The following is a 57,671-nucleotide window of genomic DNA, read 5'->3' as shown; positions in this document are numbered from 1 at the left end:
GATACGCTTGCCCAAGGTCCCACGGGTGTGACTGTGGAGAGCAGCAATCGAGCAGGTTTCTGCAACATCGCTGCTGCGGCCAACGGCTTTGCGTTCCCTGCTTTTCACCAAGCGCTCTTGAGCACTCCCCATGCTGCGGCAAGCATTGACTTCATCGCGCGCGCTGGAGCTTATACCGCTTTCGAGGTTCCGTTCGGCGGGCACGAACCGGCCATCATCTGGCCGCACATTGATATGGATCGCCATGGACGGATCCACATGGTGGCAACTGAAAGCGGAGGCGCGGCTGAAGAGTATTATGTGCGCGGACAACCCAGCTATGACTCGGGTTTCGGAATCGATATCAACTGGGGCGCGGGCTTCGTCACGCCATGGGATCCTGCGACGTTCATAACTATTGATGTGGCGTGCTCACGCCAAAGTGATCGCGTGGCGGTCGCCTGGATTGCCGATCCGGCGGGGGACATCGATCAAGAGAATATCCAAATGCGAGTATCCGAAGACGGAGGCAACAATTGGAGCGACATTGTTGAAGTCACGGGCATTCCACCGATTGACCCGAATTGCATGGCTAACGGCGGGGACTACATCACCTGCAACGCCGACACATTCCGTCCGTGGATTGACTTGTCCCTGATTCTCGACGACGACGACAATGTTCACATTGCCTACACGGCGCACGCCTGGTACTACTTTGATGAAGATGGCACGGTAGGGCCGTTCGGATTGGTCTACTCTACAATCTGGCACTGGGGTGAAGATCGCGAAGAGTTCAATTTGATCAATCACGCGTTCTTTGCCAATGACTCCGTTGCCCTCGGCGTGAACAACCTGATGTGCCACCGCCCGAGTCTGGCGATTGACACGACGAACGGCTATCTCTATTGCTCATTTCAACAGTTTGACCAGCATGCCTTCAGCGATGCAGGTTATCCAATGGGGGAATTCTACATTTCCGTTTCGACGGATAACGGACAGACGTGGGCCATACCGACGAACGTGAGCAATACGCCGGGCCAGCCAAATCAGCCGACGGGCAACGATCCGAGCGAACGCGACATTACAATTGCAAAGTATGTGACGGACGGGGTCATTCATGCTCTTTACCAGCATGACTACGCGGCGGGCAGCGCAGTTGCAGGCAGCGGAGCGGAAGGCCCGGCCACGCTGAATGACATGGTCTACATGCGCGTTCCGGTGAGTGACATTCCGACGCATCCATTGCAGGAGATTTGGGCGTTTCGTGCTGACTCGACCGGATTTCCGCGGGAGTTAAGTTCGCGCGGTGAGCACGTCGTTTTGCCCGCGGAGATGCTGCTGCATCAGAACTATCCTAATCCGTTCAACCCGATGACGAATATTCAGTTTGATTTGGCGAAGGCCGGAAGTGTCAAGCTTGCAGTGTACGACGTGACGGGCCGTCAGGTTGCAACACTCTTGGATGAAGCGATGAGTGCCGGCGCGCACGTGGTCACGTTCGACGGAAGCAGTTTTGCGACGGGAGTGTATTTTGCGCGGTTGGAGTCGGGCGGGGAGAGTATGACAAAGAAAATGATCCTCCTCAAATAGTAGAAGAAAACCATTGAGTTATTTATGACTTTAGTTCCACCTTACATTGAATCCCTAATACCCTACAAACCCGGGAAGTCGGCGGAGCAGATTCGCGAGCAATACGGTATCGAAAAGATCATCAAGCTCGCGTCGAACGAAAATCCGATCGGATCGTCGCCCAAGGGAATCGAGGCGGCGAAGAGTTCATATCACGACATTCAGCTTTATCCTGATGGCGGACTGATGCTGCGCAAAAAGCTTGCTAAGCTCTATGAAGTCAAGCTGGATAATGTGGTCGTCGGGAACGGTTCCGAGTCGATTCTGGCAAATATCGTACGCACGTTCATGCTCGATGACGAAGAAATCCTGACGGTGGCCGGAACGTTCATAGGAATCTATGTCGCGGCCTGGTCGCGCGGCGTGAAGTTGGTGACCCTGCCCCTTAAGAATTTCGCTTATGATCTCGAAGCATTGGCCGATGCGATTACGCCCAAGACGAAGATTATCTATCTGGCCAATCCGAACAATCCGACCGGTACCTATTTCACCAAGACAGAGTTTGAGATATTCATGAAACGCGTGCCGTCGCGCGTGCTGGTGATACTGGATGAAGCTTACTGCGAGTATGCGGAAGATTTCGATGACTATCCCGATTCGATGACCTACCGCCTCGATAATGTCATGACGCTCAGAACCTTTTCAAAAGCATACGGTCTGGCGGCGGTGCGCATCGGGTATGGATTCGGTCACGAAGACTTGTGCCGGAACGTCTTAAAGGTCAAACTCCCGTTTGAACCATCCAGTGTCGCTCAGGCGGCCGGTGCGGGTGCGCTCGATGATGAGGACTTTCTGAAGCTCACGCAGGAGACCAACCGCATAGGACGTGTGGAAATGCCGAAACTCTACGACGAGCTCGGACTTCGGTATGTTCCTTCCGCTGCGAACTTCTTCATGCTGCCTTTTGAGACTGAGGCGCAGGCCTTGAAACTGTCAGAGGAGCTTGAGAAACGCGGTGTGATTGTGCGTCCGCTCAGAGGATTCATGCTTCCGCATTGCGTCCGGATAACGATTGGAACGCCGGAGCAGAATGAGTTTCTGGCGGAAGCCCTGCGCGATATTTGTATGGCACAGGCATAGATTTGCCGGCTTGAAGGACAAAGCCCCGAAGGAAATTCGGGGCTTTGCTGTTTTGCGGACGGAGTCAAACTTCGGCGTAAGGCACTCAGAAGCCGGTTACTTCCGTCACATAAACCTCGCCGTCGTGGACAAAAGCACAGCGCGATCCGTCTGGGTTGAGGGCGGGTTCATCCGGCCAAAACTGTGTGATGCCCTGCACAGAGCGGCGCTGACCGCTGGGGATATCATAGACGACCAGCTCGGCAAACTTCAGTTCAGACTTGTCCACGATGAATATCAGGCGGTTCGAGTCACCCGACCAAGAAGGCCAGCGGCCGCGGCCAAGCTCCACAGCCTTCCCTGCAGCGACCTCCACAATCTTGACCTCTGTTGATTCGGCTGTTTTGCCAACGACTGCGACCCATGCGCCGTCCGGGGAAAGCTCGAACCCCTCGACTGCGTAGGTTGCTGGTGACTGCCAGACGGCATCTCCTGCCGGATTGCGGACGGTCAGTGTGCTTCCTTTCAGGAAAGGTCCATCCAGCCTCTTGCTCCCTTCGAGGTCGGTCAATGGTTCATCGAGAGCACTACGATAGTAGATCTTATCATCAATCCTATAAGGGCCTAAAATTGACTCCTTGTTGGACGTTATCATTCTGTTTTCTAATGTGCTTAAAGGGGTCACTACCAGTCGCTCCGGCTTGCTTGGCAGCGCTTCTGCGATGCGTCTGTAGACCAACGCTTCGCCATCCGGATCGAACACAAATCTCCTCCCAACCCCCTTAGCATTCGCGACCCGGTAGAATTTTTGCAACCGGATACTGGTGGCCAACTCGGTGGCATGCAGTTCGTCCAAGTCAAGGGTCGTGTAGGCCAGCAACTTTCCATTGCTGTCCCATAGTGGGGCGGAGCAGCCTCGGCCAGCACGTTCTGCTACCTTTTTGGGGGCAGATTCTACAATTCCATAAAAAACAAATATAAATGTGAGAATGAAGAGACTTCTGAGCCGCGGTGAAATCAGCACGTTGAGCATAGGTTGTGGATAAGTTTCGACAGGGGGCGGGAAGTCGCCAAGATTTGAATTTCGTAGCACTTGCGGGGTCCAAACTGTTGACTGCTTCACGAGAAATGGTTATCTTTCTAAGCCCTGCATGGATTCGCTCTGAAGCCATGCGTCTTTACATTTTGCTAAATCAATCAAAGATAATTACCTGAACGAGGATTCGCAAGTCATGACTCGGGACATTGTTTACTCCTTCTCGGGAAGAGCGCTTCCGCTCCTCCCGCGGGCTGCTGGTTCACCGCCAGATTCTTCAGCAGTGAATGCTGCTCTCTTTACCTTGCGGACACCCGCCGGGTTCCAGTCGACGGCTTCGTTCGAAATGATTTCGTTTGTGGAGGTGTGTTGATGAAGTTACGTGCTCTACTATTCTGCGGATGCGTTCTGCTTTTGACCGGTGCGGCGAACGCACAGTTTAACTGCTTCCTGCTGTACGATTGCACAACAGATCCCGGTTTGACGTACCAATGCGGCTTTACGGGTGCTCCGCTGCCGGACGGAACGACGATCGCCCAGATTTTCTGGGATGCGAACGATAACGGTCCGGACGCAGCCGACCAGCTTGCCCGTATCGACGGACCCGTCTTTGGCCGCGCAAACTTCAACAGCATGCCCTTCAATTCGGTGGATGATCTGGGTTGTGAAGGCGGATTCTATTCCTATGACCTATTTACGATTTCCACGAATACGCCGCAGCCGTCGCGCTACTGGGTGCGGGTCTGTGTGCCCGGGCAGAATCGCTATTGGCGAACGAACTCCTTCACGATTACGGACGGTTACAGTGAAGTGACGTTTCGTCAGGCGGATTGGACATGTGTGGAAGAGGCCTGCGGCGGCTGCATCACGCCGGATGCGGTGACCAATTTTCAGGCTTCTGACAACTCGTGTTCGCAGGTGACGATGACGTGGAGTCCTTATCCTGCTGACCAGAGTGTGGACTCGCTGTTCATCTACCGCAGCAACACGGATACGCTGGTGGCGCGTGTCGCCAGAGCGGCTACGCAGTATGTCTATTCGAATGCTCCGCAGGGCTCCTATGGCTATATCATCATCGCCCGCTCGGTACAGGGCAATGACACCTGTTTTTCGACCAGCAGGTCAGATAACGGAACGCGTCTGCCCTCGGCCTTGGGTCCGGCGACCTGCACAGCTTCAGACAACCGCTGCGGAAGCGTGATTGTTTCGTGGACGGTGCCGAATAACATTGCGACGATTGACTCGTTTGCCATTTTCCGAGACGGTATTGAAGTAGGTAGACAGATTCGCGGGCAGGCCGGACAGCCGAACAGCGACACCATTTTCATCGCCGGAACTGCCAATTATACCGTGGCCGGGTGGAACGCGGGGTGTGGCGCAGGAACGCAGTCGGCTCCCGACCAAGGAACGGCGTTTGCCGCTCCTGCCGTGCCGGCGAACGTCACGGCATCTGTCGGTCAGTGTCTCGTGACGGTCAACTGGACACCTTCGGCCGGCGCGACGGGCTATATCGTGTATCGCGACGGCAATCAGATCGGCACACCGGCTGCTCCGCCATTTACACATGAACCTCCTACTCCGAACCAGAATAACAATTACACGGTAGCTGCGCGCAATACGAACAATCCGGCGGATTGTCAGACGAGTGCGCAGTCGGCTCCAGCCGTCGGCTCGGACATCGATGAACCGCTGGCGCCGTCCAACGTGCAGGCGACCGACTCGACGCTCTGCTTTGTGCAGGTGACGTGGACGGACAATTCGAACAACGAACTCGGATTCATCATTCGCCGCGGCGGTGTCAATATCGACACGGTAGCGGCGGGATTGCAGACGTATAACGATACGACGGCGGCGCAGGGCACGGTCTACAGCTACACGGTGCTGGCCTACAATGCCTGCGGCAACAGCACGATTCCGACGGCGAACTCCGGTTCGCGCAAGCAGGTGCCGCCGCAGGTGACGGGCGTCAATGCGACGGATAACCTGCCGGACCGCGTGACGGTGACGTGGACCAACATCATCCGTGAAACGAATTACCGGATTTTGCGGGACGCTGTGCAGCTTGCGATAGTTAATGCGGATATTACGACGTATGACGACATGACGGCCGTGCCCAACGTCGTTTACATGTACACGGTACAAGCCTATAACGAATGCGGCGACGGTGCGGTTTCCGTAGGCAATACGGGACAGGTGCTTGCCTCACTAAGTCCGCCGACGAACGTGCAGGCGACGGATGATCTGTGTAACCGCGTGGATGTGACGTGGACGGATACCCAGAATGAGACGGGTTACAACATCTTGCGCGATGGGAACCAGATTGGCTCGGTTGCGGCCAACGCGACGAACTTCAGCGACAACACTGCCGTGCCGGGAGTTGTATATGCCTATATCGTTCAGGCCACCGGCCCGGGCGGTCCCGCAAACAGCACGCCTGACAACGGCGGTCGCGCTCCGTTGCCGCAAGCGCCAGCTTTGGTCTGGGTGTCTTCAACCTGTACTGGAGTGAATTTCTCTTATGAGCGGGGAGACTTTGCGGACACTACGGTCTTTTTCCTTGATGGAGTGCAGATTAATACGAGCGTAGGTGCTGCGGGTAACTTCAATGTGACGTTGCCGGATGACGCAGAGCATGTCGTTTACGCGATTGGCGCCAATGAGTGCGGTCGCGGAGACACGAGTGAACAGTATATCGTGAGCAGATTGCAGGCCCCCGGAGTCGTGACCGACTTGACGGGAACGAGCGAGAATTGTGCGGACGTCCTGCTCGAATGGACAGATCCGGCAGGAGCCGATGAGATTCATATCTATCGCAACTTGGTGCTGATTGCAACGGTTCCTTTTGGTGTAGGCGAGTATCTGGACAATGTCGGCAACGGCCCCGCAACGTATGAATACTTTGTCAGAGCCGAGAACGAGTGCGACGTAGGCGCTACGAGTGAAGAGATTGAAGTTAGTGTGGCTCAAGCTCCGACGGTGCCCACGAACGTCATAGCCAGCGATACCTCGTGTTTCTTCGTGTGGGTGACCTGGGACGCGTCGCTGGGTGACGTGGACTACTACAATATCTATCGCGACGGCCAACTTGTCGGCAACAGCAATCCGGGTGTTAGAATCTTCTCTGATAGTCCTCCTGATGCCTTGCCGCACGACTATGCTGTTTCGGCGGGCAGTGCAGAATGTATCGACTCCGAGGCCAGCGATCCTGTCCCGGGCCGTAAGCTCGAATCCGTCGGGATTCCTACCGGCTTGGTTGCAGCCGAAGCGCGCTGCGATACGTTGTCTTTCTGCTGGACTGCGGCCTCAGGTGACGTTGACGGTTACATTATTTATGCGAACGGTGTTCCGATTGATACGGTGGTTGCGACGTGCTTCGGATATCTGCCGGCTACTCCGGGACAGAGAACATACCGAGTGAGTGCCTATTCCGCACTTTGCGGTGAAGGCGGCCTCAGCGCTCCGATAGACATTCAACTGTTGGCTTCTCCAATTGCTCCGCCAAGCTTTGCGGGTTCAAGTAATAGTTGCTCTGGTGTCACGCTGACGTGGGGAGCGCAGCCGGCCAACACCGCGCTTGCGGGCTATCGCATCTATCGCGGTGCCACGCTGATTTTCGAAGGCGCTGCGCACAACGATGACCGCACGTTTGTCGACGCGGGTGCGAGCGAAGGCGTGAATAACTATACTATCGTGGCCTACAGCTTAACAACTGGCTGCGATGATTCCGACCCTGCGGCAACAAGCGGCACCGTGCTTCCTTTCCCGACGACTCCGACCAACGTGCAGGCGTCTGATACGTCGTGCTCGGATGTGTACGTGACGTGGACCGCTTCCACCGGCACTTTCGACGGATACAACGTCTATCGTAACGGTGCCTTCGTGGCATTCGTCGCGGCTCCCACGACGAACTACACGGATACCGGTATTGCGGGCGGGACAACAGCCTCGTATACGGTGGCTGCAACGGACGATGTGTGCGGAACGACGGCGCAATCTGCTGCTGACAATGGAACTCGACTTGAAGGACCGGATGCGCCAACTAACGTGACGGCGTCCAATAACGATTGTGACGAAATCCTTGTGAGTTGGAGTGCCGCGCCCGGAGATGTGACGGAATATCGTGTGTTCCGGAATGGCGCTCTGGCAGGAACCGTCCTGCCGCCGACGACACAATTTGCTGACACGCCGCCAGCAGGTGTCTATGAATACACCGTGCGGGCCTATAGTGTTTTCTGCGGTGAAACGAATCCGTCCGCTCCTGCGACGGGTGAGCGTCTGCCGCAGATGGGACAGGTCACGGGTGTTACGGCGTCCGTTGACAGTTGTGACGGTATTCTGATTACGTGGAGTGCGTATCCCGGCGCAACCGAATACCGCGTGTATCGCAGCGACGATCCCAACAATTGGTGGTCAAGTCTTGCGCCGCACTTGACATCTGTCTTTGACAACTCCGTGCCAGAAGGTGTACCATACAGTTACCGTGTGACGGCGGTGAATCCTTGCAACGAAGGACCGCAGTCTGCGCCGGCAACGGGACAGCGCGCCGAGACTCCGAGCCAAGTTACCGGTCTCACGGCCACGCAAAACTTGGTCAGTGAGGTCTGCTTGAGTTGGAATGATGTCAACGGAGAGTTGAACTACAATATCTATCGCAACGGAACACTCATCGCCAGCAACAGTGCCGATGACGTCACCTACTGCGACGGAACAGCTTCGCCCGGCGTGACTTATACCTACACCGTCGCCGCGACAAACGTCTGCGGTGAAGGTGATCTGTCTGCCGGAGCGCAGGGTGTTGCCGTGTTCAGTTTAAGTCAGGTTACCGGTGTTACGGCTTCTACAACAGATTGTAATCAGATTTGCCTGTCGTGGTCCGATATCGAAAATGAAACCGGCTATGAGATCCTGCGTGATGGAGCCTTGCTCGCCTCGGTCGGTGCGAACGTCACGACTTACTGTGATTTGACCTCCGTGCCCGGCGTGTGCTACAACTACACGGTGCGCGGGTTTAACATCGGTGGTGCAGGTCCCGAGTCGGTGATTGTGCAGGGTTGCCGTCGTAATATTCCTGCGCAAGTGCAAGGCCTGACAGCTACGACGACGAACTGCTCCATGGTCATCCTGAATTGGACCGACACGGCAGACGAAGACCGCTATGATGTGTATCGCAACGGAGTACTGCTCGTGCAGAACGTTCCTGCGAACACGACTACCTACAACGACAATACCGCGACACCGGGTGTCGCGTACATGTATACGATTCTGGCCGTCAACGCCTGCGGCAACGCGCCACAGAGCGCTCCCGCGCAAGGTGCCGTTGCAACGGTTCCGCCGCTGGTGGCCGGATTGACCGCGTCGAACAACATCTGCTCGCAGATTGCTTTGACGTGGCAGGATCAGCTTTCGGAGACAGGTTATCTCGTCTATCGCGATGGCAATCTGACTACTCCGATTGCGACGGTTCCGGCGAATCAGACGAACTACACCGACACAGGAGTGACCGGCGTTCACACATACAATGTGCGCGCAATCAACAACTGTGGAAACGGTGAAGCGGGATCGGCCGTGGCAGGCGAAGGATTGACGGTTCCCGGTGTCGCAACCGGTGTGGCTGCTGCTGAGAATTGCGGCAACGTGACGGTCACGTGGAACGCGCCGGCGACTCAGCCGATTCAAGAGTACCGCGTGCTGCGCAACGGCTCTCAAATTGCCACGGTGCCCGTCGGTACTACCATGTATATGGACGCGAATGTCGCGGCCGGAACGTATTCCTACAGAATCGTCACGGCCAATCAGTGCGGTGCCGGAGCGCAATCCGCATTGAGCAACAGTGTGACCGTGATTCCCAATCTGGTTCAAGTAACGGGCTTCACGGCCGTTCCGAGCAACTGCTTCTGCATCAATCTGAACTGGAGTAACGTTGCGAACGAGAGCGGCTATTACATCTATTGTAATGGCGTAATCGTGGATACGGTCGGCGCGAATGTAACGACGTTGACCTACTGTCCGGCGGACACGCAAACCTGTTCGGTTCAGGTGGCGGCGTTTAACAGCTGCCAAATCGGCCCGCTGTCTAGTGCGATTGTGGTTACTCCGAATACCTATCCTCCGGCGATTTCGGGCTTCACCGCGTCAGAAAATCTCTGCGATCGTGTCCTGCTCCAATGGACTGCTTATAGCCACAGCGGAGTATCATTGCTCAAGATTCGTCGGAACGGTGCAAACGTCGCAAACGTTCCTGCCGGCACGACGTCTTACAATCAACTTGGCGTGTGGCCGCAAAGCACCTACAGCATCTCTGCACTGCGCGTGTGCGCCCCCGGAGACACGATTGAATCACCGCTTGCGACAGATGGCGGACGTACAGCACCGACACCGATCGGACCCTCTCAAATGGCCGCTTCGGACGATGGATGCGGAATTGTCACCGTCACTTTCACCTTCACGGATGTCGATGGACAGGATTCCGTGCACGTAAAGCGTAACGGCAACGTCATTGCTCGCTTGGCGGGAGGATTGCCGAATGTTCAACGAAGCTATGTGGACGCAAGTCCGCTGCCGGCTGTAGCGGTTTATGAAGTCTGCGCCTTGTCCAATATCTGCGGACAGGGAGGATGTGCGAATGACGTCGGTCAGGCCGCACCGGTCGCTGGTGCGGTTACGAATCTCGCTGCGACGAATGATCGTTGTAACACAATTATCCTGACGTGGACCGGTACGCAGTATGCAACGCAGTACGTCGTGAGACGTAACGGCGCAGTGCTGGCGAATGTTCCGCAAGGGACCTTCGTCTATTCCGACAACGTTCCGACTGGGACAACCAATAGCTATACGGTTGCTGCGACGAACGATTGCGGTTCCGGTCCGCAGACTCCGCCGGTAACGGGGTCGACGATCCCGCTGCCCGCAGTTCCGACCGGCGTGGCCGCTTCGGACGGCCTGTGTAATCAGGTTATCGTGAGCTGGAATCTGGTGGCCACCGCTACGAGCTATCAGGTCTGGCGCAATAACACACTACTGGCTGACAACATCCCGGGCGCATTTAACTCTTACACGGACAACAACGTGCAGCCCGGCGTGACGTACAACTATCAAGTGCGCGGTGTCAACCAGTGCGGATTGGGCGTCTTGTCGGCTCCGACTACGGGTTTCTCCGCTCAGCAGGTAGCGACTGTGACGAATATCACTGCAACAGTTAACCTCAACGATCGCGTTCGTTTGACGTGGAACAACGTAGCGCAGGAAACAGGCTACGAAATTCTGCGTGGGTTCCCGCCGCAATCAATAGCGACGGTTAGCGCGGATGTCACGAGTTACAACGACTTCTCGGCAGCTCCGGGTGTCGAATATGAATATCGTGTGCGCGCGTTCAACAATTGCGGCCTCGGTGAAATGTCCACCGTGGTGTACGGATATCGTGTGCCCGTTGATCCGATCATCTTCGGAGTCGTAACCGTCACGACGGAACTCTACGGCTGTATGTCTGCGGTTCCAGCTGATATGGATGGCGACGGCGATATGGATGTCGTTGCCGCAGGAATGTTCGCTGACAAGGTGATGTGGTACGAGAACAACGGCACGTGGGACTACACTCCGCATGTTGTGATAGCAGATTGGGACGGTGCACGTTCTGTGGCCGTCGGTGACTTGGACGGCGACGGTGACTTGGACATCGCCGCGGTGGCGCAGTTCGCCAACGAGTTGATGTGGTTCCGCAAGAATGCAAACGGCACTTTCACTCCCAACATCATTCTCACGAATTACCGTGGTGCCCGCGATGTGATTATCGTCGACATGGACGGAGACGGTGATCGAGACCTGGTGACGGCCGCTTGCGACGACAATGATGTAAGCTGGTGGCGCAACAACGGAAGTGGCGTGTTCACGCGCTTTGTTGTGGACAACAACTTCGTGGGTGCTCGCTCAATCGAGGTCGCGGATATCGGGAATGACGGTGATAAGGACATTCTCGGTGCGGCGTATGAAGGCGGCATGCTCGCGTGGTGGTCGAATAACGGAACTCAGTCGTTTACCCGCCACGTTCTGGCAACCGGCTGGTTCGGAGCGTCCTATATCAATGCGGCGCATCTGAACAATGACAACGTGCTTGATATCTACTTCTGTGTGGCGCAACAGCCGATGATTGCGTGGTGGGATGGTGCGACGATGGAACAGAACTATATTACGTCATTGCTCCCGTTCCCGCGCGAATTGGATGCCGTGGATATGGATGATGACGGACGAGCGGATCTGCTAGTGGCTGCCAACGAGCCGAATGAAATCTCGTGGTGGAGGAATACTGACAACCGCTTCTATCGGAATGTCATGTCGAGCTCCTTCACTCAGGCTTCGGTCGTAAAGGGCGCCGACTTTGACGGCGATCAGGATACCGACGTGCTGGGTGCCGGTGAAGGCACAATCAAGATCTGGCTCTCTTCGCTGCTCGATGTTGTGGAAGGTGCCTCCATCATCAGGCCGCAGGACGACGATAACGAAGGCGGCGACAGGCCGGCGTTCGGGCACGTGGCCATCCCACTGGTGCATGAGCTGTCCGCGAACTATCCTAATCCGTTCAACCCGACGACGCAGATTCGGTTCGGATTGCCGGAAGCGGATTATGTTAAGCTGACTGTCTATGATATCACGGGCCGTGAAGTCGCACGTCTGGCCGAAGGCAGCTTCGGTGCCGGTTACCATACCGTTACGTTTGATGCCTCGCAGTTTGCAAGCGGTGTCTATCTGTATCGGATGGAAGCCGGCAGCTTCGTGCAAAGCCGCAAGATGGTGTTAATGAAGTAGACTGATCGGCTGTTTGGCTGATTGGTGTCGGGTTGGCGAAGCGACGGATACACTCCGTCGCTTTGTCCATACGTACTATTGGACAATCGGAGACAATAATGTCGGAAGTCTTGGATCGACTGAGTGTGAACACGATTCGTGGATTGGCAATTGACGCTGTGCAAGCGGCCAACTCTGGCCATCCTGGATTGCCGTTGGGAGCCGCGGTCATGGGGTATGCGATCTATCAGAAACACCTGAGACACAATCCCCTTGATCCCGCGTGGCCCAATCGCGACAGGTTCGTGTTGTCAGCAGGGCATGGATGTGCCTTGCTCTATTCGTTGCTGCACTTGACAGGCTATGACTTGTCAATGGAGCAGCTGAAAAACTTCCGGCAATGGAACAGCATTACGCCCGGGCATCCTGAGTTGGGATTGACTCCGGGAGTCGAAGCCACAACCGGACCTCTCGGGCAGGGTGTAGGTAACATCGTCGGAATCGCGATTGCCCGCGAGATCTTGGCAGCGATGTTCAATCGGGAAGGACACGAGATCATAAACTTCCGTGTCTTTGGAATATGTTCCGATGGCGATTTGATGGAAGGCGTGGCTGCCGAGGCGGCATCCTTGGCCGGGCACCTCGGGCTGGGTTCGATTGTCCTGCTCTACGATGACAACCGCATCACGATAGACGGCTCCACCGATATTGCGTTCACTGAAGATGTCGGTGCTCGTTTTGAGAGCATGGGCTGGCACGTGCTCGCCTGCGACGGCATGGATTTGAACGAAGTAGACGGTGCAATCCGCGAAGGGATCGCCGAAAACACTCGGCCCACTTTGATTCGCTGCCGCACGCAGATCGGATTTGGTTCGCCGAACAGAGCGGGAACCTCAAAAGTGCACGGCTCCCCGCTCGGTGACGAAGAGCTAAAGTTGACGAAGCGAGCATTAGGTTTGCCGGAAAATGAGCCATTCTTTGTTCCCTCCGAAGTGTTCAAGCACATGGGTGCGGCACGTACAAGAGGAGTGGAACTGCAAGCAACTTGGCAGAGTTTACTTGAGGACGCGCACAAAGCTCACCCGGGGCTTCAATCGGAATGGCAACAGTTCTGGTCGCGTCGCCTGCCGGAAAAGTGGGCGGATACGCTGCCAAGTTGGAAGACAGGCGACAAGCAAATTGCGACCCGCAAAGCGTCGGAGATGTGTCTACATGCGTTGAAAGACTCGCCGTGGATTGTCGGTGGCAGTGCGGACCTTGTCGAGTCGAACTTGACCTACCTTGAAGGCCGCGGCGACTTTCAGAAGAGCACGCGAGGCGGAAGGAATATCCGTTTTGGCATCCGCGAGCATGCGATGGGCGCGATTCTGAATGGTATCGCCAGTTCCGCCCCGTTCATCCCTTTCGGAGCAACGTTCTTGAATTTTCTGGATTATATGAAGCCGTCCGTACGGCTCGCTGCCCTCTCGCATTTGCCCGTGCTGTATGTCTTTACTCATGACAGCATCGGCTTGGGTGAAGATGGCCCGACGCATCAGCCAATAGAGCACTTATCACACCTTCGTGCTACTCCTAACTTGTGGACGATGCGGCCCGCCGACGCAAATGAAACGGCACAATGTTACCGCGCTGCGCTGGAGCGGGCTGATGGGCCAGTTGCACTCTGCTTGACACGGCAGGCGTTGCCGATTCTGCCTTATGAGGGTGAACAGAATCCTGTGGAGTTAGGCGCGTACATAATCGCCGACGCAGCCGATGGTTCCCCGGATGTGATTCTGTTAGCCAGCGGAAGCGAAGTGGAAATCGCGATGGCAGCGAAAACGCTGATTGAACGGGAAGGAGTTCACGCTCGAATCGTTTCCGTTCCGTGCATGGAACTTTTTGACATGCAGCCAAAAGCGTATCGGGATCACGTTCTGCCGCGGGATGTCCGAGCACGCGTTGCGATAGAAGCGGCTGCGACTCTCAGCTGGTGGAAGTATGTCGGGCTGGACGGAGAGGTAATTGGTCTGGATCGATTTGGTGCGTCCGCGCCTGCTAAAACCATTTATGAGAAGCTCGGGTTAACGGCGGAAAATGTCGCGCTCAAGGCGATGGCCGTTTACCAAACGCTAAACAGAGGCGATGCGAAATGAAGCTTGCCATTGGATCCGATCATGCAGGGTTTGAGCTGAAGAGAGATCTGCTTCCGTGGCTGTCCGAACTTGGGCATGAGGTAATCGACGTCGGCACTCACTCAACACAAGCTGTGGACTATCCCGATTTTGCACGAGCCGTCGGACTTGAGCTCGTGTCTCATCGCGTTTCCCGCGGAATCATCATTTGCGGCAGCGGTGTTGGTGCCTGTGTCGCAGCAAACAAGATGAAGGGGATTCGCGCTGGAATGTGCCACGACTCGTATTCCGCGCGACAAGGCGTTGAGCACGATGACATGAACGTCCTCTGTCTTGGATCGCGTATCATAGGAATCGAGCTTGCAAGGGAAGTAATCAAAGCGTTCTTGAACGCGAGTTATTCGGGACTCGATCGACATCAACGCCGGCTCGAGAAAGTGTTGGCTATCGAGGCAGCAGGCAAGTAAAGATTGACAACAGAATTGAGGAAATAGATATGAGTCACCCTATCATGAAAGCGACGCTCGACCTCGGTCAGTCCTTATGGTTGGATTACATCAGCCGTGATCTGATGAATTCCGGCGGACTGGAGCGGCACGTCGCGGAAGGATTGCGCGGCATGACGTCCAATCCGACAATCTTTGAGAAAGCGATTGCGAGTAGTACCGACTATGACGATGACGTCCGCAAGGGGATTGCGAGTGATTTGTCTCCACAGGCTGTCTTCGAGAATCTTGCCGTCAGCGATGTCTCCCGCGCTTGTGATATGCTGATGAGCGTTTACAATGAGTCCGAGGGAGTGGACGGATACGTGAGTCTTGAGGTTTCGCCGAAGCTTGCGCATGACACGCAGGGAACAATTCAGGAAGCACAGCGTCTGTGGGAGCGCGTAAGTCGTCCCAATCTGATGATCAAGGTTCCCGGAACCGAGGCGGGGCTGCCTGCTGTGCACGAGCTGTTGACTCGCGGAGTCAATGTGAACATCACTTTGCTGTTCACACTCGCTCAATACAAGCAAGTGCTCGAAACCTATCTGCAGGCACTCGAACTGCGGCTGAAGAGGCGAGAGGACCTAAGGCGTGTAGCCTCTGTCGCAAGTTTCTTCGTCAGCAGAATTGACTCTGTGGCAGATACACAGGCCGAGAAGGCCGGTCGTCACGACCTTGCAGCCAAAGCCGCGATTGCCAATGCGTGTTTGGCCTACGAGCACTTCTTGACGGTGACATCAAGTTCACGTTGGGCGACGCTCGCTGCTGCGGGTGCGCGCGTCCAGCGGCCCCTCTGGGCTTCGACGTCCACCAAAAACCCTGAGTATTCTGATGTGCTCTATGTTGACGAGCTTATCGCGCCGGATACCGTGAATACGGTTCCCCCGCAGACGTTAACTGCATTTAAGGATCACGGCAAGCCCTCGCACAAGCTGCTCAAGAATATGGAGTCCGCGCATGCCACGATTGCCGAGTTTTTGAGGGTTGGAATAGACATCAATCAAATTGCGTTTGACCTGATCGAGGACGGGGTGGTTAAGTTTGCGCAATCTTACGACGCCATGCTGGATGCTATCGCGGCGAAGATGAAGGCGGGCGTGTCGGCCTGACAGTTGAAGTTGGCGAATATGAAGCGGCAGGCCCAGAAGCCTGCCGCTTTTAGCTTATGTCACACAGATTTAATGTCGTGACTTGGAAGAAGCTATGGGTGTGCGCCTGGTCTCTTGAATGACTGGTTCCGGTGCCGGTTCAGACGGCTTGCCGTTTTTGTTCATTAGTTGCTCTGCTTGCACAGCCTCTTGGGTCGGGGCGGCAACCTGCGATTGCCAGTGCACGACGCCGGAGGTAATGTCATAGACGGCAGAGAGCACAATGCACCTGCCGCAAGTAACGGCTTCTTCTATCGCGCGCGAGCCGGACAGAAGACTCATCGCGCCGACCCGTGCGTTCTCTCGAATGACTCCGTCATATAGCGACGAACCGTCGTAGCCTTTTGCTTCGCATGCCGAAACGCTTGGGCGAATGTGTTCGATCAAGGAGTTGACGGGTTCGGGATATGCCGTTTCGGCGAGTGCCGCACCGACTGCTCCACAGTTCGAATGACCCATGACAACAATCACAGGACAACTCAAGTGGTCGACTGCATAGTCTGCGGAAGCCACGATTTCGCGTGATGTGACGTTGCCGGCAACGCGAATAACGAATAGATCTCCAAGTCCGGCATCAAAGATCTGTTCTGGCGGCACGCGCGAGTCGGAACATGTGATGATGCATGCATAAGGCGTCTGCCCGCCCGAGACTTCGCGTCGGCGATGCTCGCCGCTGTCCCGACGGCTTGGTTTCCCATTGACAAAGCGGTCGTTGCCATCGCGCAACCTCGCAAGGGACTGGTCCACCGTCCAAGTCTGGTTCCGCTCCGCGGAAAGACCGACTGCACCCCAAATCAGGCACAACGTCAGAGTGATTATCTTCATAGGGATCCTACATTAACTATTTGCGGATCGCGCAAATGTCATTCCATCCGCAAAAGTTTCGTCGCGATTTTTGTTCGGCGCATTCTTTGCGATGAAATTGTATGATTCTCAATGTCACAGTATAGATTTCAGCCTCTATGAGCAATGCTATGTCAACCATAAGTCCTCATGTGTCGCGCAGCCGACTGGACGAAATCGGCATGGGCGATCCATCGTTCACTGCGGAACTCATCGATATCATGCTTGAAGACGGGAATTCGCGCGTGCATATGTTGCGTCAGGCGTATGAAGCTCAGGAAATGGAGAGTGTTGGCAAGCTTGCGCACTCGCTGAAAGGCGCCGCGTTAAATGTCGGCGCAAATGCCTTAGCCGATCTCTGCGCCTCGATTGACGACACGGCGCGCAAATTGCGCATCTTAGTTGAGGCGAGCAGAATTGAAGCACTGGAGCAGGAGTTTGCTCACGTCTCGCACGAACTACTGACCATCAAATCCGAGCTCACTCGATGAAGGTCCTCGCCGTTGATGACGACCGCGTTACCTTGATGACGTTGGAGCGACTACTGTCCAAGTTCGGCTATGAAACGTTGACGGCCATGAATGGAACGGAGGCGTTGCGCTGCTTCCTCGAGCACAAGCCCAGAATTCTGATCACGGATTGGATGATGCCGGAAATGGACGGCCCCACTATCGTCAAGACAATTCGTGCTTTTGGAGAAACGGATTACACCTACATCATCATGCTGACATCTCTGCAGGACAAAGACGACATGCTTGCTGGGATGCTTGCCGGTGTGGACGAGTTCCTGACAAAACCGATAGACCCGGAGCAACTGCGAGCGAGGATGCGGGTCGGCAAGCGGATCATGACGCTGCAGGAGACGCTTGCTGCACGGGTCCGCGATCTTGAGGCGGAGCGGCAGCACGTCCGAATGCTGCAAGGTTTTCTGCCGATTTGCGCATATTGCAAGAAGATCCGCGATGACGAAAACCTCTGGTCGCAGATTGAAGAGTATATCTCTGAGCATCAGGAAAACGTGCAGTTTTCCCACTCAATATGTCCCGATTGCTTTGAGTCAAAGGTCAAGCCCATGCAAGAGGCATTCTTCGCGAAGAAAGCCTCCGAGCAGATTGCCGAAGTTAGCTGATCTCATGCTTACCGCCTCAGCAACGGCCACTGTAAGGTGGCCGTTCTTTGTTGCATGCCCTTGCATGAGACGGAGACGTGATGTATATTCGGAAAAGGAGGAACTCCATGACTCGTGATCAAGCCGCAGCTTTCATAGACCACACCCTTCTCAAGGCGGAAGCGACCTCAGCGCAGATTGAGAAATTGTGCGATGAGGCGGTACATTACAAATTTAAGACAGTCTGTGTCAATTCCCGATTTGTCAAGTCATGCACCAAACGCCTGCAGGGCAGTGGAGTAACTGTGTGCACTGTCGTGGGATTTCCGCTCGGCGCGATGAGCACCGAGGCGAAGCTTGCGGAGGCGACACTTGCAATCGCCGACGGCGCATTAGAAGTAGACATGGTATTGTGGATTGGTGGTCTTCTGAGCGGAGAGGACGACTTGGTTGCAAATGACATAGGCCAACTCGCGTATGCCTGCCGTGAACGCGGTGCGGTCCTCAAAGTCATTTTTGAAACTGCGGTACTCTCCGAACCACAGATCGTTCGTGCTTGCCGGCTTTGTATTGTAGCCGGCGCTCATTGGGTGAAAACGTCAACTGGATTTGGTGCAGGCGGAGCGACTGTCGAAGCAGTCAAATTGATGCATCGTGAGGTTGCGCCTAATGGACTGAAGGTAAAGGCTTCAGGAGGGATTCGCACACTTGCCGATTTTAAGCGGATGATTGAAGCGGGAGCCGAGCGCATTGGAACCTCCAGTGGCGTGGCGATTCTGGATGAAATTCCATGACCGCCGCTTTTGCAAGAAACGCGCGGGCGGCCAACTGACCGCCCGTTCGTTTTGAAGTCTGTTGGCAGATCAATTTGGCAAACCGTCGACCGTCGCTCTTAGTTCGGCCTCTTGCGTTGCGTCGGGTGACTCCTGCAGGAACACCTTCCATCCAACTGAGATCGGAACGCAAAGCCCCATGTTTTTGTCCGTACAGTAAGCGAGCGACAGCATCACAGAAAGTTCCGCTTTGTCTGAAAGTGTGGATGCAGGAAGCATTACACGCACTGGAAGTTCGGCGCTTGCGGCCAGTCCTTCAAGGGCTGAATCGCCACCCGCGACCGCGTAACCCACAGGTGCGTCCCGATTCAGATGCACTCCGGAGGGAAGTGAGACATTTAGCAGCAGTGTCAAGTCACTACCCCGTTGAAAGTTCACGGTCGCTTCGGCTTCGAAATCATGCTTGAGCATCAAACTTTCCATCGATCGCAGTCCCATGAGATGGAATTCCGACCAACGCCGGTCGCTAAGTGACATACGAATTATCCGGTCATGATTTGTGTCGGCAATGTAGAGCCAGTTTCCGCTAACTGAGAGGCCGCCGGGTTCGTAGAGAGAAAGTTCGCCGGAATCTTCCGTTTGACGATTCGGCTTGCCGGATCCGATGACATCGCTTGACTGTTTGCTCTCAAGATCGAGCCGCTTGATCTTGTGATTGTACGTATCGGCAACAATCACGTCGCCGTTGTGTATGGCCACGCCGAGCGGATGCTGAAGAAGTGTCCGGTTGAAAGAACCGGTACGATCGCCAAAGTCAAACAAACCTGTTCCCACCAGAGTCTCCACAGCGGTCGTCTTGACATCAGCACGGCGGACCGCACTCACCTCGCTATCTGCGAAGTAGAGCCACTCACCATGCAGGGCGAGTCCCGATGGCTGAGCAAGCGCGGCTGTTCGCGTGCCAATGCCATCTGTGATGTCTTCACGTCCCGAGCCAACCCAGGCGCGTGCAACTCCCGTCGGCAGATCAAGCGTCCACAATTGGTGGGGTCCTGCCATGGCAATGTACAGTGTGTTGCCGTCAAGTACCACGTCCCACGGACTGTTCAAGCCTTGCGCTGTGCCTATGCCCCCGCCTAGCCGATCGTACACCTGTTCACCTGTGCCGCTGATTGTTGTGACGGCTCTCGACTTCAAATCAAGTCTTCGGATGAGATGATTGTCTGTGTCGGCGACGTAGAGAAGATCACGCTGCTCATCCCAATCCATTCCCTGCGGATTGTTGAATTCCGCATCCGCAAAACCGCCGTCGCTTCTCCCTTTCAATCCAGACCCCGCTATCGAGATCACTTTGCCGCTGCTATCCGCGACGATGATGCGATCGTGGTTGGAGTCCGCGATGAACACCCTGTCTTTTCGTGCGAGAACTTTTCCGGGGAATGACAGTCCCGATCGGGCAGGGACACGCGAGTTCCGCTTGAAGTCCGGTGGTCCTGCAGCAAGCACGCCCTTGTCGCGGCCTTCATCGAGCAGTGCCGCAATGATTCCGTCCAGTATCTCACGGTTTCCTTCGCCTGAAAGCTGCCCGACAACTCGGCCTTCTGCGTCAATTATCCCCAGCGTCGGCCAGGCACGCACGCCATACTCTGTCCAGATCCGATGGTGCTCGTCCACAATCACAGGATGGTTGATATTGTAGCGCTGGCAGGCGGTGAGGATGTTCTGTTGATCTCCCTCATTATCAAATTTGGCTGAATGCACTCCGATTACAACTACAGGCTCCGAGGCGTATTTCTTCTCGATATAGTCAAGGTCCGGTAAAATATGCATGCAGTTGATGCAGCAGTAAGTCCAGAAGTCGAGGACGACAATGCGCCCTCTTAAATCCTCTTGCACGTACAGAGGTCGGTCGGTATTAACCCATGCGAAATTCCGCGGAAATTCCGGTGCAAGGACACGATTCAAGGGCAGTTGCGGACGAGGCATTTTAGTTTTCTCCGCGTGAGGGGCATCAGTGACTACCTGTGCCGGGGACTTAAAAGGAAACGGCAACGGCGCCGAACTCGGAACTCCCGAATAAGTCGCCAGAATTAGCAGAGCTGCAAGCAACAAGAGTGTTCCCAGCCGTATCCAGTGAGAATTGCTCATGAAAAGGGAGATTGCGAGGCGAAACGAGGGCTAAGGCTTTACCACATGACGGCTCATTGTCAAAAAAGTTCCCTTGTTAGAATTGCCCGAAAGTTAAGTTCATTGCTTATAACTCCTTAAAATTCGAGTGTTGGGAAACTTCCCAAGGTCTGGCGAGTTCCTTCCTTGACTGAGGCAACGATTTTCCGTATTTTGTAAGACTTGAACTTTCACGAGTTGGATATGCCCCGCGATTCAAAATCCCGTACTTCTGACCCCAAGAATATCAGCTTGACCAACGAGCCCTCCTCGTCTGAGCGCCCCTCACACTTTGTCGAAAATGCGCTCTGGGATCAGCCGAGCTACTACCGAGTGCTGCGGCGCTCCCACCCTGCAAATACTATTGTAGGTGTGCGCGGCGTGGCGGTCGGCGGAACCGAACTGACCGTCATGGCCGGACCGTGCGCAGTCGAGTCGCCGCAACAGCTGATTGCTGCCGCGGAGCATGCTGCTGCAGGGGGAGCACACCTGTTACGTGGAGGAGCTTTTAAGCTGCGCACGTCACCCTATTCGTTTTCAGGTTTGGGCGAAGCCGCGTTAAAACTGCTGTCGGAAGCGCGCCGTGTTTCCGGTCTGCCGATCGTTACTGAAGTTGTGGATGAAGAGAGTGTGCTGCTTGCCGCCGCGCACGCAGACATGCTGCAAATCGGGACCCGCAATATGCACAACTACGTGCTCTTGAAGCAAGCCGCGGCAACGGGCAAACCGATTCTTCTGAAACGGGGGATGGCCGCAACTCTGGAAGAATTCCTGAATGCTGCCGAGTACATCATGGCCGCAGGAAATGACCAAGTCGTGCTTTGTGAACGCGGAATTCGCACGTTTTCGGACTTCACGCGAAACACTCTTGACTTGAACATCGTTCCAGCCCTGAAACAGCTCTCGCATTTACCGGTCATAACCGATCCCTCGCACGGCACCGGCCGCCGCGACTTGGTGGCTCCAATGGCCCGTGCGTCGATCGCTGCCGGCGCGGACGGCGTGCTCTTGGAAATGCACCCCGATCCCGAGAAGGCTCTGTCGGACGGTTATCAATCGCTCGACCCCGATGAATTTACCGAACTTGTTTCGGATCTCGCACGTCTTGCCCCGATTGTTGGGCGCACCTTGAGTGTTCGTGGAAAATAAGTTCGCAACCGCGCGAGTTACGGCTGCCGAACAGCCGCTACGCGCGCGAATTACTCTTTCGGGTGACAAATCTGTCTCGATTCGTCGGGCACTCTTCTCGCTGCTTGAGTCACGACCCGTTTTGCTGGAGAACTTCGGAACCGGCGCCGACTGCCAGACTGCTCTAACTTGCATCGAAACGCTTGGCAAGCAGGTCAAGCGCGAAGGCAATCAGCTTGTCATCAGCGGTGAGGCCACTCGCTCCGGTATGACGCTTGATTGTCGGAACTCAGGAACGACCGCAAGAATGCTGATGGGCATGCTGGCAGGACGTGAAGGAGAGTGGAGGATCATCGGCGACGAATCGCTGAGCCGTAGACCGATGGGACGGGTCGCTGAGCCGTTGCAACTGATGGGTGCCAAGATTGACTTGCAGAAAGGCGGGACTCTTCCCGCCCGCATTCTCGGAACTGATTTGCAGGGCAGAGAACACGACTTGCCTTTCGCAAGTGCACAAGTCAAGAGTGCGCTGTTGCTCGCCGGTCTCTTTGCACGCGGCATGACAAGAGTGCGTGAGCCTTTCGCTTCAAGGGATCACACAGAAAGATTACTGGGGCTGCGGCAGAGTGAGGATGGTTTCTGGAGCGTCATGCGCGAAATGACTGCGGATCATACACCTGAACTTAGTGGCCTGATTCCAGGAGATCTTTCAAGCGCTGCCTTCTGGGCGGTAGCAGCTCTGCTTGTTCCCGACTCTGAAATTTCGATTGAAAATGTACTCCTGAATCCCCTCCGTGCGGGATGGTTCGAGATTCTTCGGCGTGCCGGAGCCAATGTCTCCGCATCGGTAAGCGAAATGGTTTGTGCCGAACCGATGGGGACGATTGCAGTTCGTGCCGGTAAACTTTCACCGATGCACGTAAAAGCCGCCGAAGTGCCCACAGTTATTGACGAAATTCCCGTCCTCGCCGTGCTGGCCGCCTCCATTGATGGTGAATCCGTTTTTGAGCAGGTCGGAGAGCTGCGCCTCAAGGAAAGCGATCGCCTGACGGTGATAGCCGAGAATGTCAATGCGTTGGGTGCGAAGGCAAGCGTGCGCGGAGATAACCTGCATATCCGTGGTGTCGCGAAGTTGCATGGCGCAGCGATTGATACGCAGCGCGACCATCGCATTGCAATGGCCTTTGCGCTTGCAGGGTTGGTCGCCAAAGGAGAGTTGACCATTCAGCAGGCGGACTGCGCCGCAATTTCCTACCCTGAGTTTTTCAGGGAACTTTCACAATACTTCCCGAATTCAGTATCACTCACTTGATAGATGGCCTATCGTCTTGGACTAATTGGCGAGCATATCGCCTCGAGCTTGTCTCCCGTGCTCTTCTCATGGGCATTTCAGCAAACGGGTTCGTCGGGAAGTTATACGCTCTTTGACTTTCCACGCAGGTTGGCGCGCTCTTTCTTGTTGCGGGCTCGTGTGGACTGGGACGGACTGAATGTCACGGCGCCGCACAAAGATTTGGCGTACTCCCTTTGCGATGAGCTTTCGGAGACGGCATCTTCCGCGCGGGCTGTGAATACGTTGTTGCGCAGACAAAGCAAGCTAATCGGCTATAACACCGATGTGGCCGGTTTCCGCTATGCCCTCGAGCAAAAACTTGAATCCGTTTCGCGCACGGACCGCGTTTTGATCATTGGAACGGGCGGGGCCGCCCGCGCCTGCATGGTCGCGGTTGCACAGATCGCTTCTCCTGTCGAAATTGCAGTGGCTTCGCGGAGGCCGGCCGATGCACTGGAGCGCGTTTCCACAGTTCTGCCAAGTCCCTTTGCGCCGACTTTGTTGACACACACAAAGGCTCGCAAACGTCTCCCAGACTTCGACCTGATAGTGCAGGCAACACCGGTCGGAAGCGTTGCACACCCGGGATTTCCCCTCGACCCCCCGTTTGCATTTAAGGCGGGCGCATTGGTCTTTGACTTGGTTTATGCGCCGCGTAAGACGCTCTTTCTGGAAGCCGCAAAGTCCTTTAACACAGTCACGGAAAACGGGTTGCTGATGCTGCTGGCGCAGGCCGCTGAAAGTTTTCAAATCTGGACCGGCAAGCCGTTCCCGCTTGAGATTGCTGTGCGTGAATTGCTGCCCGAACTGCGCAACTCATGATTCGTTTGCTGACGGCAGGAGAGAGTCACGGGCCGAGTCTGACTGGTATCCTCGAAGGTCTGCCATCAGGACTTGCAGTTTCTGAATCTGAAATCGCGCTTGATCTGTCCCGCAGGCAGCGAGGTTATGGCCGAGGCGACAGAATGAAAATCGAGAAGGATCAAGCCAGAATCGTTGCGGGTGTTCGGTACGGAATGACACTGGGATCTCCACTCGCACTGATTATTGACAACCTCGATTGGGAAAATTGGCAGGGCAAGATGGCGGTGGGAGATCCGGGTACACAGAATCAAACTGAGAGACTCTCGAGTCCACGGCCCGGCCATGCGGACTTCGCTGGCGCGATGAAATATCATCATGATGATATTCGCAATGTTATTGAACGATCTTCGGCGCGCGAAACGGCAATGCGTGTTGCGCTCGCGGCTGTCTGTCGAAAGTTCTTTGCCGAGTTTGGTATTCGCGTCTACAGCCATGTTGTGAAGATCGCAGGAGTGTCCGCCTCATCGCCGCAAAAGAACGAGCCGTTAAGCGAGTTCTTTGCCCGAGTAGAGGAAAGCCCTGTCCGGTGCGGCGATCGGGTTGCAGAGCACCAGATGATCGAGGCCATCGACCGAGCGGTTGACGCCAAAGATACGGTCGGCGGAGTTTTTGAAGTGATTGTTGATGGACTGCCCGTCGGAGTAGGAAGCCACGTGCATTACGACCGTCGGCTCGATGGCATTCTTGCTCAGGCCATGCTCTCGATTCACGCTGCCAAAGGAGTTGAGTTCGGAATGGGATTTGGCGTATCTGATGTTTTCGGCAGTCAGGTGCATGACAGGATGTATCCTGCCCCTCATGGTGTCGTGCGCACGAGCAATTCGGCTGGCGGAATCGAAGGCGGAATGTCGAACGGTGAGCGACTGGTCATGCGCGTGGCGATGAAGCCGCTTTCCACTCTCATGCAGCCGCTCGACTCTGTGAATCTGGCAACCGGTGAAGCAGTACAAGCGCTGCGAGAGCGAAGTGACGTCTGTGTTGTTCCCGCTGCCGGAATCGTCGGCGAAGCAATGACTCTAATCGCTTTGATGAACCCCTTTATGGAAAAGTTCGGCGGTGACTCGATGACTGAGATTCGCGCGCACGTTCAATCAACCCCGCCGTCACCGTGGCAATAGTCTACTTGTGTGGACTGCCCGGTTCGGGCAAGAGTACGATCGGGCCGATGCTTGCCGAGTTGCGCGGTCAACCCTTTATCGACTTGGATCAATTGATAGAAGAACGCGCCGGAATGAAGATTCCGGCGATTTTTCTTAAACTTGGAGAGCAAAGATTCCGTGATTTTGAGAACATCTCCCTCGTGCAAGCCGCATCGCGTGGCGACAGTGTGATCGCTTTGGGCGGCGGCGCGTTGGAACGCGAAGAGAACCGCGATGTGATCGGTGCAAGCGGCTTGCTGGTCTATTTACATGCACCGATAGAACTCATCGCTGCGCGGACGCTGCATCAGACCGGGCGTCCGTTGCTGCCGGACGGGCAATCGCTTGCCGAGCGAATCGCAACGCTGGCGGACCTGCTCGGGCGCCGCAAGGCCCTGTTTGACGAAGCGCCCTTAACTTTCCCGGTCAATGACCCGGATCCCCGACAAACTGCTCTGATGATCTTTGAGACCATTGATGGACTCGTTTGAACTGAAGACTTCCTCGGGAACCGTGCCCATTCGATTCTCAGCTTCCGGCTTTGCCTGGGTTGCGAACGAGATTGATTCGTTTTACCACGCGAGACGTCCGCGAATCCTAATCGTAACCGATGAACATGTCGCTCTGCACTACCTTGCCGAATTGACTTCCGCGTTGACCCGCAGGAGCTTTGAGTGTTCGCAGCATGTGTTGCCACCCGGTGAAGAGCAGAAGAACTCCATGCGGTTGAACGAGATTCTGGACGCTCTTGCGATCAATCGATTTGCCCGGGATGACCTTATCATCGCGCTCGGCGGTGGAGTCGTGACTGATATCGCAGGGTTTGCAGCGAGTGTCTATCAACGCGGAATCGCGTGGGTTGCCGTTCCGACATCGCTGCTGGGAATGGTGGACGCTGCGATAGGCGGCAAGACGGGAATCAACCATCCGCTGGGCAAGAACCTGATTGGGGCGTTCCACCAGCCGTCGCTCGTGCTGGCGCCTCTCGCTGCTTTAGACACTCTGCCGCAACGTGATTTGCTGGCGGGAGCCGCAGAGATCGTGAAAAGCGCGCTGATCGCCGGCGGAGAATTTTGGCAGCAAATCGAACTTGCCGGACCGAACGCACTCTTGTGGACACCTGAGCAAGTTCGGGACTTCGCGACGAGAGCGGCATCTGTTAAGACTGGCATCGTCGAGCGCGATGAACGCGAAAGCGGCCAGCGAATGCTGCTCAATCTCGGACACACCTTCGGCCACGCGCTGGAACATGCGTCTGGCTATGGAAATCTGCGGCACGGAGAAGCGGTGTTTTATGGTTTGAGAGCAACGGTCTGGATGTCGCTCTACACGGAAACCCTTCATCCTAAGCGCGCAGATGAACTTCTTGGATGGCTGTCGAAACTGCCTTTGCCTGCTGCAGAATGCGACTCCACTGCTCTTTTGGGTGCGCTGCAGGCGGACAAGAAGGCGGCGGAGCGGAACCTGCGTTGGATCTTATTGCAAGACGCGGGGCGGGCGATTGTCTCTTCCGATGTCAGTTCAGCAGTCGTTGCCGAATGCGCAAATTGGCTCTGCAAGGTTGTCAAGCAGGGAACACCTGCAAATCCCAAGTCGCCACGAAAACTGCGTGTGCTCGTTATTAACGGCCCGAATCTGAATTTGCTCGGTCTACGGGAGCCTGCAGTTTATGGCACCGCCACGTATGATGAGTTGCTGATTCTGTGCGGCGATACCGCTCGGGAATTGGGCTTGGAAGTCATGGTGCGTCAGAGTAATCACGAAGGCGAATTCGTCGACCTTCTGCAGTGGGGACGCCGTTGGGCAGACGCCTTTGTGCTGAATCCGGGTGGCTATACTCACACTTCTGTGGCAATTCGAGACGCTCTCGCTGCGGCCAATGTCCCGGCTGTTGAAGTGCACATCTCGGATCCTGAGGCAAGGGAACCCTTCCGTCATGATTCGTTGATTCGCGACTTATGCCGCGCGACCGTCAAAGGAGAAGGCATTCACGGGTATCGCTGGGCGCTCGATCGGGTGGCTCAACTTGTGCCGGAAACCTCCCGTCTCCACAACCGTTAAAGGGTTACGTCCGACGACGCAACCGACCACTTGAGTTTCGCCAAAAAGTTCAGTAAGTTGAGTATTCACCGTAATCTAAGCTCGAAGTTTGTGCCTTGCGTCACAAGGCCCTTTTCTGATCGGCTCGATCATTTAAGATATTAATATACAGGAATTTAGTTAGCTATGAGCCGCGTTGTTCACAATGTTATCATTATTGGCTCCGGTCCTGCCGGACTTACGGCAGCTATCTATGCCGGGCGCGCCAATCTGAACCCCGTCGTCATCGATGGCATCCAGCCCGGTGGCCAACTCATGATTACCAGCGATGTCGAGAATTATCCCGGGTTTCCCGAAGGCATTCTGGGACCGGAGTTGATGGATCGCTTCCGCGCGCAGGCCGCACGCTTCAACACGACGTTCGTGGAAGATGAAGCTACCTCAATTGAAGTGTCCTCGCGTCCGTTCAAAGTGAATCTCGGTTCAAGCGAGCCGCTGTATGGACACGCTGTTATACTCGCGTCAGGCGCCTCCGCCAAGTGGCTCGGTCTCGAAAACGAGAAGAAGTTGCAAGGACGCGGAGTTTCAGCTTGCGCCACGTGTGACGGTTTCTTCTTTCGCGAGAAAGTGGTCGCGGTGGTCGGTGGCGGAGACACCGCGCTTGAAGAGGCGTCTTATCTGACCCGCCACGCCTCGAAAGTCTATCTCATTCACCGGCGCGATGCGTTTCGCGGCTCCAAAATCATGCAGGATCGCGTCCTGACCAATCCGAAAGTCGAAGTGATTTGGAATACGGTCATCGAAGATGTCCTGTCCGATCCCGCGCAGACGCATGTCAACGGTCTGCGCATTCGCAATGTTGTGACGAATGAATTGCGTGACTTGCCCATCGACGGCTTCTTTGTCGCGATTGGTCATGAACCGAATACGAAGATCATTCGTGATATCTTGAAAACAGACGACAACGGATACGTTCTGCACGTGCCGGATTCATCCGAGACCGACATCGAAGGCTTGTTCGTAGCAGGTGACGTGCATGACCATCACTATCGGCAGGCGATCACCGCGGCCGGTTCAGGCTGCATGGCGGCCATTGACGCCGAGAAGTGGCTGGAAGCTGAAGCCCACGCCGGCAACTTGAAACTTGCTGAAGAGGCAGTAGCCTGAATTTAGTCATGAACTTCGCGTCAATTACTTGACCGAAATTTCGAGAGAGTTTATCGTGAACGCAACTGAATTTGATATTGTTGTGCTGGGTGGCGGGCCGGGTGGCTACGTTGCGGCGTTGCGCGCCGCGCAATTGGGTTTGAAAACCTGTGTGGTCGATGAGCAACCGCTCGGCGGAGTGTGCGTCAACTGGGGATGTATCCCATCAAAGGCACTCCTCAAGACTGCGGAACTCTATGAGAACATCCTGCATGTCGCTCCCCAAATGGGAATCGACGCAAAGGTGAATGGGCTTGACTGGACCCGAGTGATCAAACGGTCACGGGAGGTTTCCGAAAAGAATTCGTCCGGCGTGGAGTTCCTTACGAAACGCAGCAAGATTCACCGTCCGGTTGGGCGATTCCGCATTTCGGGCGATCACGAAATCGAAGTCTTCGAGCGCAAAGAGCCAACTAAGGTCTTTGAGAAGATTCGCGGCAAACACATGATCATCGCCACGGGCAGCGTGAACCGCAAGATGCCGGGCGTCACTGTGGACTACAAGCGGATCATCACCTACATGGAAGCGATGTCGCTCGATCAACAGCCGAAGTCGCTGATCATCGTAGGCGCGGGGGCCATCGGGTGTGAGTTTGCGTATTTTTATCGCGCACTGGGGACGGAAGTGACGCTCATTGAGCTGCAGCCGCGTATCCTGCCTCTTGAGGACGGTGAATCGAGTAAAATTGTCGAAGGCTCCTTCAAGAAGATGGGCATGAATCTCATGACCTCCACGAAGGTCAAGAGCATCGAAGCGACTAACGGCGGTGTGAATGTCTCGATCGAAGGTCAAAGCAAGATATTGACCGCTGATCACTGTTTGGTCGCGATTGGGTTCGCGGCGAACGTAGATGGTTGGGGATTCGAAAAAACCGGTGTCGCACTCGAACGCGGATTCATCAAAGTCGATCCGTTCTTTCGCACAAATCAGCCCGGTTATTACGCGATCGGTGACGTCATCGGAGCTCCGCAGCTTGCTCATACCGCTTCGCATGAAGGCATCTGTTGCGTCGACGCCATCGCCGGTAAGCATCCCCAGCCCATTGATTACTCGAACAACCCAAGCTGCACTTACTGCCAGCCCCAAGTTGCAAGCGTAGGATTTACCGAGGAAAAGTGCAAAGAGCTGAATCTCGATTACAAAGTCGGCAGGTTTCCCTTCAGTGCGTCCGGCAAGGCTCGTGCGATTGGACACACAGAAGGTCAGGTAAAACTAATTTTCGAACGCAACTACGGTCAATTGTTGGGAGCGCATATCGTGGGTTCTGAAGCAACGGAGATGATTGCCGAACTCGCGCTCGCGCGTGCGCTCGAATGCACGCCGGAGGCGTTGTACGAAGTCGTGCATGCACATCCGACATTGACCGAAGCCGTGATGGAAGCGGCTCTCGCGGCCGACGGCCGCGCAATTCACATGTAGAGGTGTCTGCGATGAGATTTCTTTTCACACTTTTGATGCTCAGTGTCGCTTCGCTTGCCGTGGCCGGCGAGTTCGGCACAGGCGTCGCTCTTGACCAGATCGGCCAAATAGACATGCAGAATGCTCCTCAGCGGGTGATGCCGCTCTATGAGCAGGGTTGGAACGAAGGTGCCAAAGTCGGCGATCAGAAGGCTGGCAAACTTGGGTGGTTCGGTCTCGGCGTCATTGGAAACGTGCCGTTCATGTGGTTGCCGTGGGTGGTTAATCCGCGCCGTCCCGCTAAACCGCCGATTCAAGCCGAGGAAGAGTTCAACAGCGGGTTCAAGAACGGCTACCGCGCCGGCTGGAAGAATGCGCATAAAGGCTTCTACATCGCCGGAGCGATTGTCTCTACTGCCGCTCTTGTCACGGTCGCGGCCACACAGGACTGACGTATGCACAAATGGGCGATACCGTTACTGGTCGGAATACTGTTCGCACTGGGTTGCGGAAAGAGTGATGCCCCGCAAACTCAGGCCAAGCCGCAACCCGAACGGCAGGTGAGCGACCCTGCTGCATTTGTGACAGAGAGTTTTCTTGCCGAACAGCAAATGAAGCGTGCGGAACTTCGCCGGAAGCTGGATTCCCTGCACGCTCTGCCCATGGTCGAACGCAAAGAAATCACAAGTCTCATTAACCGCCGCAAAGGTGAGCTGATGAGTTTGAAAAAGAACCTGCGCAACAGCACGGTTCTAAGTCAGGCGCAGCGCGACTCATTGATCTCCCCGCTCGAGGAAGAGTCCATTGAACTTGCGGGTGACTTGATTGCCGCCGCGAAATAGACAGACCACATAACGAACTTTACGAATCTTAATGGCTAAGAACATCACCCCGCGCTCCAAAGACTATTCCCAGTGGTATGTGGATATCGTGCGCGAGGCTAAACTCGCTGATCACTCACCCGTCAAAGGCTGCATGGTCATTCGTCCCAACGGTTACTCCATCTGGGAGTCGGTGCAGCGGCAGCTTGACAAAATGTTTAAGGATACGGGGCACGTCAACGCCTACTTCCCGATGCTTATTCCGCAGAGCTTCCTCGAAAAGGAAGCTCAGCACGTCGAAGGCTTCGCGATGGAATGCGCAGTTGTCACTCACTCCGGTCTTGAGCCGGACGAGAGTGGTAAGAAGCTGAAGCCAAAAGGCAAGCTCGAAGAGAACTACGTTCTGCGTCCCACGTCGGAAACGGTGATCTGGGCGATGTATAAGAACTGGATCCAAAGCTATCGCGATCTTCCGATTCTCATCAATCAGTGGGCGAACGTCTATCGCTGGGAAATGCGCACGAGGTTGTTCTTACGGACTGCCGAGTTTCTTTGGCAGGAAGGGCACACGGCGCACGCGACCGCTGAAGAAGCCGTCGCGGAGACCATCAAGATGTTGGGCGTTTATCGTGACTTCGCCGAGAACTACATGGCGATGCCCGTGATTCACGGACTGAAGAGTGAAGGCCAGAAGTTCCCCGGTGCGGTGGATACCTATTGCATCGAAGCCATGATGCAGGACAGGAAGGCTCTGCAGGCGGGAACGTCGCATTTTCTGGGGCAGAACTTCGCCAAAGCGTTTGACGTGCAATTCCAGACGGACCACAATTCGCTTGACTACGTCTGGGCCACGTCGTGGGGCGTCTCAACCCGCTTGATTGGCGCCATCATCATGACTCACAGCGATGATGACGGAGTAGTGATTCCTCCAAGATTGGCACAATGGCCGGTGATTGTCGTGCCAATCTCGAAAAAATCCGAGGAACGCGCGCAGGTAATGCCCGCAGTGGATAAGCTTGTTCAAGAGCTGAAAGCCAATGGCACAGGTGTGCGTGTCGATGATCGTGAAAATGTAACGCCCGGCTTCAAGTTTGCAGAGGCAGAGCTTTACGGCTACCCCGTTCGGGTGGAGATCGGTCCTCGCGATCTGGCCGAAGGTAATTGCGTGGTCACGCTGCGGCACAACCGTGAGAAGAACACCTACCCGCTTTCCGGTGTCGCTCACGAAATTCCAAGGCTGCTCGATCGTATGCAAAACGATCTCTTTGAAAGTGCGCGGAGACGGATGGTCGAGAATACGTGCAGGATAGAGTCCTACGCCGAGTTTAAGGAATTTATCAAGGCAGACGGTGGATTTGCCCTTGTGCATTGGGCAGGTGATACTGCCGACGAAAAGCGTGTGCAGGAGGAAACCAAGGCCACGTTGCGCGTCATTCCAATGGAAGGCGAGAAGGAATCAGGGACTTGCATGCTGACGGGGAAGCCCTCATCGCAGCGGGTAATATTCGCAAAGGCATATTAAGGCTGGGCCGTTAAGTGACAGATACTGACGCTGCAGACTCCACATCCTCCTCTGAGCGCGACGCGCCGGCGGGATTGGTGCTCATTAACACAGGCAACGGCAAGGGTAAGACTACTGCCGCACTGGGGACCGTGCTGCGTGCCGTGGGCTATGGACATCGCGTGCTCATTGTGCAGTTCATTAAAGGCAGTTGGACCTATGGAGAAATGAAATCCATCCGCCGGCTGGAGCCTGAGGTCGAGTTTCATCGCATGGGCAAGGGGTTTGTCGGGATTGTTGATGATAACTTGCCCCGCGACCAACATGTGAAAGCCGCGCAGGAAGCTCTCGAATTTTCCATCGAGCGGCTCGCAAGCGGCGACTATCAACTTGTGTTGCTCGATGAAATCTTTGTGGCGGTGATGCTTGAGTTATTGTCTGTTAAAGATATCCATCGGGTGCTCGATGCGCGGCCGAAGCACACGACGTTGATCCTCACGGGGCGCGGAGCACCGCAGGAGATTATTGATCGCGGAGATACGGTGACTGAGATGACTGAAATCAAACATGCTTACCAGCGGGGGATCCTCGCGCAACGCGGGGTAGATTACTGATTTGAACGAAACGCAGAACAAAGATAACGCTTCGAAGAAGTCCACAAGCGCTCAGCAGCGGAAGTTTAACTTCTCGCTGTGGTATCTCGTGGCCGTGCTGCTTGCGCTGTTTATCGCGCAGGCATATATGGGCGGGCAACAGTACGAAAAACTCTCGTATTCACGCTTTAAGGAGCTGCTGAACGAAGACCGCGTAAAGCGGGTAGTTATCACGCAGGAGAACATTCGTGGCGAAGCTATGCTGGATAGCGCGGGCGTTCGCGTGCTCATGCCGTTTGAGGCTGTGCGCGTGGATGACAGTGAGCTGGTGAAGCAGCTCGAGGAGAAAGGGATCGAGTTCGAGGGACGCTTCGACTCCGACTGGCTGAAGGGCTTCTTCTTCGCGTGGGTGCTGCCGCTTGGAATCATCATCCTGCTGTGGAGCTTCTTGATTCGCAGAATGGGCGGCGGCGGGACAGGCGGCCTGATGTCCTTCGGAAAATCGCGCGCAAAAGTTTACGTCGAAAGCGCGACTAAAGTCAACTTCAAGGATGTCGCGGGAATTGACGAAGCAGTCGAGGAACTCAAGGAGGTCGTGGACTTCCTGAAGCATCCTGCGAAATTCCGCGCGCTCGGTGCGCAGATTCCGAAAGGCGTGATACTGGTCGGGCCTCCGGGAACGGGCAAGACTCTGCTTGCAAAAGCGGTCGCAGGGGAAGCCAATGTGCCGTTCTTCTCTATCTCAGGTTCGGACTTCGTCGAAATGTTTGTTGGTGTCGGCGCTGCCCGAGTGCGCGACTTGTTCAGTCAGGCGCAGGCCAAGGCTCCGTGCATCGTATTCATTGACGAGCTCGATGCGTTGGGTAAGGCACGCGGGGCAAGCCCTTGGGCGAGCCACGATGAACGCGAGCAGACGCTGAATGCGTTGCTGGTCGAGATGGACGGATTTGAAAGTTCCAAAGGCGTCATCATCATGGCCGCGACCAACCGTCCGGAAATTCTCGACATGGCTCTAATGCGGCCCGGTAGATTTGATCGGCAGGTGGTCGTGGATCCGCCGAACATCGATGGCCGGGAAGCAATTCTCCGCGTGCATTGTCGCGGGAAGAAAGTCTCCAAGGAAGTTAATCTGCGCGTCATTGCTGCGCGAACTCCCGGTTTCGCCGGAGCCGATCTGGCCAATGCGATCAACGAAGCCGCTTTGCTCGCCGCGCGCCGGGGCATGAAAGAAATCGGCATGCGGGAACTTGAAGAAGCTGTGGATCGCGAGATGACCGGAATGGAACGCCGCAGTCGTGTGCTCACACCCGAAACGAAAGAAAAGATCGCCTACCACGAGTGCGGTCACGCTTTGGTCGGAGCGAAACTTCCCAATACCGACCCGATTCACCGCGTATCCATCATTCCGCGTGGAACCGCGACGCTCGGGCATACGCTCTACCTGCCATCCGAGGAGCAATACCTGATCACCAAGCAGCAGATTGTTGACAAGATAAAGGTCGCGCTGGGTGGCCGTGCGGCGGAAGAGCTGATCTACGGGGAAATTTCTTCAGGAGCCTACAGCGACCTGCAACAGGTAACGGCCATGGCGCGCGCGATGGTGATGGATTACGGAATGTCTGAAAAGCTCGGACAGGTCGTATATCGCCGTCGTGGGCATACTCCTCGCGACAATCCGTTTCAGGTTGCGGATGATTACTACGGAGAAAAGACCGCCGAAGCAATCGATCAGGAAGTGCGCGAGATTATTGACGCGTGTTACGCAGAAGCCAAGAGTCTGCTCGATGCTCATCTCGACGTTTTGAAAAACATGACGGCGGCGCTTCTCAAAGTCGAAATTCTGGAAGGTGACGCGTTGGCCGAATTCCTCGGTAAGGACCGCATCACGGATTACTCCAAGCATATGACCGAGTCTGCGCCGGTCGAAAATGAACACGAGTCATCAGAGCAAGCGCCGAGCGAAGATGACCCTGACAACGTCGGCCAGAACCTCGATCGGGCCGGTTGAGGTCAACCACCCTTGCAACTTGCTACGACGCGATTGCATCTGCCTTGCAGTTTACATGGTGGAAATGACCCAACTCTGCCATTGCCCCGCTTTTTTTGTGGGCTCTGTGCCCGGCAATTGTCGGGCACATTGCTTGCCCATAGCATGAATACACAAGCTTAGGATGAATACCATGTATCCGCTCCTGATTCTCTTGCTGCTTTGTTCTCTTGCTTCCGCACAGGAGGGTAGTTCGACTCAGATTAATTTCAATCTGGTGCAGGTCAACAAGTATGCCGGGCAGGACGCTGTGCTCGAGCATGTTGCGACCCCGGGCCAGCGCATTGTGATTGATGTCGGTAGCGGAGAAACCATGCTTCACTATCTCGCGGCAACGTCCAAGGTGCCCGTCAAAGTGCGTCAGGCATCCATCGCGGCTCCCGGTAATTCAACGGAGTCCCTGATTGTGAATTGGGAAAGCAGACATGTTTTCGTGGCGCCCAGCGGGGCGGATTCCTTTCTGGTTCTGGCTTCCCGAACGGGTTGCCCGGGAACTGAAGTAGGGCCGTCTGTTGCCGTCGCGTTTGCCACGCATAGAGGTTGGAGTGATCCGCCGATCCGTTTCGGACCTTTAATGTCCAATACCACTTGCCCGTTAGGGAAAGGCTACACGCTTGAGGTCTCTGGTCGCGGGGCTGAACCGCCGCGAGTGCGACTGGTCGAAACAAACGCTTCCATGTTGGGAAAACGATAGGGTGCTTTGATCTGACACTTGGCAAAAAGTAAGCGGGCGATGAAGTGATTCATCGCCCGCTTCGCAATGAAGCTTCCGATGGCTCACAACTTCAATCGAATTCTCCGCAGTTCCGCTTTCGAACCTGCGCCGATCGCATACTTCGCACCGTCGAGCGTATGCCAGTCCCCGACGCCCTGAACTGGCGAGAAGGGACGGGGGAGATACAGTACCGTGCTCGGTGTTCCTGATGTTCCTAATAACAGTAGCCGTTCGCCCTTCTGATTCCGGCACAAATCAAGCACGATACCTACCCAACTTTCCTTTTCGTTTCGCAGAGCGACGATCAGATCGCCAATGGCGATGGAGTCGTCCACGATAGCCTGAGTTTCGCGCCGCAGGGCGATTGCACCCATCTCTTCCGCCACAAAACTCAGGTAGTGGTCAAAATTGGAGCGGCTGCCGTCCGGTGTAGTCTGCTGAACGAAAACATAGCGGCCGCCGCTTTTCTTGGGCCGAAGTCCGTCGAGCCAGTCCTTCCAGCGTGCCGCCTGACCGTTATCGAGCGGAAACGCAATGTCGCCGCGTCGTCCGTGATTCCAAAGATAGTCGCCCCACAATCGCACGATACCGTCCACGCCGACGTCGCGAGCATTGTCGTATGGGGCGATGCTCGTTTTCGCGATGACATCCTCGTCACAATGAACCGTAACTCCGTCACCGGCTCGGAACTCTCCCGGAGCACTAATCGGGGTTTCCCGCAACGTCTCGGCGAATGCCCCAGCAACCTTTCCGATCCGCTCATAACCGGGCGGTGTTTCGATGTCGCCAATCGTGCGGGCGTGTAACACTACACCCGTGAAGAGTAGCGTCATCGTGAAAAGTGCTGTGAGTTTCATGTGCAGTTTCTCAGAAAAAGAATAGAAAGCGAATTCCCACTGCGGCAAGCACCAGCAATAACATTCCCTTGAACAGTCTGGCGCGCATCCGCGAGACGAGAATCTTGCCGAAATACGATCCCGCGACCATCAACACGGTCAATGGCAGCAGCAGCAAGACATCCTTCATAGTCAAGACGGACATCCCGCCCCAGACCGCCAACTTGGCAACGTGAGTTCCTGCCGCGGCCAGTGCTTCCGTGCCAAGAAAACTCTCTTTGATCAGGCCGTAACGCAGAAAATAGGGTGCGATAATCAATCCTGCCCCGCCGACCACTCCACTCGACACTCCGGCCGGAATCCCGATCACGGAAATGGACTGCAACGAAGCCCGCTTTGGCCACTGCACGCGCAGGAAATTCAACGTGACATAAATGAGAAGATACGCGCCGAGAAGTTTTGCTATCCAGCTTGCGGGCAAAAAGGCGTAGCCCAACGCTCCGAGCGCCGCGCCGGGAACGGCCGTGAGCAGGAATGCCCGCAGCACTCTCCAATCAATTCCCTTCCATGCGAAATACGCGCGCGAGAAATTCCCCGCCAGCAGCAAGAATGACAGATAAGGAACGGCAAGTCGAAGTCCAACTACTTCACTCAGGATGGGAAGGTAGACCATGCCGCCGCCGACGCCGGCCACACCGGAGACGGTCGCCGCAAGCAGCGCGCCTCCAGCGAGTATCAGATAATCGCTAACGGGCAATCGATCAACCGCCGCCGGCTCCGGCCGTCTGTAGATCAGGTTCCGTCAGTTTCATCGGGTCCAAAATGGACTTGAGCTGTTCGTCCGTGAGCAATTTGTGCTCGCGAATCAGATCGACGATGGACTTGCCGGTTTTGACAGACTCCTTGGCCAGTTCTGCCGCTTTCGAATATCCGATGTAGGTATTCATGATCGTGGCCATACCAACGGATGACTCAAAATACATCCGGCAGCGCTCACGATCAACCGTGATGCCGTCCAAACAACGCTGAGTGAACACTTCAATCGAGGTCGACAGTATGTGCAGTGCCTGCTGCAAATTGTAATTCACTACCGGCATCATGACATTCAGGTCCATCTGACCAGCCTGAGCGCAGTAGGCGACCGTCTGATCGAACCCGACAACCTGATAGCACACCTGATTCATCATCTCCGCCATCGAAGGATTGACTTTGCCCGGCATAATGGATGACCCGGGCTGCACGGCCGGCAGATAGATCTCCTGCAATCCCGTGCGGGGGCCGCTGCTCAAATAACGGAGATCCGAAACGATCTTGCCAAGTTCCAGCGCCAACAATCGAAGCGCTGAAGAGAAGTGCAGGAAGTCACCAAGGCTTTGCGTGACTTCAATGAGGTTTTCAGCGGCGGAAAATGAGATCCCTGTGCGCGCGGAAATCTCCTTGGCCACGCGCGTCCTGTATTCGGGATGCGCGTTCATACCGGTGCCTGCAGCAGTGGCACCGAGATTCAGTTGACGAAGACCATGCTCTGCGTCCACCAGCCGGGCACGGCAGCGCTTCATGATGGAAGCATATCCGCCAAACTCCTGCCCCAAGCGAATGGGAACCGCGTCCTGCAGGTGCGTGCGGGCACTCTTGATGACGTCGTCAAACTCTTTCGCTTTCCGCTCGAGCGATGCGATGGCCAGATCGACTGACTTCAGGAGATCGGGTGTCTTCAAGCACAGTCCAATGCGAATCGCCGCGGGATACGTGTCGTTCGTGGATTGCGCCATATTCACATGGTCGTTCGGATGCACCTTGCTGTAATTGCCGCGCGGCAAACCAAGCAATTCGGCCGCCCGATTGGCAATGACTTCGTTCACATTCATGTTGGTGGATGTTCCCGCACCGGCCTGATACACGTCCACCACAATCTGGTCCGCAAGTTTTCCTTCCAGCATTTCATCGGCGGCTCGAATGATCGCATCGGCCTGCTCCGCCGAAAGCAGGTGCAGGTCGCGGTGTACAACCGCCGCGGATCGCTTGATGAGGACATACGCCCGGACAAATATCGGATGCGGCCGCAAACCGGAAATCGGGAAATTTGCCACGGCACGTGCGGCCTGCACGCCGTAGTAAGCGTCGGCGGGAACCTTCAGTTCGCCGAGGGAGTCCTTTTCAATACGAAACTCGTTACTCATAATAGGAAGATGATTAAGTTATTCATTTGCCACGCCATTCGGCAAGGCCAGATTATCGCGTTGTGATCCAGTCAATTCGAACATCCGTTCGATAGCGCGACGAGCACGCGAACGAACGGGTTCGTCCACCTCAATGACAAACTGCATGTTTGTAAGCGCTTGCTCCACGTCGTCAAGCGAGATGGCTTTCATGAAGCGGCAGATCTTGCAGGCACGAAAGAAGTTCTTGTCCGGAACATTCAGCTGCAGCATGTCAGAGAGGCCGCACTCAGTGACTGCCAGAAAGTCGTGAGCGTCGCTTTGCTGCGCGTATTCCACCATTCCCGTGGTGGACAAGGCCGCGTCAGCCAGTGCGATGACGTCGTCACGGCACTCGGGATGCACGAGTATCTTGATGCCGGGGATTTGCGCGCGCATCGAGAGAACAGTTTCGGGTGTGATTTGATGATGGACGTAGCAGTATCCGTCCCATGCGATGACCGTCTTGTCCGGAACGTGCAGGGCGACGTGCCGCGCCAGATTCTGGTCCGGCACGAATAAAATGTGCTCACTCTCCATCGCTCGCACCACGGAGACCGCGTTCGAACTTGTGCAGCAGGCATCCGACTCCGCTTTTACTTCAGCCGTCGTGTTCACGTAGGTAACAACTTTGAGATCGGGATAGCTCTTGCGCAACTCTGCCGCGCGTGCCGCGACATCCGGTCCCGTTGCCGTATCTGCTAATGAGCAGCCCGCCGCCAGATTCGGCAGCAATACGGTCGTTGACGGATTGACGATTTTGGCGGTTTCCGCCATGAAGTGCACGCCGCAGAATACGATAATGTCCGCGTCTTTCACGTCCGCGGCCTTGAGCGACAACCCGAGCGAATCCCCCGTATAGTCTGCCACCTCAAAAATTTCCGGCCGCTGATAGTTGTGAGCCAATACCACCGCGTTCCGTTTTCTCTTCAATTCACGAATGCGCTCGATGGACTCTTCGAGAGATATTACTCGAGCCGGAGTGTAATACTCGGGATCAAGGACTCTTAGTTTGTTGTAAAGCGTGCTCATGGTATTGCGGCATCACTGCTCAAGAAACCGGCGTAAGTTCCGTCCCGTCAAGTTTAGAATATCGTCGTGGGAATATCCAGCGGACAGCAGGCGTCGAATAGCGGCGCGCTGATCGCCTTCCCGCAAGTCGTCGTAGGACTCGCCGAAGTTCAGATGCACGAATCGCTGACGGCCCGATCGAATGGTCTCCAATTGCTCCTCCGTCGGAGCAGAGTCGATGTCCAAGAGTACGAGAGCATCGCTCGTCAACAATGGCTCGCGAAGATTCTCAGGAGACTGTGCAAATTGTGCCAGCGTGCTGGTGACTATGGAATGCGTTTCCCACCGCTTCACGCGTGTTGCCGTGTTGAAATCCAGCGGAATCAGCGCGTAGACGCCTGCGTCTTTCAGTACTTCAAATTGCTCGTCGCTAAGTCGGTTCTTCGGGCCGCTTTCGCCCGGCGTCAAGTTGACGAGCGATAAACCCATCTTCGTCAGCGCGATCAGATCCGACACAGTACGAAACGTCAATCCCATTTCGGGTATCGCAATCGCGATCGATTGCTTAAGGTTCCGCCGCGAAGCGATCGCAGTCTGCAGATCCGAACACACAATCTCGTGCGCCTTGCAGTAGGCGTGCAAGTGAGCACAGCTTTCAACCAACTCCTGCAGCGGTGTTCGTGTATCGTGCGACAGCCAGGCGACTTGGGTGACTTCGGATCGACGCACGGTTCCCGTTCGATCGACGAAAAAGCCGTCAACATCAATCGTTGTCGCATGTCGCGCCAGCACGCGGGCTGTGTCGGAACGGGATGCCAGAGTGCCGCCTTGCGAAGCCAGAAATCGAATCAACGCTTCGGCCTGTGTTCCGACCGCGTGAAAAGACTCCACATTCAGCCACTTGCCGTCATCCGTGAAGTGGTGGTAAAACGGATGCGAACCGGATGAGTAGAATGAAATGCCAGGCGCACCGTTCTCGACGAATGGCGCGTGATCGCTGCTGCTGTTCCCGCTTGCGGTGCGCAATCTCGGAGGCTTGTCCGAATGCTTAAGCGAGTCCGCGTACCGTTTCCCCACCGTGCCGAGCAACTCGAGTCCGACAATCGACGCTCCGCCGTCCCCTTGACCCACCATGTCGAAATTCAACATCGCGACGATATTCCCGAACGGCACGGTCGGAGACTCCGCAAAATAGGTGCTGCCGATTAGACCGTCCTCTTCGCCAGTGAACCAAACAAACAGCACGCTGCGTTTGAGCTGAGGGCCGTTGACGATTGTGCTAGCAAGTTCGGCAATCAGAGCGCTGCCGGATGCGTTGTCGCCTGCGCCATTATAGATGATTCCGTTGGCATTCTTTCCGCAGTGATCGAGGTGCGCTCCAACAACGATGATTTCGTTCCGCAAAACCGCATCGCTGCCGTAAACCGCTCCGATGACATTGCGGCCCGCCTTCGCGGAATTTTGTCTTACGCGGACGCTGACATTCGCCTGTTTGCCGGTGATTAGCGGGAGCGGAGCCTTCTTGATCTCATCCTGATACGTGCGCAGCGAATAGCCCGTGCCTTCCAGAATGACCTGCATTACACGATCGCCAATGTAGTAGAGTGGAAGGTCCGGTTTGTACAGTCGCTGGGGAATCGCCGCGCCGTTATGCGGGATCGGTTCCGAATACCAGAAGACTGCGGCGGCTCCGCGATCCTGCGCGTTCTTCAACGTGTGCGAGCGCGTGTTCTCATCATCAAAGCTATAAGCACTTTTAGGCTCGCCGCGCACAATGACCACGACTTTGTCTCGCACATTGAGATCGCCGAAGTCGTCGCGTCCTTTGTCCGGTGAGACGATGCCGTGACCCACGACCACGATCTCGCGCGTGAAGACACCCGAGCCGCTGTGCGTGTTCAGTGTGAAGTCGAGCCCCTGTACAAAGGAAATCTTGCCAAGCTCGGATCCGGAAATTGACAGCGATACGGCCTGCTCTTCCGTGACCAGCATCGGAACTTCCTGAAAGAAGCCGCTGCGTCCCGCCGGAGTCAGTCCGATTCGTGCGCAGTAGTCCGCAATGAAATCTTCGGCTCTCGTTCCTCCGGCGTGACCGGAACGCCTTCCTTCAAAGCGATCGCTTCCCAACACGTTGGCCAGATCGTATGCGCGCTGGGCGTCGAACGCCCACGCATGTGAAACCAGCATAAACAGCAAGAGCAGTCGAAAGGCGATCAAGCGCTGACCTCCGCGCGATTATTGCGCCGCGCAGCGGACGCCGCATTGCGATTCGCTTCAAGTTCCACTTTGAGATAACGGCCGGTGTGACTTCCCTTGAAGCGCGCGACTTGCTCGGGTGTTCCGGCGACCAGAACTTCACCGCCCCGCTCGCCGCCTTCCGGTCCCAGATCAATCAGCCAATCCGCGGTCTTGATCACGTCGAGATTGTGCTCGATGACCAAAACCGTGTTGCCACGATCCACAAGTGTATGCAGCACTTTGAGCAATAGTTTGATGTCGTGAAAATGCAATCCCGTTGTAGGCTCGTCGAGAATGTAAAGTGTTCTACCAGTCGCGACGCGCGAGAGCTCTGTCGCCAGCTTTACGCGCTGGGCCTCGCCGCCGGAGAGCGTCGTCGCCTGTTGTCCCAAATGAATGTACCCCAGTCCGACTTCTTCGAGAGTCTTCAGTTTGCGCGCAATCGGCGGCATCGATTCAAAAAACTCGCGAGCGTCGGACACATTCATGTCCAGCACGTCAGCAATGGACTTGCCTTTCCAGCGAACCTCCAGCGTCTCGCGATTGTAGCGCTTGCCGTGGCAAACTTCGCAGGGGACATACACGTCGGGAAGGAAGTGCATTTCAATTTTGATGATTCCGTCGCCCTGGCAATTCTCACAGCGGCCGCCCTTTACATTGAACGAAAAACGGCCCGGCTTGTAGCCGCGAATCTTGGCTTCAGGCAGTTGACTGAAGAGGTCGCGGATCATCGTGAACAAACCGGTGTATGTCGCGGGATTCGAGCGCGGCGTCCTGCCGATCGGCGACTGATCGATATCGATCACCTTGTCGATGTGCTGCAAGCCCGTGATCTGGCCGTAGGGCAGCGGCGGATCCTTCGCACTGTAGAATTTCTGTGCGAGCGCGCGGTAGAGGGTTTCGTTGATCAATGAAGACTTGCCTGATCCTGAAACTCCGGTCACGGCAATAAAGGTCCCGAGTGGAAACTCGACCGTCACTTCCTTCAGGTTGTTGCCGCGCGCACGCTTTAGTCCAAGACTCTTACCAATACCTTCCCGGCGACTTGCCGGCAACTCAATCCGGTCCGTGCCGCTTAGGAATCTGCCTGTCAGCGAGTGAGGAACGGCGGCGACTTCTGCGGGAGTTCCTTCAGCGACGATCTTTCCTCCGTGGCGTCCTGCGCCGGGTCCGAGATCCACAACGTGATCGGCGGCTTCGATCGTGTCGCGGTCATGTTCCACGACGATGACCGTGTTGCCGATGTCGCGCAGTCGCTTCAGAGTTGCAATCAGTCTGTCATTGTCGCGCTGATGTAGCCCGATCGAAGGCTCATCGAGAATGTACATCACTCCGGTCAACTGCGAGCCGATCTGCGTGGCCAAGCGAATCCGCTGCGCTTCCCCGCCGGACAGGCTGCCCGCAGCACGGTTTAAGGTCAGATAGTCCAAGCCGACGTCGAGCAGGAAAGTCAGGCGTTCGCGCACTTCCTTGAGAATCTGGCGCGCAATCATCGTATCGCGCTCATTCAAATTCAATGTGCTGAAGAAGTCGTGCGCGTGGCCTATGGAGTCGTCGCATACCTCGTGAATGTTCCGGCCATTGACCAGGACAGAGAGCGCTTCAGGCTTCAGTCGCGCACCGTTGCAGGCAGGGCAGGGAATATTCCCCATGAAGTCTTCAATCCACTCGCGCACCTGCTGCGACGACGTCTGCGAATAGCGGCGCATCAGGTTGGGAATGATGCCTTCCCATTTGCCCGTCGTCTCAAAGCGAGACTTCTGTCCTTCCCATACGAACTCGACTTCACGCTTGCCCGACCCGTAGAGAATGATTTGCTTGTGCTCCTGCTTCAGCTTCTTCCACGGGGTCGTGAGACTTATCTTGAACTTACGGGTAACGGCGTCCAGCATGTTTCCCATCCAGCCGTCTACACCGCCGGCGAGGCTCGTAATCGCTCCGTCTTCGATCGAAAGCTCGTCGTTCGGCACCACGCGCTCGGGATCGATTTCCATCTTAAATCCCAAGCCCGTGCAGCGTTCACACGCACCGAACGGACTGTTGAAACTGAAGAGTCGAGGCTCGATTTCCTGAATCGAGATATTGCAGTCAGGACAGGCGAAGCGTTCGCTGAAGATTCGCTCTTTCCTGCCCTCGATGGTTGCGACCAGCAGGCCACTGGAGAGCCGAAGTGTCGTTTCCACCGAATCGGTCAGCCGCGCACGCAAACCGTCTTTGATGACCAGTCGATCTACGACCACTTCAATCGTGTGACGCCGCTTTTTGTCGAGGTCGATTTTCTCATCCAGCGAGCGGGTCTCTCCGTCCACGCGCACGCGCACAAACCCGTCGCGCTGAATGTTCTCAAAAATCTCCCGATATTCGCCCTTGCGCCCGCTGACAATCGGTGCGAGCAGTTGGATTTTCGCGCCTTCGGGAAGCTGCAGGAGTGCATCTACTATCTCCTGCGCCGTCTGCCGCTGAATCGGTTTGCCGCAGCTTGGGCAGTGCGGTTTACCGATGCGGGCATAGAGCAGTCTCAAGTAGTCGTAAATCTCGGTGACCGTCGCTACTGTCGAACGAGGATTGCGGATTCCTGATTTTTGCTGAATGGAAATGGCAGGAGAGAGTCCTTCGATGGCATCCACGTCCGGCTTTTCCATCAGCCCGAGAAATTGGCGGGCATAGGCAGAGAGCGATTCGACGTATCGTCGCTGACCCTCCGCATATAGCGTATCAAACGCCAGAGAGGACTTCCCGGAGCCTGAAATGCCAGTAATGACAATCAATCGGTTGCGAGGCAACTCTAGGGAGATGTCCTGAAGGTTATGCTCCCTAGCCCCGGAAACCCGCACGAACGGCGATTCCATCTATCTGTAAATCCGTATCTTAATGTAGATATTCAATGTACCGAAAAAACAGCCGATAATCAAGACAGGTAGGCAGAACTCATCTGAGTTCGGCAACACTTTCCCCCGGCAATTTCTGCTTGACAATTCAAATTCACTTCACTATATTGCGGCACCCTATGGCATTTCCAATAGTAACGTTTGACTTTGCAGAACGTTGCAACTATACCTGCTATAGGATATGATAAATGATATATGTGTGGATAACTCTTGATGACCCACGCAAATTCAATAATTTCGACCCATTAGTCTCGGAAAATCGCCCCAGAGGAGCACTTGAGAATGGCCAAGAATCGGATCCTGGTTGTCGATGACGAACAGCACTTTCGCGACTGGCTCTGCCAGACCTTGAAGCGACGAAACTATGCCGTTGAGGCCTGTGAAGACGGTCAATCCGCACTTAGTTTGCTGGAAGAGGGACAAACTTTCGACGTTATTGTGACCGACGTCCGGATGCCCAAGATGTCAGGTCTGCAGCTCTTAAGGACTGTGAAAGAACGCTTCCCGAGTATTGACGTGGTGATCATGACGCAATACGGCAGCGTTCCGGAAGCCGTCGCAGCGCTCAAAGACGGAGCGATTGACTTCCTTGAGAAGCCGTTTCCTCAGGAAACTCTCTTCTTGCGTATTCAAAAGGCATTTGAAGCGCGTAAGCTCAAGTTGGATAATTACAATCTTAGGCGGGAGCTCGGGGCGAAGTTTCAGTTTGACAATATTGTAGGACAATCCACGAAGATGCTGGAAGTCCTCGAACAATTACAGATGATCTGTCCGACCAAGGCCACCGTGTTGATTCAGGGTGAATCCGGAACGGGCAAAGAGTTGATTGCGCGGGCGATGCACGAGAACAGCCCGCGACGCAGCGGTCCATTTATCAAAGTCAATTGCGCGGCCATGCCCGAGACATTGATGGAATCCGAGTTGTTCGGTCACGAGAAGGGTGCGTTCACCGGGGCTATCAAGACAGTTGAAGGCAGGTTCGCGCTGGCCAACGGAGGCACGCTGCTACTCGACGAAGTGAGCGAAATGTCACCGACGATGCAGGCCAAACTGCTGCGCGTGTTACAGGAGCGTGAATTCGAAAAGCTCGGAGGACGGGAGACAATCAAGATAGACGTACGGATTGTGGCAACGACCAACCGCGACTTGAAGAAGGCGATTCAGGACGGGGACTTTCGCGAGGACCTCTATCACCGGTTAAACGTCTGTCCGATTCGCGTCAGTCCGCTGCGCGACCGCCGTGAAGATATTCCGGTGCTGGCGAGTCACTTTGTCGGACACTACGCGAATGAATATGTGAAGGACATTCAGGGGATTGACGAGCAGGCCATCGAGCAATTGATCACATACGACTGGCCGGGCAACGTGCGTGAGCTTCAACATAAGATGGAGCGCGCTGTCATCATGTGCGACGACAGTCATATCCGCTCGAAGCATCTCTATCTGGATGGGATTGAGTCCTCGCCGCGCACTGAAACGATGTTTACGCTGGACGCACAGACCAGTGCGACGCTGGCGGAGATTGAGAAGGCCGCGATTTTCCGGACGCTCAGACTGAACGATAACAATCGCACGAAGACGGCCGAATCTCTGGGTATCTCGATTCGCACGCTGCGCAACAAGCTGCGGGAGTATCGCGAAGAGGGAATAGCGGTGGATTAGGCAACAGTTGTTTGCTATGTTAGGCGGCGGCTCGGCGACGGGTCGCCGTTTTTCTTGTGCGGTCTGAGGTTGCAGGCATGGACGCCCACAACGGGAGAGGGAACATGCTGAACTTATGGTGTTAATATAATACAATATTTACGAAAAGTCAAGTGGTTTTTGTAAAAATGTTGTAAACATTTGGGCAAATTGAGGTTAGTGGGTAAACTTGGGGAAAAGAGGAATCCTTCAGCCGCGCCGGCCTTAGGATGACGACTTGTGGTAGTAGGGGAGTTCTTGCTTAGGAAAACAAACTGTTATGCAGTTTCTGAAAACCAACCTCAACTATTGACAGGATATGTCTGCTTTTGTATTTTAAGATAGATTTTGGTTGCGGTGATTTCAGACGCAACAGAGTTTGAATTGCAGGGAGGAGCGATGAAGAAACTTCTACATGCCGCGATGCTGACAGCCGCGGCAGTTTTGTTTCTGCAAGGTGCGAACGGAATTGCGCAGTGTACTATTTGCGTCAGCGCCTCGGATCAGACCTGCCACGGAGAGTACCAAGATTGTGACCACTCGATCTCCGACTGCGCGGTTTCCACAGTCTTTCAGGTTCCGTGCACGGGAACCTATGAGTTAGGTGCCAAGGTTGCAAGCTGCAGCGACGCGTGCAACTGCTCGGCTTGTGTACTATTGGAGAAGGTCATCAGCGGAACGTTCATTTACTTCGCCGAGTCAGGCTGCCCGGTTCAGCACTGCGCTGGTAGTGTTTCAATCGGACTGGAGGCGGGCTATGACTACCGACTGCATGTCTGCAAGCGGCCATGCGATTTCGAGTCGTCTTGTGCGGACTGCGACTCACTGTGCAAGGCGGTCGGTTGGCTGACTCATCAACCCAGCACGACAGCATGTCCGTAGCGCGTCGAATAGGGATCACGCTGCTGGTGTTGTGGAGCACGCACTGGGTAGCAGCCAGAGAGCTGCGAGTGCCGGAAGAATACGGGACCATTGCCGTAGCGCTACAGTCGTTGCAGAATGGGGATACAATTGTGCTCTCGCCCGGCATCTACGTGGAGTCATTAGTTGCCCCGCCGCTTATGTTTATGATGCGAGGCAGCGCGCGGCTGGATTCACAGGCGACGGAGTTTTCGGTCATTGACCCGACAGATTTGCCTGGCTCGGACACGCTGCGAATCATGAGCCTGACCGGCGGTGCGGCCACATTTCAAGATTTGGTTTTCCGCAATCGGAGCGGCATGACGAACGGCAGGCCGCAATCCGTTTCCGGAGGAATTGCGGGCGACACGTCCGTGCGAGAAATCTCATTCGAACGCTGCGTGTTTGACTCAGTTGTCAGCGGTGTATCGCGTGCGGAACGTATCACGGTAAAGCACTGCCGATTCATCGGTTGCGTTGGCGCCGTTTACACAGGACTCTGGAGGGGGAAACTCTTCGCCGACAGCACGTGGTTCGATGGCGCGAGCGGGGGTTTGGTCACGGCAGGACAAGGCGGCTACATCAGAGACTGTCTGTTTACTCATCACGGCACGGGGCGGATGTTGACGGGCCTCGGGGACAGTCTGATCATTGAGTCGTGCCATTTTGTGGGACTTGACACGTTGTCCGTGAGTGCTGTTTCCGTGCGTCCAAGATGCAATTCACGGATACGTGACTGCGTCTTTGAGGATATTGTGGTTGGCTTCGGACCTGTCCTGCAGATTGCCGATTCGTGCGCGCATCGCCCCAAGGAGTCGTCCTGCGCATACAATGTCTTGAATAATCGTTTTGTCCGTTGCGGGTCGTGGGTGGGAGGAGGTCAGCAGGGTGGAGAAATGATGACATTGCGCTGCAGCGACTCGGTGCAGGGATTTCTTGCGCTATTGGACAGCAACCGGATTGACTCCACTCGGAGCATATTGGGTTGGGCATCGGGGCTGTCCATAGAAGCATCCTGCGTTGTCCGGAATACTGTGTTCGGCGAAGGCGTGGACGTGAACAGACCGCAAATGTTTTTCCTGGAGCGCGGTCAGCATGACACGGTTTACTTCAGGGATAATTCGATAAATCGGGCCACAACCGGTATTCTGCGTTCGCAGCTCGGCGTCAGTCTGGTGGATGCGCGGGAGAATTGGTGGGGACATGAGAGTGGGCCTTTTCACGCGCAGTTTAATCCGAGCGGTCAAGGTGCAGCAGTGGGTGACGGGATTCTGTTCTTTCCGTATTTGACTGAAAATCCGGATACGTCGGGCGGGGGCGGAGGTGATACTAGCGAAGTCGCGAGGGAGTTCCCAGGAATTCTGCCGATAAGCTATACACTCTCTGTCTATCCGAATCCGTTTAACGCAACGGTGACGTTGTCAATAGCGGTTTCGCGTGCGGCGGTGTATTCGGTGAGGCTGTATGACGTCACGGGGCGAGAGGTGGCACGGGTTTTTGAGGGAAGGATAGAGGGGAGAAGCGACGTGAGTTTCGGTGCAGACCAGTTAGCCAGCGGAGTCTATTTTGCGCAGCTCAGTTCGGAAGGCAAAGCGCTCGCAACAGCTAAAATGCTGCTGCTGAAGTAGAAGATTCCTTGCCGTAGGAGCAACGGCGCGTGATACAGAATGAAGGGCAGCCATTGGCTGCCCTTCATTCGTTTCGAAGGAGAAGAACTATCGGAGAGCGATAACGCGGAACATCATGAGGTCCGAGTGGAGCAGAGGAATCATGAATTCGCTCACAGGGGTGATGAGGCCCGGATCCTCCCAGAAGACACCGTCCGTGGAGAATTCGATCCGATAGGCTCCGGCACCCTCGACATCCTGCCAATCCAGCCTGAACATGCCGTCTCCGGTGTAGTGAATCGTCAAGTTGCGCGGAGTTGGATCCTGAACTTCATAGGGAAGTTTCAAGCGTTTTTGGCTGACAGGATCGAAAGCGAGAATGTGATCACCCGGAAGCAGCGGTTCGATCAGCGGACACTCCGTAACGATGTTATTATTGAGGAAGGCGACACCCAGCGGCTGTTGCATGATTTCGCCGGTGGGATCGGTACGCCAGACCTCGATCGGATGTTGCCAAGTTCCAAAGACCGTACAGAAATTCTCTCCAGCCCATGGCCAAGGTTCGACAATACGCGGCTTGATGTTCACGAACTCGTAACGTGCACAGGGGAAAGCAATATCCGCGCCTTCAGCGCCGTCCACATCCACAAGAAACGGCAAGACATCGTAGGCCGGAATCCACCTTGAGTAGTGTGCATCAAAGTCATTCACGAGGAGGCCGTAGCCGTGCTGTGGGTGCGCAGTGGGCAAAACGCTGAGCATTCCTTCAAGTTGAGGAAACTGCCATGCGTGTGCCCAGACGAAGAACGGCCCGTCAGGCAGTTTGTCTTCATTCATGTCGGGCGCGCGCAGGATCACACGATTGAGTGTGTCGACGATGAAATAGCAGTGCATCTGATTGCTGTAGGCAAACGAGTAGAAGCCCGGTGGAAAGAGCATCTGCCACCACGGCGACGGTCCGATGACATGACCGTTCTGGAATTGGAAACCGGTGAGATGCGTGCCGCCGTTGCGTGACGCGCCCATCAGCAAGATGAGGCTGACATCATTCCCGAAGTAGTTCTCCCACGACAGCATGTCGGTAACTTCGAGCGGTCCGAGGTCGTGGAGAACCTCGTCCGTGTCCCCTAATTGAAAGGCCGCGAGCTGCCAATTCTCGGGAGGCTCTTTCGGCAAATAGCGCACAACCCAGCGCGTCACCCAGCACGATTCAAGCTGACGCTTTAGTTCGTTGTAAGCGTGAACTCGACGATATCGCTTCAATTTGTCGCGCACGAAACGATAGTCGGCGTCTGTCGAATCGAGTCCGATTGAGTCCTTATACGCAAGCTCGGCGGCGTATGCGGGGATTTCAGTATCGGTTTCCGGGAGCGAATTGGGTTGACCCTTGTGAGTCGCTTCATGGACGAGCAGCTCTTCAAGATAGCGCGTGTCCGCATTCTCAACTGCGTTGTCCAACACATCGTCGCGGATGTTAATCTCGTCCCAATACTCACCGCCGGCGGCATCCTCGTTCATAGTCTCGGCCTCCATTGTGCCGGCGTCGAGCTGGCCTTGCAGCAGTTTTGCCAGAGTTGAACAGGAGACTGCCAGAGTATTGCCGCCCGCGTCAACATAGCGGAAGGAGTCAGGCGGCGCATTCTTGATTGAGTTGATGGCCTGCTGAATTACTGTCACTTCGCCTGGCTCAAGCTCGCGGCCGCTCCAGCTGCTGTCGTAGCTAAAGTCAAGTCGGTCGGGGGGAACGAATCTCGGACGAACGGGTTCCGATGCTGTAAGAATGCCGACGACAACAGCGAAAAATCCCAGCCACAGAATGGTACTTCTCTTCTTCATGTGTGCCTCCGATTGTCATGGCCGGCTTGTGAAGAGACACCGTTCAGAGAAACCAAAAAGAGAACGGCGAATTCCCACATGCCGCGTTCGGCACCGGAGATTCGCCTTTTCTACAAATCAGCCGACACCAGCCGGCCTAAGTTGAAAGTGATGTTAAGGGAATATAATTGAGGGGTGACAAGTTGTCAAGCAGAGTGCACAGGAAAAGAGAGTGACTTTAGCACTTACTGCCAACGACCTGCGGGTCAGGACTATCGAATGGCTTCAAACGAATTTTGTTATGAAGAATGTGAAGCAAACTACACATATAAGTTTGAAACACGTGCAATCGTAGCTAATCCATTGTGCGGCGGTAGAAGGTGACCGCGACCGTCATGAGGAGCACGCCGAAGAGAGCTAAGGGCCAGATGTTCGGCCAGAGGTCTGGGAAAGAGGAGCCTTTCAAGAAGACGCCTCTGACCAGTCTGTTGTAATAGGTGAGCGGCAAAAGGTTACCGATAAACTGCGCCCACTGCGGCATTCCGCGAAATGGGAACATGAAGCCGGACAGCAGAATGTTCGGGAGAAAGTAGAACACCGTCATCTGCATGGCCTGAAGCTGACTGCGGGCGATTGAAGACAGCGTGATTCCGACCATCAAATTCACGGCCACAAACAAGAGTGTTATCAAATACAACGTGACAATGTTCCCGAAGAACGGAACTCCAAACAGCACTAATGCGGCGACCAGAATGATTGACGATTGAATCAGACCGATTGCGATATAGGGAAGAATCTTGCCCGCCATGACTTCGAAGGGCCGTACGGGCATTGCCAGCAAATTCTCCATTGTTCCTCGTTCACGTTCACGTGTAATTGCCAAACCGGTCATCAGGATCATCATCATTGTCAGAATGACGCCCATTAGACCGGGAACGATGTTGAAGTGAGTATTGCCTTCGGGATTGTAGAGGCGGTGAACGCGAACATCAAAAGCGGGAGGAGGAGACTTCAGGAACGACAATGGCCCGTTGAAGTCCTTGCGAGCGACAGACTCAGTCAACTGTCCGACATTTGCGAGCGCCATTGCGGTAGCCGAGGGATCCGTTGCGTCAGCTTCAATCAGGAGAGCGGGGCGATCGCCGCGCAGAAGATTCTTGGTGAAGCCGGCAGGAATATTAATGACGAACTGAATGTCACCACGGGCAAGGGCTTGGCGAGCCTCTTCTTCCGTGGAAATGGTTCCGATTATGTCAAAATATCCCGAGAGTTTCAGTGAAGAAACGAGCGTGCGTGTGATTTCGCTGTGATCCGAAATTATCAGCGCGGTCGGCATGTGCTTGGGATCGCTATTGATAGCGTAACCGAAGAGAGTCAGCTGGACGAGCGGAATCATGACTATCATTCCGAAGGTCAAGCGATCGCGTTTGAGCTGGATGAACTCTTTAACGACCATGCTCCACCAGCGGGAAAAGCCCGCAATATTCAACAGGCTCATGGTGCAAGCTCCCGCATTCCGTCGGATGTCTTCATCAAGTAGATAAAGACGTCCTCAAGTCCGGTTTCTATGCTCTCCAGCTTCCAACTTGTCCCGGAGACGACAGTTTGCAGAGTCTGCTCGAGTAATTGAGGATCGGAACCACTGACATGAAGCGCTCTTCCAAACAACACCGTTTGCTCGACTCCTTTGGATTCTTGGAGCTTTTCAGAGAGGACGGCGAGGTCCGGACCGTAGATCGCCCAAGTTGTCAGATTCTGTGACGACACGACTTCATTGGCCGTGCCTTCAGCAAGGAGACTCCCGTTGAAGATGTATGCAAGCCTGTGGCAACGCTCCGCCTCATCCATGTAGTGAGTGCTGACGAGCACCGAAATACCGCGTCGTGCAAGTTGGTGAAGCTCCTCCCAGAAGTCGCGGCGCGCGGCAGGATCGACTCCGGCAGTCGGTTCATCGAGGAGTAGCAGGCTGGGTTCATGGAGTAGGCAGGCCGCGAGTGCGATCCGTTGCTTCCATCCGCCTGACAAGGATCCGGCAAGTTGATCTGCGTGGTTCTTCAGCCCAAGATCGTCGAGTGCCTGATCGACGGCCCGACTTCGATCAGGCATACTGTACATCCGCGCAACGAAGTCAAGGTTTTCGCGGATAGTTAGGTCCTCCCAATAGGAGAACCTTTGAGTCATGTATCCAACTCTCCGCTTGATCTCCGAGCTTTGCTTTAGAATGTCGAAGCCGAGGCATGTTCCGCTGCCCGCATCTGGCCTGAGTAGACCACACATCATGCGGATGGTTGTCGTCTTTCCGCTGCCATTCGGTCCCAGAAAACCTAAGATTTCCCCTTTCCTCACCTGCAGCGAGACTTTATTTACCACGCGCTTATGGCCGAAGCTCTTGGTCAACTCACGCACGTCTATGGCAAGTTCACCGCTCACGGGACAAAGACGCTTACCGGTTGCCCGATGTTCAGAGCCGTTTCCAGTGGTCTCACGGGTACTGCTTCGGCCATAAAGACAAGTTTGGACCTGTTTTCATTGCTGTAGATTATCGGGGGCGTGTATTCAGCGACGACGGAAATATAGCTGATCGTTGCGGGCACGTCAGCATCGCGGCCATCCACTCGCACGTGGACGGACTGGCCGACTTTCAGGGAGCTGACGAGTGGTTCCGGCACGAAGAAGCGGATCTTGCTGTTGCCGGGCGGGAGTAGGCGAACAACTGGAGCACCGGGTGCAATCCACTCACCGGTCTGGTAAAGCACATCGAAGACCAAACCATCGGTTGGAGCTTTGACAGCCTTCTGCCCCAATCTCCAAGCAGATTGCTCAACCGCCGCATTTGCCGCTGCGACTTGGGCCTGTTGTGCCTTGATTTGATCCTCGCGAGCGGGAAGTCGGGCGACTCTAAGCTGACTTTGAAGTTCGCGGACGCGAGCCGATGCCAATTCGACTTGGGCGCGAGTCACATCAAGCTCTTCCACAGAGATACCTCCAGTCTTAAAGACCGCTTCTTGTCGCCGGAGAGTCGAGGTAAGCAACTCCTCGTTAGCCATTGCCTGTTCAAGCTGCGCCTTGATGACATCTACTTCCTGTGGACGCCGACCTTGCTGAAGGTCCTGCAGTTGGGATTCTGCGGCCTGCGCCTGCATTTGTGCTTGCCGGAGGGCCGCAGATTCAGCCTCCGCGTCAAGGTAGAAAAGTGGTTCGCTTGTCTCAATTTGTTGACCTTTGCTTACTGCTACAGAGTCCAGGCGGCCCGATAGTGAAGTGGCAACGTCTACAAAGTCCCCTTCGACATACCCTTGAAATGCGTTTCGGTCCTTTGATGAGCAGCCAAGAAACAGAACAACCGTCAGCATGAGAGTAAGCACACGCGGTGTCATCGGCAGTTTGTCGCAATGCATAGACGCCTCATAAGACTAAATCCGAGCAAGACAGACAAGCACAAGTTAGTGAACCTCCAGCTCAGAGGCAAACGCGTCTCCGCCCGGAGAAGATCTCACGGTGCCGAGCGAAATGATCGCTCTGTAACTTTTCGTGAGCCTGATCTCATAACAGATGCTCAGGCAAGCTCAAGCTTCGGGATTGGGAAAATGGTGCCGGATGTTCCAAGTCGAGTAACGATCTGGTGTCCCAAAGCTCAAGTCAAATGATTCTTAACTAATTAATAATTATCTACTTAAATAAACTTGACCGCTTAGAATTCAAGTATTGACTGGGTCGGCACGATAACTGCTTATTGTCCCGGTGGCAAGAAAGTTCAAGGAAATACTGATGGAACTACACCCTCTGTTTTCGGGCATGAATTCGAGCGTTTCCGGCATGACCGCGCAACGGAAGCGCATGAATACCATAGCCGAGAATATCGCCAATATCGAGACCACAAGAACAGCAGACGGCGGACCTTATCGGCGCAAAGCTACTGTGTTGACGGAAGAACAGCAATTCGAATCCGCTTTGGCCCAAAGCACCCATCAGAAGCTCGCACGCACAGACGCCAATCACATGTTCGGCCGCGATGAAAGCAAGTCTCTGTCTTCAAGCGGCGGAGTCAAAGCGAGTATTCAAAGCGATCCCTCGGCCTTCCGCGAAGTTCATGATCCCGATCATCCTGACGCAGACGAAAACGGCGTCGTGCGTCTGCCCAACGTGGATCTTGTCCAGGAAATGACCGACCTGATCAGCGCATCGCGCGCATTCGAGGCAAACGTCACGGCGTTCAATGCGACCAAAGCGATGATGAAGAAAGCACTTGAGCTATAGTTGTGAAAGTCAATCCCACATACTCACCCGTCGTGCAGCTGCAGAAGCCGCCACAGCCTCAGACGACTCCCGCTGCAGAACGTGGTGACGCTGAAGCCCGCTTGAAAGAGCTCATTGCACAAAAGCACGCGGAACTTGACGGCTTTCGTCCATTCGAAGAACTCGGCAAACACCTCGACTTGAGGGCATAATACTATGGTTCACGGCATCGACAACATCAGGCCGATTCCGCCGATTGCGCAGGGTTTGCAATCTGAGCAGAAACAAGACGGGGGAGAGTCTTTCGGAGATACGCTCTCGGATTTCATTGGCGGTGTAAACAAAATGCAGATTGCATCGGCTGAGAAGACTCAGCTCTTTGCCACCGGTCAGATTCAAGATATCCACGAAGTCATGGCCGCAGCAGAAGAAGCCTCCATTTCAATGGCGCTGCTCCTCGAAATTAGGAAGAAAGCCCTCGAAGGCTATCAAGAGTTGATGCGAACGCCGGTCTAATCACCTGTCACAACAAGCCAGCATAAATGGGCAATCCACTCGACACATTACGCGAACTCTGGCAACGATTGACTGTTAATCAACGGTCATTGCTGGTGATTGGCGCGGGTTTGGTGATCGCGATCACCGCAGCAGCAGTGTCCTATACGACTCGGCCCGTGTTTGTCACGCTCTACGCCGGACTTGACGCAAAAGACGCCGCCGCAGTAACGGACGGATTGCGTGATCAGAAGATCAAGTTTGACGTCTCCAGCGACGGCACCATCAAGGTTCCACAAGAGCAGGTCAATGAACTGCGCTTGACGTTTGCCGAAAAAGGCATTCCCCGCACCGGCGAGTTGGGCTACGAGCTCTTTGATAAACCGATGCTCGGCATGACGGACTTTCTGCAGAAGATGAACTATCATCGTGCGGTAGAAGGCGAACTTGCGCGAACCATGACTTCCATTGAAGGAGTCGAAAACGCTCGAGTGCACTTGGTGGTGCCAGAAAAGAGATTATTTAAGGAAGATCAGAAGCCTGCAACCGCTTCGGTAGTTCTTACGCTAAAGCCGGGCTACAGTCTGAGCAAGAAGCAGGTCGCAGCGTTGACGAGCCTGACTGCCTATGCAGTGGAAGGGCTTGAGCCAGAGTACGTGACCATCGTCGACGCGGAAGGAAATCCACTTACGAACACAACGCGTGATGAACTGGCCGGGCTCTCTTCGACGCAGTTAGAGATGCAGCAGAGCATTGAGCAGGCGCTGGAGCGTAAAGCTCAATCTTTGCTGGAGAATGTCGTCGGACCCGGGCGGTCGCGCGTTGAAGTTACGGCTAAACTCAACTGGAATCGAATTGAGCGTACGTCTGAAGACTATGACTCGGATCGCGCCGCTACTCTTTCCGAAGAATCACAGACGACCGAGGATGGCGCCAGCGGAACGTCGGAAAAGCTGGTGACGAACTATCAAGTACCGAGGACGGTCGAGAAGTTTGTTCCGGAAGTCGGCAATATTGAGCGCATCTGGGCATCGGTTCTCATAGACGGAAGTTATGCGACGTCGACCGACGCTGAGGGCAAGACGATACAGACTTATATTGAACGTACTCCGCAGGAACTGGAGAAGTTCCGCGCACTGGTCGCAAATGCGCTCGGTATTGACAATACTCGTAGAGACGAGCTGACGGTTATCTCCTTCCAGTTTTCGGACAATGTAGCGCAACCGAACTCGAAGACAAATCTACCGACAGGATGGCAGGCACTTCTTCTGCAGTTTGCCGACAAGATTGTGCTCGTGGTCGTCTTGATCCTTGCGTTCTTTGCGATCCGCAGTGTGCTCAGCAAAGTCAGTGAACGTTTGCCCGCGCTGCCCGCTGATGCGACCATGCAGTCACTACCTCAAGGTGAAAGCGGCTACGCTCTGACGGGAGTTGGAGCGGCCAAGCAGGAACAGATCCCGCAAGCGGTGCCCCTCAAACAGCAGGCACAAAGCAATTCCGTTCACGGCAGTACATCAGGCGGCTCCGCCTCACCGATGGGCCATAGTGGTGTCGTCCTGGGAAATGACGGCCCGAAGGTAATTTTCAAGAGCGGCAGCGATGGACCCAAGCTGATCGAGCTTGATGACGACGGTCCCTCAGTTGAGGCGCTGAAAGCACAGGAAATGCTCAATCGAACCATTCAGTTTGTCGTAAACAAGCCGGATAACGCGGCACAAATTCTACGCGCTTGGGTTGCAGATGGCACCACTTAGACAAAGCTCCTCCGCAAGGCTGGTGAACATCCAGAAGGCCGCGGTTTTTATGATCTCGATTGGTCCAGATGCCTCTGCAGAAATCTACAAGCGGCTGCAGCAGGAC

The 57,671-nt window shown here is 55.1% G+C and carries 44 protein-coding genes (2 of these 44 cut by a window edge); 31 read left to right on the top strand and 13 right to left on the bottom strand.

Going from position 1 to position 57,671, the window contains the following annotated elements; translation table 11 throughout:
* Positions 1–1,569 carry the 3' portion of a T9SS type A sorting domain-containing protein gene (locus KJZ99_03980; GenBank protein ID MCL4305047.1) on the top strand. The gene continues 348 nt to the left of window position 1, outside the view, so the window shows 1,569 of its 1,917 coding nt (coding positions 349–1,917); the start codon falls outside the window, past its left edge; it ends in the stop codon at positions 1,567–1,569.
* 24 nt (positions 1,570–1,593) lie between these two features.
* Positions 1,594–2,688, top strand: coding sequence for a histidinol-phosphate transaminase (locus KJZ99_03975; protein ID MCL4305046.1), 1,095 nt, complete (start codon positions 1,594–1,596; stop codon positions 2,686–2,688).
* 85 nt (positions 2,689–2,773) lie between these two features.
* Here the strand turns inward: KJZ99_03975 and KJZ99_03970 are convergent, their stop codons facing one another.
* Positions 2,774–3,547, bottom strand: coding sequence for a hypothetical protein (locus KJZ99_03970; protein ID MCL4305045.1), 774 nt, complete (start codon positions 3,545–3,547; stop codon positions 2,774–2,776).
* A 528-nt stretch (positions 3,548–4,075) separates the two neighbouring features.
* On the opposite strand from KJZ99_03970, the gene KJZ99_03965 reads away from it, so the two are divergent.
* From KJZ99_03965 to tal, 4 genes are all read left to right on the top strand, one after another.
* The gene (locus KJZ99_03965) at positions 4,076–12,502 is read left to right on the top strand and encodes a VCBS repeat-containing protein (protein ID MCL4305044.1); all 8,427 of its coding nucleotides are present in this window, start codon (positions 4,076–4,078) and stop codon (positions 12,500–12,502) included.
* Between the two features lie 98 nt (positions 12,503–12,600).
* On the top strand, positions 12,601–14,616 hold the full coding sequence (tkt, locus tag KJZ99_03960; protein MCL4305043.1) for a transketolase: 2,016 nt from the start codon (positions 12,601–12,603) through the stop codon (positions 14,614–14,616).
* Positions 14,613–15,062, top strand: coding sequence for a ribose 5-phosphate isomerase B (gene rpiB, locus KJZ99_03955; protein MCL4305042.1), 450 nt, complete (start codon positions 14,613–14,615; stop codon positions 15,060–15,062). The genes tkt and rpiB overlap by 4 nt, the downstream gene beginning before the upstream one ends.
* Positions 15,063–15,091: 29 nt before the next feature.
* Complete coding sequence (tal, locus tag KJZ99_03950; protein ID MCL4305041.1) at positions 15,092–16,192, top strand: transaldolase; 1,101 nt, start codon at positions 15,092–15,094, stop codon at positions 16,190–16,192.
* A 69-nt stretch (positions 16,193–16,261) separates the two neighbouring features.
* On the opposite strand, the gene KJZ99_03945 is transcribed toward tal, so the two are convergent.
* Positions 16,262–17,056, bottom strand: coding sequence for a carbonic anhydrase (locus KJZ99_03945; GenBank protein MCL4305040.1), 795 nt, complete (start codon positions 17,054–17,056; stop codon positions 16,262–16,264).
* A gap of 149 nt (positions 17,057–17,205) precedes the next feature.
* Between KJZ99_03945 and KJZ99_03940 the strand changes: the two genes are divergently transcribed.
* The 3 genes from KJZ99_03940 to deoC all read left to right on the top strand — a co-directional run bounded on the left by KJZ99_03940 (position 17,206) and on the right by deoC (position 18,976).
* Positions 17,206–17,565 carry an Hpt domain-containing protein gene (locus KJZ99_03940; GenBank protein ID MCL4305039.1) on the top strand — a complete coding sequence of 120 codons (360 nt, stop codon included), beginning with the start codon at positions 17,206–17,208 and terminating at the stop codon, positions 17,563–17,565.
* Positions 17,562–18,203, top strand: coding sequence for a response regulator (locus KJZ99_03935; GenBank protein MCL4305038.1), 642 nt, complete (start codon positions 17,562–17,564; stop codon positions 18,201–18,203). The genes KJZ99_03940 and KJZ99_03935 overlap by 4 nt, the downstream gene beginning before the upstream one ends.
* Before the next feature lie 107 nt (positions 18,204–18,310).
* Positions 18,311–18,976: a deoxyribose-phosphate aldolase gene (gene deoC, locus KJZ99_03930; protein MCL4305037.1), complete on the top strand. Its 666-nt coding sequence runs from the start codon at positions 18,311–18,313 to the stop codon at positions 18,974–18,976.
* 69 nt (positions 18,977–19,045) lie between these two features.
* Here the strand turns inward: deoC and KJZ99_03925 are convergent, their stop codons facing one another.
* Entirely contained in the window at positions 19,046–20,941 is a 1,896-nt protein-coding gene (locus KJZ99_03925; protein MCL4305036.1) for a redoxin domain-containing protein, read from the bottom strand.
* Positions 20,942–21,325: 384 nt separating this feature from the next.
* Between KJZ99_03925 and aroF the strand changes: the two genes are divergently transcribed.
* The 14 genes from aroF to KJZ99_03855 all read left to right on the top strand — a co-directional run bounded on the left by aroF (position 21,326) and on the right by KJZ99_03855 (position 35,886).
* Complete coding sequence (aroF, locus tag KJZ99_03920; protein MCL4305035.1) at positions 21,326–22,270, top strand: 3-deoxy-7-phosphoheptulonate synthase; 945 nt, start codon at positions 21,326–21,328, stop codon at positions 22,268–22,270.
* A complete protein-coding gene (aroA, locus tag KJZ99_03915; protein MCL4305034.1) occupies positions 22,260–23,561 on the top strand; it encodes a 3-phosphoshikimate 1-carboxyvinyltransferase in 1,302 nt (433 codons plus the stop codon). Before aroF ends, aroA begins: the two co-directional genes overlap by 11 nt.
* Positions 23,562–23,564: 3 nt before the next feature.
* Positions 23,565–24,404 (top strand): shikimate dehydrogenase, encoded by an 840-nt coding sequence (locus tag KJZ99_03910; GenBank protein ID MCL4305033.1) that lies wholly within the window; start codon positions 23,565–23,567, stop codon positions 24,402–24,404.
* Positions 24,404–25,564, top strand: a complete 1,161-nt coding sequence (gene aroC, locus KJZ99_03905; protein MCL4305032.1) for a chorismate synthase — start codon at positions 24,404–24,406, stop codon at positions 25,562–25,564. Before KJZ99_03910 ends, aroC begins: the two co-directional genes overlap by 1 nt.
* Positions 25,555–26,076: a shikimate kinase gene (locus KJZ99_03900; protein ID MCL4305031.1), complete on the top strand. Its 522-nt coding sequence runs from the start codon at positions 25,555–25,557 to the stop codon at positions 26,074–26,076. Before aroC ends, KJZ99_03900 begins: the two co-directional genes overlap by 10 nt.
* Positions 26,063–27,646 carry a 3-dehydroquinate synthase gene (aroB, locus tag KJZ99_03895; GenBank protein MCL4305030.1) on the top strand — a complete coding sequence of 528 codons (1,584 nt, stop codon included), beginning with the start codon at positions 26,063–26,065 and terminating at the stop codon, positions 27,644–27,646. Before KJZ99_03900 ends, aroB begins: the two co-directional genes overlap by 14 nt.
* Before the next feature lie 165 nt (positions 27,647–27,811).
* The gene (gene trxB, locus KJZ99_03890; GenBank protein ID MCL4305029.1) at positions 27,812–28,792 is read left to right on the top strand and encodes a thioredoxin-disulfide reductase; all 981 of its coding nucleotides are present in this window, start codon (positions 27,812–27,814) and stop codon (positions 28,790–28,792) included.
* A 55-nt stretch (positions 28,793–28,847) separates the two neighbouring features.
* Entirely contained in the window at positions 28,848–30,251 is a 1,404-nt protein-coding gene (gene lpdA, locus KJZ99_03885; GenBank protein MCL4305028.1) for a dihydrolipoyl dehydrogenase, read from the top strand.
* A gap of 11 nt (positions 30,252–30,262) precedes the next feature.
* Positions 30,263–30,682, top strand: a complete 420-nt coding sequence (locus KJZ99_03880; GenBank protein MCL4305027.1) for a hypothetical protein — start codon at positions 30,263–30,265, stop codon at positions 30,680–30,682.
* A 3-nt stretch (positions 30,683–30,685) separates the two neighbouring features.
* Positions 30,686–31,072: a hypothetical protein gene (locus tag KJZ99_03875; protein MCL4305026.1), complete on the top strand. Its 387-nt coding sequence runs from the start codon at positions 30,686–30,688 to the stop codon at positions 31,070–31,072.
* Positions 31,073–31,103: 31 nt separating this feature from the next.
* A complete protein-coding gene (gene proS / locus KJZ99_03870; GenBank protein MCL4305025.1) occupies positions 31,104–32,573 on the top strand; it encodes a proline--tRNA ligase in 1,470 nt (489 codons plus the stop codon).
* Between the two features lie 14 nt (positions 32,574–32,587).
* The gene (gene cobO / locus KJZ99_03865; GenBank protein MCL4305024.1) at positions 32,588–33,166 is read left to right on the top strand and encodes a cob(I)yrinic acid a,c-diamide adenosyltransferase; all 579 of its coding nucleotides are present in this window, start codon (positions 32,588–32,590) and stop codon (positions 33,164–33,166) included.
* Entirely contained in the window at positions 33,159–35,153 is a 1,995-nt protein-coding gene (gene ftsH / locus KJZ99_03860) for an ATP-dependent zinc metalloprotease FtsH (protein MCL4305023.1), read from the top strand. Before cobO ends, ftsH begins: the two co-directional genes overlap by 8 nt.
* A 172-nt stretch (positions 35,154–35,325) precedes the next feature.
* On the top strand, positions 35,326–35,886 hold the full coding sequence (locus KJZ99_03855; GenBank protein MCL4305022.1) for a hypothetical protein: 561 nt from the start codon (positions 35,326–35,328) through the stop codon (positions 35,884–35,886).
* A gap of 83 nt (positions 35,887–35,969) precedes the next feature.
* Here the strand turns inward: KJZ99_03855 and KJZ99_03850 are convergent, their stop codons facing one another.
* Genes KJZ99_03850 through uvrA form a run of 6 tightly spaced genes read right to left on the bottom strand, consistent with a single transcriptional unit; the run spans position 35,970 to position 45,039 of the window.
* A complete protein-coding gene (locus KJZ99_03850) occupies positions 35,970–36,764 on the bottom strand; it encodes a hypothetical protein (protein ID MCL4305021.1) in 795 nt (264 codons plus the stop codon).
* A gap of 10 nt (positions 36,765–36,774) precedes the next feature.
* Positions 36,775–37,500, bottom strand: coding sequence for a TSUP family transporter (locus KJZ99_03845; protein MCL4305020.1), 726 nt, complete (start codon positions 37,498–37,500; stop codon positions 36,775–36,777).
* A gap of 4 nt (positions 37,501–37,504) precedes the next feature.
* Positions 37,505–38,923, bottom strand: coding sequence for an aspartate ammonia-lyase (locus tag KJZ99_03840; GenBank protein ID MCL4305019.1), 1,419 nt, complete (start codon positions 38,921–38,923; stop codon positions 37,505–37,507).
* A gap of 18 nt (positions 38,924–38,941) precedes the next feature.
* Positions 38,942–39,973: a quinolinate synthase NadA gene (gene nadA, locus KJZ99_03835; GenBank protein ID MCL4305018.1), complete on the bottom strand. Its 1,032-nt coding sequence runs from the start codon at positions 39,971–39,973 to the stop codon at positions 38,942–38,944.
* Between the two features lie 12 nt (positions 39,974–39,985).
* The gene (locus KJZ99_03830; protein ID MCL4305017.1) at positions 39,986–42,169 is read right to left on the bottom strand and encodes a M28 family peptidase; all 2,184 of its coding nucleotides are present in this window, start codon (positions 42,167–42,169) and stop codon (positions 39,986–39,988) included.
* Complete coding sequence (uvrA, locus tag KJZ99_03825) at positions 42,166–45,039, bottom strand: excinuclease ABC subunit UvrA (protein MCL4305016.1); 2,874 nt, start codon at positions 45,037–45,039, stop codon at positions 42,166–42,168. The genes KJZ99_03830 and uvrA overlap by 4 nt, the downstream gene beginning before the upstream one ends.
* A gap of 321 nt (positions 45,040–45,360) precedes the next feature.
* Between uvrA and KJZ99_03820 the strand changes: the two genes are divergently transcribed.
* From KJZ99_03820 to KJZ99_03810, 3 genes are all read left to right on the top strand, one after another.
* Positions 45,361–46,740, top strand: coding sequence for a sigma-54 dependent transcriptional regulator (locus tag KJZ99_03820; GenBank protein ID MCL4305015.1), 1,380 nt, complete (start codon positions 45,361–45,363; stop codon positions 46,738–46,740).
* 417 nt (positions 46,741–47,157) lie between these two features.
* Positions 47,158–47,640 carry a hypothetical protein gene (locus tag KJZ99_03815; GenBank protein ID MCL4305014.1) on the top strand — a complete coding sequence of 161 codons (483 nt, stop codon included), beginning with the start codon at positions 47,158–47,160 and terminating at the stop codon, positions 47,638–47,640.
* Positions 47,631–49,286 (top strand): T9SS type A sorting domain-containing protein, encoded by a 1,656-nt coding sequence (locus tag KJZ99_03810; protein ID MCL4305013.1) that lies wholly within the window; start codon positions 47,631–47,633, stop codon positions 49,284–49,286. The genes KJZ99_03815 and KJZ99_03810 overlap by 10 nt, the downstream gene beginning before the upstream one ends.
* A gap of 87 nt (positions 49,287–49,373) precedes the next feature.
* Here the strand turns inward: KJZ99_03810 and KJZ99_03805 are convergent, their stop codons facing one another.
* The 4 genes from KJZ99_03805 to KJZ99_03790 all read right to left on the bottom strand — a co-directional run bounded on the left by KJZ99_03805 (position 49,374) and on the right by KJZ99_03790 (position 54,433).
* A complete protein-coding gene (locus KJZ99_03805) occupies positions 49,374–51,101 on the bottom strand; it encodes a hypothetical protein (protein MCL4305012.1) in 1,728 nt (575 codons plus the stop codon).
* 334 nt (positions 51,102–51,435) lie between these two features.
* On the bottom strand, positions 51,436–52,578 hold the full coding sequence (locus KJZ99_03800) for an ABC-2 transporter permease (GenBank protein MCL4305011.1): 1,143 nt from the start codon (positions 52,576–52,578) through the stop codon (positions 51,436–51,438).
* Positions 52,575–53,510 carry an ABC transporter ATP-binding protein gene (locus KJZ99_03795; protein MCL4305010.1) on the bottom strand — a complete coding sequence of 312 codons (936 nt, stop codon included), beginning with the start codon at positions 53,508–53,510 and terminating at the stop codon, positions 52,575–52,577. The genes KJZ99_03800 and KJZ99_03795 overlap by 4 nt, the downstream gene beginning before the upstream one ends.
* Positions 53,507–54,433 carry an HlyD family efflux transporter periplasmic adaptor subunit gene (locus tag KJZ99_03790; protein MCL4305009.1) on the bottom strand — a complete coding sequence of 309 codons (927 nt, stop codon included), beginning with the start codon at positions 54,431–54,433 and terminating at the stop codon, positions 53,507–53,509. The genes KJZ99_03795 and KJZ99_03790 overlap by 4 nt, the downstream gene beginning before the upstream one ends.
* 415 nt (positions 54,434–54,848) lie before the next feature.
* On the opposite strand from KJZ99_03790, the gene flgC reads away from it, so the two are divergent.
* The 5 genes in view from flgC to fliG are tightly spaced (at most 26 nt apart) and all read left to right on the top strand, a layout consistent with a single transcriptional unit that may run on beyond the window.
* The gene (flgC, locus tag KJZ99_03785; GenBank protein ID MCL4305008.1) at positions 54,849–55,337 is read left to right on the top strand and encodes a flagellar basal body rod protein FlgC; all 489 of its coding nucleotides are present in this window, start codon (positions 54,849–54,851) and stop codon (positions 55,335–55,337) included.
* Between the two features lie 2 nt (positions 55,338–55,339).
* Positions 55,340–55,528, top strand: a complete 189-nt coding sequence (locus tag KJZ99_03780) for a hypothetical protein (protein MCL4305007.1) — start codon at positions 55,340–55,342, stop codon at positions 55,526–55,528.
* 4 nt (positions 55,529–55,532) lie between these two features.
* Complete coding sequence (gene fliE, locus KJZ99_03775; protein ID MCL4305006.1) at positions 55,533–55,832, top strand: flagellar hook-basal body complex protein FliE; 300 nt, start codon at positions 55,533–55,535, stop codon at positions 55,830–55,832.
* Between the two features lie 26 nt (positions 55,833–55,858).
* On the top strand, positions 55,859–57,565 hold the full coding sequence (gene fliF, locus KJZ99_03770; protein MCL4305005.1) for a flagellar M-ring protein FliF: 1,707 nt from the start codon (positions 55,859–55,861) through the stop codon (positions 57,563–57,565).
* Positions 57,552–57,671, top strand: partial view of a flagellar motor switch protein FliG gene (gene fliG, locus KJZ99_03765; GenBank protein MCL4305004.1) — the 5' end (the start) only. It continues 903 nt past the right edge of the window; 120 of the gene's 1,023 nt are visible here — the first part of the coding sequence; the start codon lies at positions 57,552–57,554; the stop codon falls past the right edge of the window. Before fliF ends, fliG begins: the two co-directional genes overlap by 14 nt.

This window comes from bacterium (assembly GCA_023382385.1).
GTDB lineage: Bacteria > Electryoneota > RPQS01 > RPQS01 > RPQS01 > JABWCQ01.
Note: the sequence above shows the minus strand (reverse complement) of the source record. Positions and strands in the feature narration are given on the sequence as shown.

Coding starts and splice junctions, on each gene's coding strand:
- KJZ99_03975 (MCL4305046.1), top strand. CDS start 1,594: ATGACTTTAGTTCCACCTTACATTGAATCCCTAATACCCTACAAACCC.
- KJZ99_03965 (MCL4305044.1), top strand. CDS start 4,076: ATGAAGTTACGTGCTCTACTATTCTGCGGATGCGTTCTGCTTTTGACC.
- tkt (MCL4305043.1), top strand. CDS start 12,601: ATGTCGGAAGTCTTGGATCGACTGAGTGTGAACACGATTCGTGGATTG.
- rpiB (MCL4305042.1), top strand. CDS start 14,613: ATGAAGCTTGCCATTGGATCCGATCATGCAGGGTTTGAGCTGAAGAGA.
- tal (MCL4305041.1), top strand. CDS start 15,092: ATGAGTCACCCTATCATGAAAGCGACGCTCGACCTCGGTCAGTCCTTA.
- KJZ99_03945 (MCL4305040.1), bottom strand. CDS start 17,056: ATGAAGATAATCACTCTGACGTTGTGCCTGATTTGGGGTGCAGTCGGT.
- KJZ99_03940 (MCL4305039.1), top strand. CDS start 17,206: ATGTCAACCATAAGTCCTCATGTGTCGCGCAGCCGACTGGACGAAATC.
- KJZ99_03935 (MCL4305038.1), top strand. CDS start 17,562: ATGAAGGTCCTCGCCGTTGATGACGACCGCGTTACCTTGATGACGTTG.
- deoC (MCL4305037.1), top strand. CDS start 18,311: ATGACTCGTGATCAAGCCGCAGCTTTCATAGACCACACCCTTCTCAAG.
- KJZ99_03925 (MCL4305036.1), bottom strand. CDS start 20,941: ATGCCTCGTCCGCAACTGCCCTTGAATCGTGTCCTTGCACCGGAATTT.
- aroF (MCL4305035.1), top strand. CDS start 21,326: ATGCCCCGCGATTCAAAATCCCGTACTTCTGACCCCAAGAATATCAGC.
- KJZ99_03910 (MCL4305033.1), top strand. CDS start 23,565: ATGGCCTATCGTCTTGGACTAATTGGCGAGCATATCGCCTCGAGCTTG.
- aroB (MCL4305030.1), top strand. CDS start 26,063: ATGGACTCGTTTGAACTGAAGACTTCCTCGGGAACCGTGCCCATTCGA.
- trxB (MCL4305029.1), top strand. CDS start 27,812: ATGAGCCGCGTTGTTCACAATGTTATCATTATTGGCTCCGGTCCTGCC.
- KJZ99_03880 (MCL4305027.1), top strand. CDS start 30,263: ATGAGATTTCTTTTCACACTTTTGATGCTCAGTGTCGCTTCGCTTGCC.
- KJZ99_03875 (MCL4305026.1), top strand. CDS start 30,686: ATGCACAAATGGGCGATACCGTTACTGGTCGGAATACTGTTCGCACTG.
- proS (MCL4305025.1), top strand. CDS start 31,104: ATGGCTAAGAACATCACCCCGCGCTCCAAAGACTATTCCCAGTGGTAT.
- KJZ99_03855 (MCL4305022.1), top strand. CDS start 35,326: ATGTATCCGCTCCTGATTCTCTTGCTGCTTTGTTCTCTTGCTTCCGCA.
- KJZ99_03850 (MCL4305021.1), bottom strand. CDS start 36,764: ATGAAACTCACAGCACTTTTCACGATGACGCTACTCTTCACGGGTGTA.
- KJZ99_03840 (MCL4305019.1), bottom strand. CDS start 38,923: ATGAGTAACGAGTTTCGTATTGAAAAGGACTCCCTCGGCGAACTGAAG.
- nadA (MCL4305018.1), bottom strand. CDS start 39,973: ATGAGCACGCTTTACAACAAACTAAGAGTCCTTGATCCCGAGTATTAC.
- uvrA (MCL4305016.1), bottom strand. CDS start 45,039: ATGGAATCGCCGTTCGTGCGGGTTTCCGGGGCTAGGGAGCATAACCTT.
- KJZ99_03820 (MCL4305015.1), top strand. CDS start 45,361: ATGGCCAAGAATCGGATCCTGGTTGTCGATGACGAACAGCACTTTCGC.
- KJZ99_03815 (MCL4305014.1), top strand. CDS start 47,158: ATGAAGAAACTTCTACATGCCGCGATGCTGACAGCCGCGGCAGTTTTG.
- KJZ99_03810 (MCL4305013.1), top strand. CDS start 47,631: ATGTCCGTAGCGCGTCGAATAGGGATCACGCTGCTGGTGTTGTGGAGC.
- KJZ99_03805 (MCL4305012.1), bottom strand. CDS start 51,101: ATGAAGAAGAGAAGTACCATTCTGTGGCTGGGATTTTTCGCTGTTGTC.
- KJZ99_03800 (MCL4305011.1), bottom strand. CDS start 52,578: ATGAGCCTGTTGAATATTGCGGGCTTTTCCCGCTGGTGGAGCATGGTC.
- KJZ99_03790 (MCL4305009.1), bottom strand. CDS start 54,433: ATGCTGACGGTTGTTCTGTTTCTTGGCTGCTCATCAAAGGACCGAAAC.
- flgC (MCL4305008.1), top strand. CDS start 54,849: ATGGAACTACACCCTCTGTTTTCGGGCATGAATTCGAGCGTTTCCGGC.
- fliE (MCL4305006.1), top strand. CDS start 55,533: ATGGTTCACGGCATCGACAACATCAGGCCGATTCCGCCGATTGCGCAG.
- fliF (MCL4305005.1), top strand. CDS start 55,859: ATGGGCAATCCACTCGACACATTACGCGAACTCTGGCAACGATTGACT.